The organism is Phocaeicola salanitronis DSM 18170 (assembly GCF_000190575.1).
In the GTDB taxonomy this organism is placed as follows: domain Bacteria; phylum Bacteroidota; class Bacteroidia; order Bacteroidales; family Bacteroidaceae; genus Phocaeicola; species Phocaeicola salanitronis.
Genome location: NC_015164.1, coordinates 2,478,070 through 2,535,740 on the forward strand (window position 1 = coordinate 2,478,070; position 57,671 = coordinate 2,535,740).

Annotated in this window: 48 protein-coding genes and 1 pseudogene (2 of these 49 only partly in view); 22 read left to right on the forward strand and 27 right to left on the reverse strand. The window is 42.9% G+C overall.

Translation table 11 applies throughout. The features are described from left to right. The 5 genes from BACSA_RS10805 to BACSA_RS10830 all read right to left on the reverse strand — a co-directional run. A protein-coding gene (locus BACSA_RS10805) for a reverse transcriptase domain-containing protein (protein WP_013618142.1) crosses the window boundary here: on the reverse strand, window positions 1–992 show its 5' portion. It extends 469 nt beyond the left edge of the window; 992 of the gene's 1,461 nt are visible here — the first part of the coding sequence; its start codon is at window positions 990–992; its stop codon lies off the left edge, out of view. A 313-nt stretch (window positions 993–1,305) separates the two neighbouring features. Then, window positions 1,306–2,094: a hypothetical protein gene (locus tag BACSA_RS10810; protein ID WP_013618143.1), complete on the reverse strand. Its 789-nt coding sequence runs from the start codon at window positions 2,092–2,094 to the stop codon at window positions 1,306–1,308. A gap of 35 nt (window positions 2,095–2,129) precedes the next feature. Next, on the reverse strand, window positions 2,130–3,056 hold the full coding sequence (locus tag BACSA_RS10815; RefSeq protein WP_013618144.1) for a DNA-processing protein DprA: 927 nt from the start codon (window positions 3,054–3,056) through the stop codon (window positions 2,130–2,132). Window positions 3,057–3,069: 13 nt separating this feature from the next. Further along, complete coding sequence (locus BACSA_RS10820) at window positions 3,070–3,732, reverse strand: amidophosphoribosyltransferase (RefSeq protein ID WP_013618145.1); 663 nt, start codon at window positions 3,730–3,732, stop codon at window positions 3,070–3,072. Between the two features lie 293 nt (window positions 3,733–4,025). Then, a complete protein-coding gene (locus BACSA_RS10830) occupies window positions 4,026–5,705 on the reverse strand; it encodes a DUF4365 domain-containing protein (RefSeq protein ID WP_013618146.1) in 1,680 nt (559 codons plus the stop codon). A gap of 324 nt (window positions 5,706–6,029) precedes the next feature. Between BACSA_RS10830 and BACSA_RS10835 the strand changes: the two genes are divergently transcribed. Continuing rightward, window positions 6,030–7,757 carry a hypothetical protein gene (locus BACSA_RS10835; protein WP_013618147.1) on the forward strand — a complete coding sequence of 576 codons (1,728 nt, stop codon included), beginning with the start codon at window positions 6,030–6,032 and terminating at the stop codon, window positions 7,755–7,757. Window positions 7,758–7,807: 50 nt separating this feature from the next. Here BACSA_RS10835 and BACSA_RS10840 read toward each other — a convergent pair whose 3' ends face one another. The 7 genes from BACSA_RS10840 to BACSA_RS10870 form a co-directional block, all read right to left on the reverse strand. Next, on the reverse strand, window positions 7,808–10,873 hold the full coding sequence (locus BACSA_RS10840) for an Eco57I restriction-modification methylase domain-containing protein (RefSeq protein ID WP_013618148.1): 3,066 nt from the start codon (window positions 10,871–10,873) through the stop codon (window positions 7,808–7,810). Between the two features lie 8 nt (window positions 10,874–10,881). Continuing rightward, window positions 10,882–14,175: a helicase-related protein gene (locus BACSA_RS10845; RefSeq protein WP_013618149.1), complete on the reverse strand. Its 3,294-nt coding sequence runs from the start codon at window positions 14,173–14,175 to the stop codon at window positions 10,882–10,884. A gap of 264 nt (window positions 14,176–14,439) precedes the next feature. Next, window positions 14,440–15,642, reverse strand: coding sequence for a site-specific integrase (locus BACSA_RS10850; protein WP_013618150.1), 1,203 nt, complete (start codon window positions 15,640–15,642; stop codon window positions 14,440–14,442). A gap of 4 nt (window positions 15,643–15,646) precedes the next feature. Beyond that, window positions 15,647–16,420 (reverse strand): hypothetical protein, encoded by a 774-nt coding sequence (locus BACSA_RS10855; protein WP_013618151.1) that lies wholly within the window; start codon window positions 16,418–16,420, stop codon window positions 15,647–15,649. 49 nt (window positions 16,421–16,469) lie between these two features. Next, complete coding sequence (locus BACSA_RS10860) at window positions 16,470–17,399, reverse strand: relaxase/mobilization nuclease domain-containing protein (RefSeq protein ID WP_013618152.1); 930 nt, start codon at window positions 17,397–17,399, stop codon at window positions 16,470–16,472. Continuing rightward, complete coding sequence (locus BACSA_RS10865) at window positions 17,396–17,770, reverse strand: plasmid mobilization protein (protein WP_013618153.1); 375 nt, start codon at window positions 17,768–17,770, stop codon at window positions 17,396–17,398. The genes BACSA_RS10860 and BACSA_RS10865 overlap by 4 nt, the downstream gene beginning before the upstream one ends. A 229-nt stretch (window positions 17,771–17,999) precedes the next feature. Beyond that, a complete protein-coding gene (locus BACSA_RS10870; RefSeq protein WP_013618154.1) occupies window positions 18,000–18,464 on the reverse strand; it encodes a DUF3408 domain-containing protein in 465 nt (154 codons plus the stop codon). A gap of 463 nt (window positions 18,465–18,927) precedes the next feature. On the opposite strand from BACSA_RS10870, the gene BACSA_RS10875 reads away from it, so the two are divergent. Continuing rightward, window positions 18,928–19,239 (forward strand): helix-turn-helix domain-containing protein, encoded by a 312-nt coding sequence (locus tag BACSA_RS10875; protein ID WP_013618156.1) that lies wholly within the window; start codon window positions 18,928–18,930, stop codon window positions 19,237–19,239. A gap of 40 nt (window positions 19,240–19,279) precedes the next feature. Continuing rightward, window positions 19,280–19,588 carry a helix-turn-helix domain-containing protein gene (locus BACSA_RS10880; RefSeq protein ID WP_013618157.1) on the forward strand — a complete coding sequence of 103 codons (309 nt, stop codon included), beginning with the start codon at window positions 19,280–19,282 and terminating at the stop codon, window positions 19,586–19,588. 191 nt (window positions 19,589–19,779) lie between these two features. Here the strand turns inward: BACSA_RS10880 and BACSA_RS20220 are convergent, their stop codons facing one another. Continuing rightward, complete coding sequence (locus BACSA_RS20220; RefSeq protein ID WP_169311426.1) at window positions 19,780–19,980, reverse strand: hypothetical protein; 201 nt, start codon at window positions 19,978–19,980, stop codon at window positions 19,780–19,782. Window positions 19,981–20,097: 117 nt separating this feature from the next. Between BACSA_RS20220 and BACSA_RS10885 the strand changes: the two genes are divergently transcribed. The 3 genes and pseudogenes from BACSA_RS10885 (at window position 20,098) to BACSA_RS10895 (ending at window position 23,510) form a co-directional block, all read left to right on the forward strand. Continuing rightward, window positions 20,098–21,078, forward strand: a complete 981-nt coding sequence (locus tag BACSA_RS10885) for a hypothetical protein (protein WP_013618158.1) — start codon at window positions 20,098–20,100, stop codon at window positions 21,076–21,078. A gap of 11 nt (window positions 21,079–21,089) precedes the next feature. Continuing rightward, entirely contained in the window at window positions 21,090–21,878 is a 789-nt protein-coding gene (locus tag BACSA_RS10890; RefSeq protein WP_013618159.1) for a hypothetical protein, read from the forward strand. A gap of 428 nt (window positions 21,879–22,306) precedes the next feature. Beyond that, a pseudogene (locus BACSA_RS10895) lies at window positions 22,307–23,510 on the forward strand (IS256 family transposase). 408 nt (window positions 23,511–23,918) lie between these two features. Here BACSA_RS10895 and BACSA_RS10900 read toward each other — a convergent pair. The 5 genes from BACSA_RS10900 to BACSA_RS10920 form a co-directional block, all read right to left on the reverse strand. Next, complete coding sequence (locus BACSA_RS10900) at window positions 23,919–25,109, reverse strand: site-specific integrase (RefSeq protein ID WP_013618160.1); 1,191 nt, start codon at window positions 25,107–25,109, stop codon at window positions 23,919–23,921. An 18-nt stretch (window positions 25,110–25,127) separates the two neighbouring features. Next, entirely contained in the window at window positions 25,128–26,357 is a 1,230-nt protein-coding gene (locus BACSA_RS10905) for a site-specific integrase (RefSeq protein ID WP_013618161.1), read from the reverse strand. 229 nt (window positions 26,358–26,586) lie between these two features. Further along, window positions 26,587–27,120: an HAD family hydrolase gene (locus BACSA_RS10910; protein WP_013618162.1), complete on the reverse strand. Its 534-nt coding sequence runs from the start codon at window positions 27,118–27,120 to the stop codon at window positions 26,587–26,589. 50 nt (window positions 27,121–27,170) lie between these two features. Then, window positions 27,171–28,205 carry a helix-turn-helix transcriptional regulator gene (locus BACSA_RS10915; protein ID WP_013618163.1) on the reverse strand — a complete coding sequence of 345 codons (1,035 nt, stop codon included), beginning with the start codon at window positions 28,203–28,205 and terminating at the stop codon, window positions 27,171–27,173. 60 nt (window positions 28,206–28,265) lie between these two features. After that, a complete protein-coding gene (locus tag BACSA_RS10920; RefSeq protein WP_013618164.1) occupies window positions 28,266–28,490 on the reverse strand; it encodes a helix-turn-helix transcriptional regulator in 225 nt (74 codons plus the stop codon). A gap of 106 nt (window positions 28,491–28,596) precedes the next feature. Here BACSA_RS10920 and BACSA_RS10925 point away from each other — a divergent pair, with 106 nt between their 5' ends. The 5 genes from BACSA_RS10925 (at window position 28,597) to BACSA_RS10950 (ending at window position 34,599) form a co-directional block, all read left to right on the forward strand. Beyond that, on the forward strand, window positions 28,597–29,550 hold the full coding sequence (locus tag BACSA_RS10925) for a hypothetical protein (protein ID WP_013618165.1): 954 nt from the start codon (window positions 28,597–28,599) through the stop codon (window positions 29,548–29,550). Between the two features lie 723 nt (window positions 29,551–30,273). Further along, complete coding sequence (locus BACSA_RS10935; RefSeq protein ID WP_013618166.1) at window positions 30,274–30,879, forward strand: porin family protein; 606 nt, start codon at window positions 30,274–30,276, stop codon at window positions 30,877–30,879. Next, on the forward strand, window positions 30,879–33,338 hold the full coding sequence (priA, locus tag BACSA_RS10940) for a replication restart helicase PriA (protein ID WP_013618167.1): 2,460 nt from the start codon (window positions 30,879–30,881) through the stop codon (window positions 33,336–33,338). The genes BACSA_RS10935 and priA overlap by 1 nt, the downstream gene beginning before the upstream one ends. A 6-nt stretch (window positions 33,339–33,344) precedes the next feature. Beyond that, entirely contained in the window at window positions 33,345–34,055 is a 711-nt protein-coding gene (locus BACSA_RS10945; protein WP_013618168.1) for a phosphatase, read from the forward strand. A gap of 61 nt (window positions 34,056–34,116) precedes the next feature. Continuing rightward, window positions 34,117–34,599: a low molecular weight protein-tyrosine-phosphatase gene (locus BACSA_RS10950; RefSeq protein ID WP_013618169.1), complete on the forward strand. Its 483-nt coding sequence runs from the start codon at window positions 34,117–34,119 to the stop codon at window positions 34,597–34,599. 92 nt (window positions 34,600–34,691) lie between these two features. On the opposite strand, the gene BACSA_RS10955 is transcribed toward BACSA_RS10950, so the two are convergent. Continuing rightward, complete coding sequence (locus tag BACSA_RS10955) at window positions 34,692–36,773, reverse strand: HD family phosphohydrolase (RefSeq protein ID WP_013618170.1); 2,082 nt, start codon at window positions 36,771–36,773, stop codon at window positions 34,692–34,694. 85 nt (window positions 36,774–36,858) lie between these two features. On the opposite strand from BACSA_RS10955, the gene gltX reads away from it, so the two are divergent. From gltX to BACSA_RS10980, 7 genes are all read left to right on the forward strand, one after another. Further along, a complete protein-coding gene (gene gltX / locus BACSA_RS10960; protein ID WP_013618171.1) occupies window positions 36,859–38,382 on the forward strand; it encodes a glutamate--tRNA ligase in 1,524 nt (507 codons plus the stop codon). After that, the gene (locus BACSA_RS10965) at window positions 38,379–39,254 is read left to right on the forward strand and encodes a lysophospholipid acyltransferase family protein (RefSeq protein WP_013618172.1); all 876 of its coding nucleotides are present in this window, start codon (window positions 38,379–38,381) and stop codon (window positions 39,252–39,254) included. The genes gltX and BACSA_RS10965 overlap by 4 nt, the downstream gene beginning before the upstream one ends. Before the next feature lie 106 nt (window positions 39,255–39,360). Then, entirely contained in the window at window positions 39,361–40,353 is a 993-nt protein-coding gene (locus BACSA_RS10970; protein WP_013618173.1) for a stealth family protein, read from the forward strand. A gap of 182 nt (window positions 40,354–40,535) precedes the next feature. Beyond that, a complete protein-coding gene (locus BACSA_RS10975) occupies window positions 40,536–41,408 on the forward strand; it encodes a glycosyltransferase family 92 protein (RefSeq protein WP_013618174.1) in 873 nt (290 codons plus the stop codon). 126 nt (window positions 41,409–41,534) lie between these two features. After that, the gene (locus BACSA_RS20225) at window positions 41,535–41,702 is read left to right on the forward strand and encodes a hypothetical protein (RefSeq protein ID WP_013618175.1); all 168 of its coding nucleotides are present in this window, start codon (window positions 41,535–41,537) and stop codon (window positions 41,700–41,702) included. A gap of 27 nt (window positions 41,703–41,729) precedes the next feature. Then, the gene (locus BACSA_RS19910) at window positions 41,730–42,017 is read left to right on the forward strand and encodes a hypothetical protein (RefSeq protein WP_144005219.1); all 288 of its coding nucleotides are present in this window, start codon (window positions 41,730–41,732) and stop codon (window positions 42,015–42,017) included. A gap of 28 nt (window positions 42,018–42,045) precedes the next feature. Continuing rightward, complete coding sequence (locus tag BACSA_RS10980; protein ID WP_013618176.1) at window positions 42,046–42,810, forward strand: DUF6261 family protein; 765 nt, start codon at window positions 42,046–42,048, stop codon at window positions 42,808–42,810. 312 nt (window positions 42,811–43,122) lie between these two features. Here the strand turns inward: BACSA_RS10980 and BACSA_RS10985 are convergent, their stop codons facing one another. From BACSA_RS10985 to BACSA_RS11015, 7 genes are all read right to left on the reverse strand, one after another. Further along, window positions 43,123–44,268, reverse strand: coding sequence for a glycosyltransferase family 4 protein (locus BACSA_RS10985; RefSeq protein ID WP_041584370.1), 1,146 nt, complete (start codon window positions 44,266–44,268; stop codon window positions 43,123–43,125). A gap of 59 nt (window positions 44,269–44,327) precedes the next feature. After that, on the reverse strand, window positions 44,328–45,473 hold the full coding sequence (locus BACSA_RS10990) for a glycosyltransferase family 4 protein (protein WP_041584000.1): 1,146 nt from the start codon (window positions 45,471–45,473) through the stop codon (window positions 44,328–44,330). A 46-nt stretch (window positions 45,474–45,519) separates the two neighbouring features. Then, on the reverse strand, window positions 45,520–46,302 hold the full coding sequence (locus BACSA_RS10995) for a glycosyltransferase (RefSeq protein ID WP_013618179.1): 783 nt from the start codon (window positions 46,300–46,302) through the stop codon (window positions 45,520–45,522). 8 nt (window positions 46,303–46,310) lie between these two features. Then, window positions 46,311–47,114, reverse strand: coding sequence for a glycosyltransferase family protein (locus BACSA_RS11000; RefSeq protein WP_013618180.1), 804 nt, complete (start codon window positions 47,112–47,114; stop codon window positions 46,311–46,313). Between the two features lie 273 nt (window positions 47,115–47,387). Next, the gene (locus tag BACSA_RS11005; protein ID WP_013618181.1) at window positions 47,388–50,201 is read right to left on the reverse strand and encodes a hypothetical protein; all 2,814 of its coding nucleotides are present in this window, start codon (window positions 50,199–50,201) and stop codon (window positions 47,388–47,390) included. 454 nt (window positions 50,202–50,655) lie between these two features. After that, window positions 50,656–51,534, reverse strand: a complete 879-nt coding sequence (locus tag BACSA_RS11010) for an FKBP-type peptidyl-prolyl cis-trans isomerase (RefSeq protein ID WP_013618182.1) — start codon at window positions 51,532–51,534, stop codon at window positions 50,656–50,658. 39 nt (window positions 51,535–51,573) lie between these two features. Next, the gene (locus tag BACSA_RS11015; protein WP_013618183.1) at window positions 51,574–52,158 is read right to left on the reverse strand and encodes an FKBP-type peptidyl-prolyl cis-trans isomerase; all 585 of its coding nucleotides are present in this window, start codon (window positions 52,156–52,158) and stop codon (window positions 51,574–51,576) included. Window positions 52,159–52,292: 134 nt separating this feature from the next. Between BACSA_RS11015 and BACSA_RS11020 the strand changes: the two genes are divergently transcribed. Beyond that, window positions 52,293–53,000: an SIR2 family NAD-dependent protein deacylase gene (locus BACSA_RS11020; protein WP_013618184.1), complete on the forward strand. Its 708-nt coding sequence runs from the start codon at window positions 52,293–52,295 to the stop codon at window positions 52,998–53,000. 74 nt (window positions 53,001–53,074) lie between these two features. Further along, window positions 53,075–53,239, forward strand: coding sequence for a rubredoxin (gene rd / locus BACSA_RS11025; RefSeq protein WP_013618185.1), 165 nt, complete (start codon window positions 53,075–53,077; stop codon window positions 53,237–53,239). Window positions 53,240–53,331: 92 nt separating this feature from the next. Here the strand turns inward: rd and pnp are convergent, their stop codons facing one another. Next, window positions 53,332–55,521 carry a polyribonucleotide nucleotidyltransferase gene (gene pnp, locus BACSA_RS11030; RefSeq protein WP_013618186.1) on the reverse strand — a complete coding sequence of 730 codons (2,190 nt, stop codon included), beginning with the start codon at window positions 55,519–55,521 and terminating at the stop codon, window positions 53,332–53,334. 836 nt (window positions 55,522–56,357) lie between these two features. Between pnp and BACSA_RS11040 the strand changes: the two genes are divergently transcribed. Together BACSA_RS11040 and greA are read left to right on the forward strand one after the other, a co-directional pair. After that, complete coding sequence (locus tag BACSA_RS11040) at window positions 56,358–57,503, forward strand: TlpA disulfide reductase family protein (protein ID WP_013618189.1); 1,146 nt, start codon at window positions 56,358–56,360, stop codon at window positions 57,501–57,503. A 164-nt stretch (window positions 57,504–57,667) separates the two neighbouring features. Beyond that, window positions 57,668–57,671, forward strand: partial view of a transcription elongation factor GreA gene (greA, locus tag BACSA_RS11045; RefSeq protein WP_022039826.1) — the start only. Its footprint extends 461 nt past the window's final position; only the first 4 of its 465 coding nucleotides appear in the window; it begins with the start codon at window positions 57,668–57,670; its stop codon lies off the right edge, out of view.

Sequence of the window (57,671 nt, forward strand, 5' to 3'; positions counted from 1 at the left end):
CCTTTCTTTATATGTCCCTTTTCCGCTTTATACTTTGGAAAGAATCTAGACATAGCTGCCGAGTACCCATACTTATCCCATATATAAAGTAAGCTTCTAATTTCGCGGACATACTTCTTCGTAACATTTAGTTTGTCGCTAACAATAATACCAGTTACTTCCTGGCGACTTCCAAGTTTCTGCAATCTCGTTTTGGCTTCATTTATCATAAAGCCCTGAGTATTTATAATGCGAATAAGTTCCTTTATAAACTCACTATTTTTTGAATAGACATAATGCATAGAACTGAATGTGATATCATCTGCATATCGGGTGTAACGTAGTCCAAAACGCTTAGCCAGTCCTGCTAATCTGCGATCTAACGTGTCACAAATCGTATTGGTAATGACAGGTGATGTCGGAGCGCCCTGTGGCAATACATACATGAATTGTTTGTCCAAATCGTATCGTTTGGTTTCTAGGGGTTGCTCCCGTTTAACCCTCATGGAACATAGCCCCGAAATCAATAGTGCTATTTGGGGCGAAAAGTTGAAGGGCTCCAAAGTCAGGCGTTTCATCACCCGTCCTTGTTCTACACTTGGAAAGAAATCTTTTAAGTCAATGTTGAACACATAGTTCTGGTTTCTATGAACTGCAGCGTTAGTCACAACAGAACGCTTTTCTGTAAATCCCATGGCATAATCTGAGGGGGTGTAAATGGCTTTCAGAATCTCATTTACTGACCTCAGAAGCATCATGAAACTCCGATTGCGCGGTGTCGTAATAAGGCGGAAACCACCAGACTTCTTCTTTATTTTGAATTGACGATAACGATGGAATGCATGATTGGGGTTGCAATAGTACAAAAGTTGCTTCATCGTAAATGGATAAAATTTATCTGCATCAAAACCCGATTCACGAATCTCATCCTGCTTAATGCGATTGAGCAGTGCCAACAGGTCTTCCCTTGTTGACATCTGTGATGCAATCTGTACTATTTCCGTTTTATCCATTTGCTTTATCTTTTAAATAAGAGGCGATCTCTGAGGTTTGGGCTGAAATGTCTTTTCTTTATGTAATATAAAATATAATATACAACATATAAAATATCATCATAATAATATAGTAAAAGTACAACGTACTACAGTGCAATACGTTAACGTACTAACATTGTTTATCTCCATGATTCCGAAGAACAAGGAGACATCCGGGCAAATACGCCGGACGAAATTCAAAATTCCGTTTCAGCTTCCAAACTTATCAAAGACCGCCTCATCTTGTTTTCTATTGCAAAGGTACTAAATATTCACGAAGTCTATGTTCGCACTACTTGTTGTTTTCAGTTTTTGGAATAAAATACCCTAAGAATTCTAATCCTTTCTCATTTCGAATCATAAAATCGTGAATAGTAAATAGACAATCTGATAATTGAGAGGTTCTATTATCACGCAGGTCAATGTTGATGTTCTGTATCTTCTGAAGCCATTTATGGCAGAGTTCGTTTATCTTGTCAATGAAATATTCGTCAGTTATATTTGCAAGCTGACATCCTTTTATGAGATCCTTAATTTTTTTAGCTGCAAACAAAGTTACAATAAACTCTCCGGTCCATTTTACGGTTTTTTCTTGAATGAATGAACTTTTAATAAAAATCTCCTTTTTAGATAGAATATTGTCGATTTCCTCAATGTACGATATAGAAGATGATGAACATTGGGTGGGGTCAAATCCTTTTGATATGGAGATTATTTTCTCAAATAGTTTTTTCCAAGCATAATGTTCAACATCTAATGTCATAATGCTACTATTGTTGAGAACGAAGAATTTAGACTTGTCAAAATCGAGCAATCTTTTTCCGTCCCGTTCAACAATGGCCTTCATATAGGTCATACTGCCGTATCCGAAGTTTGTCTTAATCTTGATTGAAAGATTATCCTTTGGAATTTGCACTTCTCTCTCCCAAAAACCTTTATAGCCATGAGGAAGGAATAAAATTTCTTCTTCAGGGACGAAGTAAATAGAGGATACGTACAAACCTTTCGATTCAGAATAGCATAAACAGATCGTGTGTTCAGATTTGATTTCCTCCCAAATTGCAGTATTTGTTCTACCCATAGTAATCCGTACTTAGAATTAAATACCGTTTGACTTTAAAATAAAAAACGTTGGTTCGTTTTGGTAACCAACCGAAGAACAGCCTCACTCATATTAGCAGAATCAATTCGTATCACACTGCTGTCCTCTTCAAGAATTTGACGATTCAAATCATACATTGCAATATCGTGATGCTTACTGTCATTATAGATAACGCCACGTTTGATGCCATAGGACTTTGCCTTTTCCATGGCATGTCTCGAACCACAGTCATTTCCTAAGTTATTAGGAGCATAGCTTGCAGATAAAAGTACGGCATCAGAGAATAAGGCTTGTAACCTATCTCGGACAACAAATCTGCTCACCATGTCATTTCGACTTTTGGGAGCTTCGTAATATTCACTAATAAGCAATCCTCCTGCTTCGACAATTTTTTCAGCAAGTTCTACATTCTCCTTAGGTAAGATACTGTCAAGAGTACTAGGCAGAATGGCGATAGTTCTAGCACCTTTCTCCAAAGCTGTTTGATGAGCAATTGAGTCACAACCAAGAGCGAGACCACTCACTATTGTTGCATTGTGTTTTATGATTTCTGACGTAACCATTCTCTCAGTCAGTTCAATCTTTTCATCAGGATTAAGGACTCCTATAACAGCAATATTCAAATTATCTTTGCTTAGTAAGCTTATATTACCTTTATAGAAAAGCGCAAAAGGCTTGTCTGCAGGTTTCACGCTTCCGCGCAAAGAAGGGAAATTAGCATCACCGATTGCGACAAGACCATCTGCACAATTTCCAAGTTGGTTGATGGCAGATTCTATTCTTTCCCGCTTCTTCATAAACTCATATTCATGAGTCTCTAAAAGGTGATATAAAATAGATAAGTCTTCGTTTCCACGTAAATTTTTATCTATCCACGCAGGCCCCTTTTGAGGAAAGGTACGAACAGTTAAAATATTTAATGCATTTTCCGAGTATTTCATATACAAAGTTTTTTCAAAATCTTGACAATGTTTTGCCGATAGAGTAAAAAATGACACTTCTCGCACCTTTGTCTAAAAGGGCTTGAATGCAATCTTCGTCAATGTTAACGGTCTTAGTGTAAAGATCGTCAATTAGCAATACATCTTGCCCGATTACATCGTCCGAAATATTACACGTATCTTTTGTTATACCAACATAAGGCAATTCACCTGCTCCCCCATGACCACTACGAGCCAAATGCGTTGTGGCGGTATCAGTGTGTCTGATAATATCATGTGTACCATCTATAAAGCCATTCAATTGTTGTGTCACTAATTGGATTGTGGCTCTTAAGTATAGTTGATTACAGCGATACGAATTTTCTCGTTTTGATCTAGGAATGACACAAACACGAAGATTTTGTTTCCCACTAAGACGCAGGATCTCAGGCAAGTCGACTTTCAAAATTTGAGTAAGTTTGTTTATTGCATTATTCAGAATTTGCTGTGGATATGTCGTGATATCATTCTTAAAAGTGCAGATTAGATTTTCAATGGTACCAGGCACGCGCCAGTTACCACCACCTTGGTAATCACCATGATAAAAAGCGATTATATCTTGCTTGAGAGCTTTTTCGACACCACCTTCTCTTTTACGACAAAGGCTGGTTCTTGACTGAATTACAAACTGTTCCATACTGTTCAAAATTCTACTTTGATGATTTTATCTATATTGATACCATTAGTAACTGCCTCTGAGGTAGAAGTCTCTTCGTTTTCATATAAATAGGCATAACAATTTCTATTCCTCTCTGAAAACAAGCAATTTATGAAATTGAGAATCTTGACAGGTAACGATTTAGAAACGAGCAAAGTTCCCTTATCTGTCTTATTCTGCATTATTGAACAAGAACGCTTTATCTTAAATACAAAGATAATATTTTTTCTAATTATATACTATCTTGAGTGGAACTTTTGTCTTTCTTGTAATTACATACAGCCATATCGGCTAAAATAATCGTTAAAATGAGTTTCTAATAACTCATAAAAATAGGTTAAACAATTATATTTTCCGAATAATATTGTCATATCATTGAGCCCTCCTCCTCTGAAACAAGAAAATTTTTGACCATTGAATATTACAGGTTCTTTCCTAAACAGATCCCGTGCAGAAGATAAATTATTTTCTTTCAACATTTTCGAATCACTTATATCTTCAATTATAACAACCTTTTCATTAGATGGTATTATGCTTCTAAAATAATGAATGTGAAATATAAATTTATGTCCTGGATCAGAATAGTCTACCAAGACAGAAATAAGATTTCCACCATAAAAAGCATCAAGGTCATTTGCTAATGAAGGGAACTCTGACTGTATAAAATTCTGATATGCCCGTATTGTATTTATAATTACTATTCGAGATTTCTCCAACACTGTTGTTGGAGAATAAAAATCATATACCATTCCAGTATTTCCATAAGAACCTTTAGCAGGATATGGATATGGTATGGTCGTGTACTCCATCTTGGATAAAAGCTTAATTGCATCATATACAGTATTTACATATAAAGATTTCCCTCCAGACACTATGTGTACTGGCATTTTGTCAATGTATGGGTATTTTGATTGAAAGTGTTGAATCAACGAGCACACATTTAATTCAGAATACTTTTTTAAATGTAGATGTCTCCAATTTGCTTCAATAAACTCATGAATATATTCTACTAAAAAACTCTCATATAGTGGAATAATTTTCCGCTTTTTGATAAAGTCCTCTACATGCTTCTTAATGATAGAAATAGAATATAAATTAGGATTTTCTTTAAGTTTATTTTCGGTACAGGAGAATGAGGCATAGTCATGCTCGTGTTTAATCTCAAAAATTGAACACTTAGGCATTTGAACTATTGGCGCGACAAGTTCTCCTACATTTACATTGTATAGAGAATATTCTAATGAACTATCTGAATATGTATATACTGCAATTCCACGTTTCCATACATTAGGGAAAAGAACGCTTTTAATGTATTTGAAATCAGATTCCAATAATTTGTTATATGTATCTATAAAGTTTTGGATCTCCTGAATATCATGGGGTCTTAAATCTGTTGCCATTTTAGGCATATCTAGGAGATATGATTTTAGTTCGCCATTCTCCTCTAAAATGGCTTCACCATGAGTTAAACAATATACACGGCTACTGCATACACTTAACCAATCTTTTAATACAGTCTCAATATTATCTTTACGCAGTTCCTCGTTTGGGCTGAAATGCAACGTAATAGTCTCTTGTTGTTCTTTGTCACGATTTTCTTTCAAAAGTTTTGGCGAAATATGTTTATATAAGACTTTATCCTGAGAATGGTCTACTGCTAAAAGGAATACATTATCAGTTGTTGTTTCAGCATATGCAAATAAAGAAGTAGGACAAGGGTACTTATTAAGTCCTTCATCTCTTTTAGATACAGTTTTTACTTGAACGGTCATTTTACCACTGATTCTATTTGATGAATCAAGCAACTCAATATATCCGTCAATATTAGATTGAGTGGTCCCTATATCAATATTATTTTTAGTTCGGCCAAGTAGAAGAGTCAGTATAAATAGTACGGAACGTTCTTCTTTCACACCATTTGCATCTATAGAAACTTTAGCCTTGAATGACATAATCTACTTATAAATTAAATATTGGAGGACTAATATTATGGTTACAAAGTTAATTATAAATTCTCTGACCTTTCATTATCTGTAGGTAAATCTCTATCTTTGAGTACTCAAATAATAAACACTGATTAAATACAGAGAGCTTAAAAGCAATTTTCTACCGTAAGTTAGTAGCCTACAAGAAGCGGAATAGATTGCATAGTTTAGATTCTTTGGGCCATAAAGCAGTATCGGCAATAATCAGTGATAGGAATATTTTATACTTAACATTTTATTACAGATAAGATAATTATGGTGATTTTGCTTTAATATTTTTAATACAATTATATGGAAACTAAAATATATATAGATTATGAAATGATTTTTGCCGATAAGCCACTCGCAATATTTGATTATTTGAAAAATATTGATCGGCATAATCTTATTTGTGTTGCAATTCGACTGATATATTCAGATGATCTGTTCAGCGATTTTAAAGACTATTGTGCTGAGTTTTTTTGTGCAGAAAACTTCAACTTTGCAAATGAATGTTATCATCTTCTAAATGAACGTATACAAGAAGACAATAAGGATACTACAAGTATAATTCCTAGAAAATATATAATTACATCGCAAACTGCAGCATTAGAATTACTAAGACAGACCTTTGCAATTAATATAGGTGATTTTGTGTCAAATACCCCGCAGGTATTACAAGAGCAATATTTGTTCAAAGCAATTTTATTGATTAACAAATTAATTGGTCATTGGGAAGCTCCGTTAGAGTATGACTCAAAAGGAGCGATAACAAACTTATGTTTAGCTAAATCCATTTTATGCACTACATTAAATGACTTTGATAGTTCCAACTTAAAAGCCGAATATATAGCAATGCTACAGATTATTAAAGGTTATCACTTCTTTAGATACTGTGAACATTCAAAACTTAGAGAACACCTTTCTATATTTTTAGAAAATAATGGAGCAAAAAGTTGGCAACACTATCTATATGATGCCATACAACTCATATTATTCCCTTTACAAAACAAGCATGGGAATTTTCCTCGTATCATATTAAATAATCAACGAGATGGCGAAAAATTTTTGCGAGTACATTCTTTTAAAGAAGACACTATTGTTTCTTTAGAGAATAATATGGATTATACTTATTTCAAATCGCATCCTCTTATTGAATTGAATGATGGAACTTATTTGCCAATAAGCCCTTTATTTTGCATAAATCATATATACAAAAGTATTTATTTTGAGTTTAAGGCTATTAACGAATCTTTTGTTGGAACTTCTACTTATTTAAAAGGGCAAGGCCTACTTAGTATTTTTACAACAGAATTTTCAGAGCAAACACTGTTTGAATATTATACCAGAAATGCTCTTTACAGACATAATGGTTTGAAATTATCCGATAAAGATTGTAAACTAATAATAGATGTAGGTCATGAACCAGATTTCTATTGTCGTGATGGTAATAATATCATGTTATTCGAAAATAAAGATATTAAAATACCCGATAAAGTTATTAGTAGTAAACAATATGATTTACTAGAAAGCGAATTACATAAAAAGCTGATAACCAACAAAGGGGTTAGTCAGCTGATATACAACATCAAACAAATTGAAAGAAATACATTTAAATGGGATTCTAGTATACCAAATAATCCTAGAATATATCCAATACTAGTGATCGATGATAGTTCATTATGCGCTCCAGGATTGAATTATATATTAAATGAGGAATTTCAACAACAATTAAAAAACAACAATATCAAAATCAAAGTATATCCTTTAATACTAATAGAGTTAGATACTTTAATAGCATTCGCAAATTATTTTCAGTTGCGGGATGTCAGATTAAAAAAAATACTTGAACAATATTACAAATATATTTCACGAAATAAAAGGCCTCAAAAAATAGAACAAATAATGAAAGAAGTTTTACATAAATATTTTCCATTTTATATCTTTATGTCTAAGGAAATAGTGAAAACTCCTTTTGACAATACTATGTTTAAGAAGGTATGCGATGAGCTACGAAAAGCTATAGAAACTCAACAATAATTTTATATGAGAGAATTTATTGTAGCCTGCAAATCCGCAGGCTACTAAAGTTAGATACTTTGTTCAATGATTTTTATCTCTGTAGACGACAAGTTATAGTTTGAATATATTATTTTGTTTAATTGTTTATTCAAATCTATAGAATACCCTAAATCCAATATTTTATCAACAATTGAAACTACCTCATCTTTAAAGTCTGGATTTGAAGATAATGGAAAATTGTTTATCATATCTTTAGAAAAGGTTATACCACCACAATAGCTACTTGAAGCATATTTTGATTTTATGTAGAAAATTGCCAAGTTAGAATTTAAGACTCCACACAAAAATTTTAAATTATCTGTATTGTCTGAACAAATTACTAAAGTAGATTTACCGGGGATATATTCACCTTCTAAATCAATAAAACCATCAAGAAGATTAAGTCCTTTGAAAATCAACTTCTTTGATAGAGCCTTTCGTACATATGAATTCCCAAAATTACGGCAAAACTCATTTTTATTAACTACTGGATTCATATATTTTGCCCCCAAATAGGTAATATCCTTTATACCCCATCTATTAGAAAATTTATCAATAGTACCAGTATTAACAAGTTTCGATTGTGCTGCAGAGTTATATTTTGATGTGAGATTATAGATATACGGAGATAATTCATACGCATCGTGTGTTGCACAAGCATTCTCACATTCTGCTATGGTGCTAAGCATAATACTTTTATCCTCCATTTTTCTGATTAAATAATTATTCTCACTAAATAAAGAATCAATATAATATGGTTTTGGAATTGAATTAGATGGAACGGAATTCATAAGTGTTATATTTTTATTCCCATCAAATTTATATGCACTTATTTTGTCTGAATTACGAACAAAAAGAGTTATTATGGCATCCACCATTGCACTTTCAAATGTTTTATTCCCTGTATGTAGAATTGTTTTCATACGGGGGATCATACATTGTTCTCTGAACTTACTTCCAAATGGTTTAGATAGCCATTTATCAGGAGTGATATAGCACAAGCATCCATTAGATAGAGTTAATCCCCATTCAAGAAAAGCCATGTATATATCCCAATTCCCTTTTATGAATTTATAATGTTTGGCAATATATTCACGTAGGTCTGTTTGACCTAATAAAGTCATGGTCTCAGAATCGATATACGGAGGATTGCCAATTACAATATCAAAACCATTTTTATCATCATCACGATTGAAAACATCGCTAAACCAAGTGTGCCAAAGAAAGAATTTGTTATTCTCGGCAAGATTGATATCTTTGAGTCTGGCAAGAATAGTTGGGTCGTATGCCTGTGCCTCCAACTGTTTGTTGATAGTATCGGAAATTTCTTGTTGTAACTTCACCTTTCTATCGTGGTCGCTACAAGAGTAGTACGAAGATAGTAGATGCGATACCGTCTTTTGCAAGCGATTTTTTTCATCATCGAAGAGAGAAATCTCTCCATTGTCTTTCTTGTATTCTTTTTCGTAAGTGAGTTTACTTAAATCCACACCCATAAAACTCTCAATTAGTGAGTTGCCTTGCATAATCTTATAGTCGAGATTGGGCAATGGTGATGGAGTCTCCTCATCTACCACGATGGAGAGCCAAAAACGTAAGCGGGCAATATCAACTGCACCTTTCTCTATATCTACACCATAGATATTATTTTGAATAATGTTTTTCTTAATTTCGGCACGGTCGTAATGCTCTCCGCTCAATACTTCACGGCAATGCAGCAGTTCATTGAGCAAACCCATTGGAAATGCTCCTGAACCAATGGCGGGGTCACAAATCTTCACCTCTTCGAGTGCTGCGAGAAGTTTCGGCTTTTTATTCTCTGAAATATCCGCAACACCTTCTTCGGGTGAAAGAACAAATTGGCGTATCTTATCTTTTGCTACACTTGTATTTGTTTCGAGGTAGGCTATAAGCGATTCTTGGCACATATAGCGTACAATCTCTTTGGGAGTGTAGAATGCACCTTTATCCTTGTTATCTTCGAGTAGGTTCTCAAATATTTTACCCAACATTTCTGGATCTACTCCCACTTCGGCATCGTTGGGGTCATTCTCGTCAATGGTAAAGTTGTATTCACTGAAGAATTGGAACAAGCGTTTGAAGTAATCGGCTGGGAAACGGCTTTCGGGCTCATCTTCTTCATCACGTTCAAACAATCCGCCATTGAGATATGGAATATCTTTCCATTCTGTAAGTAAAGATTTATCCCAATCGTAATTAGCAAACAATAACTCACGCTCAGACGGTTTGGTATTCAAAATACCAAAAAACAGTGGTTCGAGAACTGAATCGAGATAATCGTCCTTATATGCAGAATTCTCAAATAGATTCTGCATATAGTTGAGGTCGCCACACATCCAACCTTTGCGCTGCAAGAAATGAAGGAAGGTGATTCGTCCCATCATTTTTTTTACATAATCACGGATTTTCTTTTCGTTGTAGTCAAATGCTTCCATCAATGCAGCATTGGGTTCACTAAGTCTTTTCTCTTCCCACTTATTACCCACCTTAACAAAACGCTTGCCTGTAATATATTGGATAAAGTCGGCGTATTGCTCACGATATCTGTCGAAGAACTCATCAGAAAGAGCTTCAACAGAGAATGCAGTTTTCAAATTTTCAAATGAAATACCTTTTTTCTTTAAGAAGTTGAAACGCTCAATAGGCGTTCTGTATAGTAAATCATCACTACCAAAAACGTATGTATACCGTTTAGGCGATGTCGTTTCTCCCTTGATATCACAAATAAATGACAAACGCCAATGGTCGCCACTATCAAATACCACCAATGCGGCATCAAACTCACCCCAAGTCGGATTGATGAATGACTTTACAAGATTGCGTAGCCCTACACGCCTGTTTGCGACAGAGCCTTTTGTAATATTGTAATGAAATAAACCGATACGATAACTGTCTGTAGTATCTATATTTCCCAAATAGTAACCATTATCAGAGGTGCTTCCTATGATCCTTTCTGGTTCTTCTTTCAATTCGGTTGCATTGAAAAAATATTGTAGGAAAGTGTACCACTGAGTCAGATTGAAAGATGATTGGAATAGTTTTCTCAAAATATCCGGTGTATATGTAGCTGTCATAAAAATATTTACTTAAATGATTCTGATATAATGATTTGAGGATTAGAAATATCTTGGGCATCATGGTGTTGTTCTTTGTCCATTGTCTGATATTCTCCAAGTAATTCCGATATTTTGTTTTGCAAGCTATATTCGTCCTGCTTCATTTTAGAGCGGTCGTTTTTGTACTCTCGTGATAAAGCCTTCAGATAGCGGGGAAGTTGGGCATATATACCCTCATTAATGTATCCCATCAGTACATCGCATTTCGATTTCAGCTCACAGTCGGTTGTTATTTGCTTAATGGTCCGCAGGAATTTATTAGCTTCAAGTGAAGTCTTGTCAAGGTCTGTGCGATTGATAGATGATGTATCTGCAGCCTCTACATAATCGGTTGTATATTGAGCCAATGCGCTATTGACATGTTTGTAGTGTTGTTTCTCATTAGTAAATTGTGATGATTGTTCTTCGGGCCTTGCTTTGAGATACTTTACAGCTTCTAGGAAGTCAATAATTTCAATACCAGTTTGAGTAGCCAGATAAAACTCGGTCTTGACATTGGAAGAAACAAAGATGACTGACTTTCCACAATGCTTTCCCGTATCACGCATTACTCTGCTCTTCATTGGCAAAGACTTGATCTTGTGATATAGTTTACGGTCTCTGTTGTAGAGCTCACGCACTTCACGCAATAGGGAAATTTTCTTATCGATACTATCCTTTACATTGTTGTCAAACATTTGGAACTCCTTTACAATCTCTTCCTTTGAGTAGATTTGAGCATCTTCGCCAAATGCAGAGTGAAAACCCTGTAATTTAACAAGAGCGTTTTTATAGAGTTGAATTTCCCTGTCGCCCTGTTGCGATGGGTAGAACATATAGTTATAAATATTCGCAGCAACAGAACCGATACGGTTTACACGACCTATACGCTGCATTAAACGTGTGGCATTCCAAGGCGAATCGTAATTGACAATTACATTGGAACGATGCAAGTTCACACCTTCTGCCAATACATCAGAAGTAATAATGATGTTGTACTTCATTGACTTACTGTCAAAATTGGCATCAAAATTCTCTTTGATAGTCTGTCCCAAGCGGTTGCGGTTGCTTGCTGTTACCATCAAAACATCTGTGCGACCTATCTCTTTTGTCAATCTATCGTATAAGTAATTCAATGTATCGACACTTTCAGAGAACAACACCAATTTGCCAGATGGATTGATGGTCGTATCAAAAAAGACATTAGTAAGGTTTTCTCGGAACTTGTCAAACTTCGGATCATCATTCTCTTTCGCCCAATCTGCATTGAGTTGCTCCAATATCTCACGATCATGATGGAGCATTTCAAGAAAATCAGAACTAAAAGCATTGGCTGGGAAGAGAATATCTTCAGTTGCATATCCTTTTGCAATGGCATACTCGATAATTTCATCAAGTTCCATATTCTTTGCTTGCAGGTCTTTCACCTTCAAATCGGGGGCGATGATCACCTTGTCCTCATCGAACATCTTAATCATATCAGTTGTAATACGAAGAAGTGTTCGAAGCGACTTTTTGAAAGCATAGAAACTACTCTCCAATCTCTTTACCATATGAACACGGTAAATGGCAGCCAATGTCTGACCAATATGTACAGCATTCTTATACTTGCTACGATATTCAGGTTTCAAAAACTCAACAGCACGATAGCGGGCATAGGTCAGTCCCTTGCCTTCTGGATTTTCATCCGTTTTTCCATCAGTCAATTGCTTAAGCGTCTCATAGAAGCGGTTGCTTGTATCTGAGCCCATTACATACTCCAATTCATTCGGTGGCAGAATATTGGGGAATATGATACCCTGTGATTTAATATCTGCCTTATAATCGGGATCGTTGAGAATATTATTGCGTGTACGGCGTACTGTTACCTTATCAATAACCTTACTACGTATCTGCTCATAGATTTTATCAACCTCAGCAGTAACATCACGCTGGTCACGCTCTCGCATCAATCTCTTATATTCATAGATAAGCGGAGCAAAGAAACCTTTGAGGTTGGGAACTCCGTCAATGGTACAGTTTTGGCTATTTTGGAACAATAGTAACTGATTCTGTAAATCATCAGGGCGGTTGTTGAGCGGTGTAGCAGAAAGAAGCATTACCTTCTTTTGAGTGCTTTTCAGCAAGCCCATATTCAGGCAGGGGGATTTGCATATCTTTTGCAACTCATCATATTTGCCAGAACTGTCGCTGCGGAAACCATGGGCTTCATCGACAATGATTAAATCAAATTCCTCTTTGTCCTTGTAATTGTCTTTACTTTCAAGAACCTTTGACAGACTGCCATTAGTAATGAATTGAGTTTTCTTGTATATTCCGAAAAGTTTGAATGTATTTCGCCAGTTATCTTCCAATGCCGGGGGATATACAACGAGGATATTGGTATTTTTACCGTTAGCCTCTACAAAACGTTTGGCTATCATCGTTGCAATCATAGTCTTTCCTAACCCCACGACATCAGCAAGGAACAAACCATTATGCTGCATCAGCATCTGATACCCCTGAATAACGGCATCTTTCTGATATTTCAAATCCTTGACACCATCGGGCAACTGAATGGAGAAGTCATCTTCCACTTGGTCGCCAAATGTATCAATAAGTACTTTGATGTATAGTTCGTATGGAGTAGGCTGATAGCCCAAGTATGTATTCTTTTTGTACTCTTCAATATCTTTTGCTGTTAATGAAACAGCTTCGTTCCATAAAGTCCAAAATTCATCTGAGCAATACTTTACATCATCAAAGTCCTTCATTGCCACATTGAGTTCATACTGTGGCGGCTGTTTGATTCCCAAACCCGAATCAGAGATATTGGAAGAGCCCATTATTACCCAACCGTCGCTATTCTCGCTATGGTTTTGTGGCAGGCATAAGTAGAATTTAGCGTGCAGATTTTTGGTTGCATGAATACGCATTTGCAAACGTCCGGAAACAAGGTCTTCACACATCTGCAATATGCCTTCCTCTACTTCGGGTGAGTATTGAGCGTTTACAATATCCTCCTTGAAACCGTTGTGATAGATTTCTTTTGCTTTATCTTCATCAGCAAGCATCAAAAGAGCCTTGTTATGCTTTCGGAAAATATCATCAATATTGATACCTACCAATATCTTGATTTCTGATATATCACCTAATTCTTTACGCAACTTGAAATATCCAGATGAACGAAAGAAGCCCACAACAGCTAAAAAGCGTTCAAATGTTACCATCTCCGCCGCAATACCTTTCAACTTATCAAAAAGAGTATTACCCGGTATATTATTGAAAAACTTTGTACTCATAATTTTATATTTAATACAAAGCCCCTCCAAACAAAATACAATACATGAATTTATTCTCTCTTAGACAGAGGGAGATTTTAGGCTATAAGGCTGACTTGCTGATGAATTATATATAGAATTGCTAAACAATAGTTGAAATTCAATGACTTCCAAAAGAAAAACCAACGGCCGGAATTGCAGGATTTTCAATAAAATGTATAACTTTGCACAAGAGTGAGTCCCTCTGTCTAAGAAATGAATGCTTTTGCTAAACGTTCTCCAATCCTACAGACTTTTCAGAATTTGTGCGTTGGCTTTGTCCACTACGGAATTGTCCAATGAAGCCAGATAAATTTGCGTGGTCGCCTCGGAATCATGTCCCATTCCTTCACTGATAACCGAAATCGGAATGTTCTTGCCTTTGGCTGCGCTTGCCCATGAATGACGGGCACAGTACATGCTAAGAGGAACGGATATATCGGCCAGTCTGGCTATTTCTTTCAGATTCCTGTTTATTCCGGACATGACATTCCTGTAATGCTTGTGCGTATCCTTAAAAGGGTATTTCAATACCGGCAAAAGATAAGGACTGAGGCTGTCTTCCGGGTATTTGCCGACAATCTCCTGCATACATTTTTCCCACCTGATAACCAGCCGTTGCCCGGTCTTTCGTCTGCGATACGATAAGAAGCCGTTCTGAAGATCTTTCTTTTTCAGGTGAGCCATATCTATGAACGACATGCCACGGGTATAGAAGCTGAACAGGAACATGTCCCTTGCAAATTCCAGATTAGGCTGTAAGGACAGATCCAGATTCTTCATACGCTTGATGGCGGATAATGGAACGGCACGCTTGACGGTCTTGTCCACTCCCGTATAGACATGCCTAAAAGGATTACGCTGTTCCACCAGTTCCTTTTCCAGAGCGCGATTATATACAGCCCGAAGGATACGCATATAGAATGAACTGGTATTCCGCACGGCTCCTTTTCCATGAAGGTAGGCTTCATAAAGCTGCATCAAGTCCGAATCAATTTCGGACAGCAGAATGTCCCGATCCTGTCTGAACTGCATGAAACTTTTCAGGGTACAGGAATAGTTTTCAGCCGTACGTATCTTGCCCATCTGTTTGAGACGGGCTATGATACCCTGCATAAAGTTGAAAAGCGACTGTCCCTCTGTATTGCTTTGAAAAGAAGCGACAATATCATCTGCCGTATATCCGGCTTTCCGGTTATCCAGCTGGCGGATAATCATGTCCATCCGTTTCAGGTCCCACTCCATGCGTTCCTGCAAGGAAAGGAGCAGATTGCTTCGCTCCGAACTACCGACAATGATACAGCTTCCAGCTTCGTTCCATTCGTTAGTAAATATCCGGTAATCCGTCTTTAACTGACGGATTACACGGTTCTGGATAATCTGGTAATAGACGGTACCTTCCTTTCCCTCTATGGTGGAAGGTCTGAATTTCACTTTGACACTGGCCATAGGCTTACTTTTTAGGTTCGTCCGTAATAGACTTGTCCTTGATGGACTTCGCCTTGCTGTCCAGTTCTCTCGCGGCCTGTTCTTTCAGCCGTGCCTGCTCGGTCAATGCCGCTTGTCTTTGTACCGCTTTCTCGTAGGCTTCCACATCCTCACGCATCTGCTCGATCAGTCCGTTATCCCGGTTCGGTCCAAAGAGATTTTCAAGTTCTACAAGTTGCTCAGGGGTAGCCTCTCCTTTCATCTTGACATAACGGTACTTCAGATCATTATCGGCCTGCACGTTATCTGTCCTCACCGAAAAATAGAGAGTCACGGACAGAATCACGATTGTCACGAACATCACGAAAAAACTCCCAAGAGTGTACGGGGATTCTACACTCAGGCTGAAATGATGGTTGATGTTGCTTGTCTTAACTGAATTCTTTCTAACTGTGTCATTAGTCTCACAAAACAAGGCTTCCACTTTCTCCTGGTGCTGACGCTGTTCATTACGCATTTCAGACAAGACCTGTCCAAGTCTTTCCTGTGACGAGTTTTTCCTGCCCATGGAAACCATATCGTTCTTAATGGCGGCAAGTCCCTCGTATAAGCGAACCAACAAGTTGCGAAATGTCTCATGACCTTTCCGGACTTCATTCAGCACGGACTCATCCTTTTCCTTTTCATTGTTAACTGTCGGGCTGTTACCTTCCGGCAAGGGAACGGACAGCCCGTTGATTTTGTTTTCGATTCTTTCCAGGCATCCGAAGATGCTCTCGATATATTCTTCCAATTTCATATTCCTGCAATTTTAATGTTCATGAATAATTTGAATGGGAAAGGACGGACTACAATCCGAATCCTTTCCTCTTTTGTTTCTTCTTCCTGCGTCTGCGCAAGAGTTCTTCCTGTGATAACGGCTCTTCGGGAACGGTACCGTTTGTCGGACAGAACAGTCCCGGTCCAGTACTTTCGAGAAGATGGCCTACGTCCGGTATCCTTTGTTGCACCTTATGTTCGGATTCCTGTTGGGATTCCGAAGTCTTCCAGCTCAACCGGGCATTCAGCCTGGCAAAACTGAACTCCCGGCTGATTTGTGAAGCCTTGAAGGTCTGCCCGTCTTTGGTGAACCGGATTCCCTGTATGTCCTCCGGCTTTTTTACCTCCCTGGTACGCTTTACAAATTCCAGCCTGATGCCCCGGCGAAGCATGTAATCGTTGAACTCTTTCCATGTTTTGGAATGCTTCAAAGCTGCCTTGACGGCATTGAAGATTTCGTATTTCACACGCTCCGAAGCATGGAGTTTCTCCACATTAGTCTTGCCCTTGCCCTCGGCGTATGTCAGCCCGTACCTGTTCTTAAGCAGTTTCGTGACGATTTCATTACGCTTGTAATCGCTTTGGGAAGAGATTACCTTGCCGTCATATCCGATGCGGTTATAGACCAGGTGGCAGTGCGGATTGTCCGTGTTATGGTGTCTTACCAGAATAAACTGAGTGTTTTTTATCCCCATCAGCTCCATGTATTCCCAGGCTATTTTAGCCATAAACTCATCCGTCAACAATGCCTTATCCTCAGGTTTGAAGCTCAATGCAATGTGTCCGACAGGCTGTTTGATCTTCGGATTAAGCTCACGCTGGTAGTTGAAACTGTCCGTTATTTCCCGGATATTTCCCAGCAATACACCATCTGAGTCGATGATTTCCGCATTGTCCTTGCCCATCACGTAGCGGATACAGCCACCGAAGGATTTCCCTTTCTTGATCTTGCCAATCATGATTGCCTCCTTTCTCCTTGCCTGTACCAGACGATAATCTCCTTGAGTTTCTGCAGGAGTTCCGTCACCGTCCTTTGGGTACGGTGGAATCCGACCTGATGGGACAGACGGGTCAGCTGGTTCAGGTTGTTTGCCATACCTGTAAGACTGCGTATGACGGCAGTTTCCTCGGCAGAGTGTCTGGCTGTTATCGTCGTCTCAAATGCTGATACGCGAAGAAATTCCGCCAGCGTGAGGTTGGCCTGTCTGCTGCGCCGGCATAGTCGCTCATAGTCTATCTTGGAGAATTTCACTGTAACGGCTTTGCTGAGTTTGCACACTCCGCTTACTCTGGGGCGTCCCCTCGGTCTGTTTTTCTTTCTGTCATTCATATTTTCTCTGTTTGATTTTTGATTATTCTTTTTCCCACAATCTGCGACCACCGGGAGCGGATTGCCTCCACTCTTCGGGAGTGGAGCGAGGTTTTTCGGGATGCCCGAAAGATAACCTCGCTAACTCCCAAAACTGAAGTTTTGTCCGTTACCCCCTCAGGTCGACTACTGACTGTCTGAATACTGTAATGACTGGAGTCAGTAAACAAGTCTGTCATTCCGGAAAATATCACAGCTTTCGCCACTGCTCGAAGTCTTCCGAGTAGATTTCAAGATGCTGCCGGGCGATGTTCTCAAGCAGTCCGGAAACGCTCATTTTGCGTCCTCCCAGCCTGCGGACAAACTCGTCCAGCCTGTCACGTACCTCGCCGCTAACAAACACAGGCTTGCGGTATTCTATTCTCGGAACCTGAAGAAAGGCCTTCCGGTATTCGTCCAGAGAAAGTTTCCTCTGCCTGCTGCTTATACGACGCTGAGAAGGAGGAATGCCTTCCTCTCTTCCTGTGGGCGATTGCTGGGACTCGAATGGAACTTCGACTTGTTCTACAGACTTTGCCTGTTCTCTATTTCCGGTATCATTCAAGGATGATTCCAGGGCAGTTTCAATGCCGCCATCTGACGGGAGTATGAATGACATGTCCGTACCTGTCATAGCCTCCCATTCTTCTTTGGTCAATTTCTTTTTTGTTACCATACATTTTTGATTTTAATCGGTTTACTCACTGGTCTCGGTGCGCACCTTGACTCGTTGTCGTGAGCAAAGGAAGTTTGTATAGTGAACAGAATCAAGCAAATGGAGATACTGTGGCAATTATGTTACCCTATGCACTATACCGATTGGACAGTCGGTGCTTCCTGCCGTGATTTGCCGGAGTGATTCCTACAAACAAGATTGTTCAAGTGGATTCTGTTTATAAAAAAGGCTCATTGTATGCAGTTGAGATGTAACATGATGTCATTCCGGGTAACGCATCGTCACCGGTCTGAAAATCCATTGCAGTGTAATTTCTACTGCTTTTATTTGCAGTGGGAACAGAAAAAACGGTCATATTTCCTGCTGAAAAATAAGACGACGAGACATGATGGAATGTCGGCTGTAAAAGACCTGTTCTGTTCCGAAAATCAGAATATATGTTTAACTGAAAATAAAGAAGACAATGGAAATCATCAGCTTTGAAAAAAGGACTTTCGAGGAGATTGCCGCCAAGTTGGATCGTTTCGTGCAGCGGGTGGAAAGCCTGTGCCGTGAACACGGCGGAAAGGAAACAAGTGAATGGATGGACAACCACGAGGTTTGCCGCAGGTTGCGTATCAGTCCGAGAACCTTGCAGACCTTAAGGGATAACGGGACGCTTGCCTTTACCAAAATCGGGAACCGGACTTACTACCGTCCTGATGATGTGGAGCGAGTAGTCGGAAACGTGGAGGACAAACGCAAGGAAGCCCGTTGGAAAGGAAAGACCATTTGAGTGAGTTTCAAGAATAATGTATAACCAATATCAAACACGTATGAGTAATGAAATCAGAGAAAAGGACCACGAGTGGGTAAAGACATTCCACTCGAATTTCGACAGGCTGTTGACCCTGCTCGAAAAGTTGTTGGAAAAACGGCAACCGTCTGCCTATGGCGATGAGTTGCTGACAGACAAGGAAGTGGCATACCTGTTGAAAGTGAGCCGGAGAACCTTGCAGGACTACCGCAACAACGGCATTCTGCCTTACACACAAGTAGGCGGCAAGATTCTCTACCGGGCTTCTGATATAGAAAGAACCCTGATGAAAGGGTACAAGGAGGCGTACAGATACAAAAGGAGCTAATAGCCCAAGCGTCCCCGCAAAGAACACGCAAGGATTTTGATTTTTCTGGAGGGAGCGCAGTTGACCGCCTGCCCATTTTATTTGTGTTTCTAAAAAATAGCCTTTCTGAATGATAAAATAACAGCATATAGAATTGGACCCTATTTGAACCAATCCATATGCTGTTTTATCTTTTTCTTCTGACTTTTCCGTCAGTCGCTTGTTTCCGCTGCCGTCGGCGTCCATTGTACAGGCGTGAAAGGGAAAAGGTTTTCGGGCTGAATACGCTCTGAAAGAGGAAGATTCTGCCCGAAACGGCATGGCCGCCAGACCTTTTCGCTTTCAATAGAGTCTGTACTAACTTCTATGGACGGAGAGGAAATGGGCGACTGATAGACGAATACTTTTCTCAAATATCTTTATTTGTAAATACCATTACGGTAAAACAATATGATTAATTTAATGCAAATGTTGATTAATATCATCAATATCACTATTTTTGTATAAAAAATAATAAAATCAGAAAGGCTATGGCACAAACTAAAAGTCAATTGGAAATCTACAAGATTATTTTGGGACGCAAAACAGTTCGTCAAATACTTGAAGAAAAAGCAGAGGAAGAAGGTGTCATTCTTAATAATAACAATGACTTTGCTAATTATTTATATAGAAAATTTCTTTGTAAGCTCACACAAGAAATAGCATGGAAATCAGATAATACAAAATTAGGATTATCGTTGTTTGCTAATAGAGAAGAAGATATCAATACTATTTTAACGAATCATTCAGAACATAACTGTATAGAGGGTTTTATCGATGGTGGCCCGTATGACAAAATAAAAACAATAGCTCAAACTACTAATGTTTCTCAGAGAGAATTATTAGGAAGAGATAAAATGGTAACGGAAAGGTTCTACATGTACCTTTATTTACCATTAGGAGCAAAAGTCGGATTACTTTTAATTGAGAAAAAAGGAAGTTTCAAAATAAGTTCAGCCATTCAATGTTTAATTGTAGAATTGTTAAAAACCGATCATTCTGCTGTAAAGTTTGAAAGATTTGTACCACATAGTTTGATTGATGAATATAAAAATGGTAGTGTAGTTGATACGCTAACTTTTACGGATTATATGACAACAAGTGTAATTGATGGGAATGACGAAAATGCTGTTATGAAACGATATGGTGTTACTATAAAAATTACACCTCCAACTGAAGATAGGACAGACCTCAACTTGGTTAATAATATGCTAAATGCATTGAGAGAAGCATCTATGAAATTAGGAATAGCAACAAAATCATTATCAGAATTTTCCACAAAACGTGGAACTTTGAAAAAAGAAAATAAAAGGTATTCTTTCACATTGGGAAATGACTTAAAAATAAAACCAATAATTGAAATTGAAGATGAACTTCAAGATGAGGAACTAGGTATTTTGAAGAGAGCGGATATTAAGTCTATGTGTGATGAACTTTTAGCACAAATACGTGACGAAATATATGCTATATAGGAGAACTTGATATGAACATCTCAAACTTACTATATTACATTCTCAACCTAATTGTGGAAGGGCAAAAGTGGCAATATCAAAATGCTACATGTACTAATAAAAGACCTAAACTATATTTTACTACATTGCAATGGATAGCTATATTATTAGCTGTTATTTTTGTATTAACAAATCATACTGGATTAAATACAAATATTATAGACTTTTTGCTAAGTTCATTAAGTATTATGACTGGCTTATTTCTTGCACTTATTGTTGTTGTATATGACAAATTCAAGGAATTAGATTTTAACGTAGAAGAGGATGAAGATAAAATTAATAAAGTGAAGTCTTGGAATTATCTTCGACAGTTTAACGCTTTAACTTCGTACTCAATTTTTATAGCACTAATTGTTATATCAATACTTATAGGTTCATTATTATATGGTTATCAAACAAACATTTCCGATATTCAATTTGCAAGGTCATTTAATAGTATAGACATAAATCTTACTATAAAGACAGTATTTATCATTATAGTTCGTTTTTGTATGGTCTATTTTCTATTAGACTTTTTTATTTTGACAATTTATGCGGTTAGCAGTCTATTTCAGTTTATCAATATTGAAATGCTTTCAAAAAAGCCGCCATACAGTGTCAATGAAAGAATGGTTTTATCGGATACAAAAACACTCAAAGTAAAATATCCAAAACTTTCAATTATAGCAAAACTAATCATCTTTTTTATAGTAATGGGAATTATTGCATATGAATTTGAACCAATAAAAATAGCTATACAAAAGCTACTTAATATTAACTAACGCTGCTCCTCATGCATCGTTACTACCAACACTAAAACATATCAATACCCTAAATTTTGAAAATTCTGCTCTGATAATAAGAGAAGTGTTACCGTGATAGAATGTATGGTATTGTTTATAGAATCACTTACCCTGTTTATGATAATGGAAATAGCAGGTGTAGAAAGTTATATTTCGTAAGTTTTACGCATTTTTCCTCCATATCAGTAGCACTCATATCTTTGAGATATAGTAGAATAATAATCCTTTTGATAGGAAATATACAGTTTTTATGCTTGGGGATGACTATCGGATTAATTGACTGTAATGATCAAAGGGAAATAAAATGACAGACTCTCCATGTTCGGTTTGGAATTTTTGAGATTGTAAATTAAAGTGTGTCAAGTAAATGAGAAAGAAATTATTAACTTTACAGACACACTTTAATTATGAGTAATTCATTTGATTTTGAACAGTTCAAGGCGAATGCTATTGAACAATTGAAGGCCGGTGTTCCTCTTTCCGGCAAGGATGGAGTACTGGCACCTTTATTGGAGAATCTGCTTAACAGTGCCCTAGAGGGAGAAATGGACAGCCATCTGGAAGGAAACGAACGCGAATTGGGTAACCGCCGCAACGGTCACATGAGTAAGCAGGTACAGACCTCGATGGGCGAAGTGACCATAAACACACCGCGCGACCGGGACGGCACTTTCGATCCCCAGGTTGTACGCAAACGGGAGAAGATACTTGCTGACTCACTTGCGGACAGAATCATAGGCCTGTACGCCATCGGCAACAGCACAAGAGAGATAAGCGACATCCTGGAGGAGCAGTTCGGTAACCGCATATCAGCAGAGACCATCAGCAACATAACGGACCGAGTCCTTCCTGAGATACAGAGCTGGAAAAACCGGCCTCTGGACCGCGTGTATCCAATTGTATGGCTTGATGCGGTACATTATAAGGTAATGGACGAGAAGAATCGGCCTGTGACCAGAGCCATCTATAATGTGTTGGCCCTCGATTCCGAAGGAAGAAAAGAGCTTTTGGGCATGTACATCTCCAAGAGCGAGGGAGCCAACTTCTGGCTCGGTGTGCTTACGGATCTCCAGAACAGAGGAGTCCAGGATATCCTCATCTCTTGTGTTGACGGGCTCAAGAGTTTTCCTGATGCGATTGCAAGAGTTTTCCCTCAGACTACGGTCCAGCTCTGCATCGTACACCAGATACGCAACTCAGTCAAGTATGTGGCCAGCAAGAACCAGAAGGAGTTTATGCGGGATCTGAAGCCGTCATAAGGATGCCGCCGAGAAGGCTCTTGACGACCTTGAAATCAAGTGAGGCGAGGACTATCCGATTGTCATCAAAAGCTGGCGTGACAACTGGGACCGTTTGACCGCCTATTTCCAGTACTCACTGCATATCAGAAGGATAATATACACTACAAATACCGTTGAAGGCTATCACCGCCAGCTCCGCAAGGTAACCAAGAACAAGGGCGTATTTACATCTGATACCGCCCTTGAAAAGTTTGTCTATCTCGCATTTACGAGAATCCGGAAGAAGTGGACGCAACCGGTCCAGAACTGGGGCCAGACCGCTCAGCAACTGGCTATCCTGTTTCCGGATAGGTTCAGGATTATAGCCTGACAACATCTTTTGTTTGGAGTTCTTTGACGATATTGATAACTTAGCGGAGCCGTTTTGGAATATTGAAGGTTCCAAAACAGCTCCGAAATATAACTTGACACAGTTTAGTTTACACTACCGAATTTCTTGAGAAAATTGCCATACCGGAAATTCCCTGTATTATTTCCTGTTACATAATTCTTTTCATGTCAACTCATTCATTACGCTTTCATTTATCTTATCCATCATGCGGAGCTTAATTCTTTTCTTCATAATCTTTTCCATTTAGAAACTATTAAAATAAAAAATGCGGAAGTCATTTTTAGAATGCCGTATTTCTAATACATACAAAATGTTTCAGAGTGTTTTTTGTATAATTTAGATTTACCCGTTTCCTCTCCACATAAAATTAAGTATAGATTGATTCCATTATATCAAACTTCTTTTTTCAATTAGTTTATTCATATCCTCTGAAATCTTGTCATCTGTAACTTTTGCGTATCCTTGTGTCGTTCTGATATTTGTATGTCCCATCATTTTGGATATGCTTTCCATGGGAACCCCGGCAGAAACCATCAAGGTACCGAAGGTATGACGGCTTTGATGGTATGACAAGTTATGCTTGAACTGAAGGGAAAATCCCAATTCATGTATCTCAAACCAAATCATACTCCGTATGGGTAACGGGAAAATGGGCTGACTATCATCTGTCGTATTATACAAGGAAATTATCTGCTCAGCTACCGGATGCAATGGTATAAATGACTCAACGCTTGTTTTCTTGCGGTATGTTCTGATGTATTTCCTACCTTCCGCAGTTGTACCTATATGATGCGGATAGAGATTGCGTACATCAACGTAAGCCAAACCGCAAAAACATGAAAATATAAAGGTTCTCCTTGCAAGTTCCTGTAGTGGGTCTGGTTTTGGATGGCTCATTATCTCCTGAAGCTGATTCCTGCTTATATACATGAGCTTTGCAGGTGCCTTCTTTTCATATTTTATATCATCCAAAGGATTATATCTCAAAATTCCGTTATCCACGGCAAGATAAACCAGACGTTTCAGCCAGCAAAGACAATGGTTACGGTATGATGGCTTATGAGGGTAATTTGTTTTCAGATACAAAATGAAATTGGTGCCAAACTCTTCGGTAATATCTGTAAAAAGCATGTCCTCCTTGCCCAGAGAACGGATGTACTCCCCCAGATAGTAATGATACATTTTTGATTGCCTGTAACTAGAGGTTGAATCTATTTGAATGGAACGGATTTTCAGATTTTCCCGTTCCACCTCTCCTGCCTGTAATATATACTTCGGGATACCGACAGCCCCAGTCATGGCTGTCTTCAGCAGTTCAGCACTGATAACACCGTTTACTTTCAACAGTTCAGCATAAGTTTCATCTACGCGTTTCTTATATTCACCAAGTATTCCGTTTAGTCTGTTGTTCTTGACTTCCCCTTTTTTGCTGTTCCACTCTTCCGGTTGGCAATATAACCCAGTCGATAATACAACAGCTTTTCCGTCTATTGTAATACGACACATGATTGATGTAGTTCCGTCAGATTTGACTTTACTGCGGTTTATATAATACAGTTGCTTATATGTACTTCTCATAACTCTTCCTTTTTTGATTTATAATACCAGTTTCATATCACTCGTTGCCTCGATGAATTTGTCCATATCCTCGAAAAGTTTTTTAGGAGTTACCCTTGCATAAAGCTGGGTAGTTGTCAGATTGGTATGCCCCAACATTTTGCTGATTGTTTCAATAGGGACGCCAGCCTCAAGGGTTATCAGACTTCCGAAGGTATGCCTTCCCATGTGATAGACCAAATCACAGCTTATGCCAGCCAGATCCCGCAAACCTTTCATGTGTCGTCTCATATTGGGGTGGTGTATCATCGGGAAAAGTTCTTTCCTGTCATTCGAACGATATTTTTCTATAAGAGCGATAGCCTCCGGCAACAATTTGACGCGGGCCAGGTATTCATTCTTCTTTCTCAGATACTTTAACCATAAGTCGCCTTTATCGTCCTTGTATATATTATCTCTAGTGATTGAAACTGCATCCGCATACGGAACTCCTGTATAACAGGCAAAGAGAAACAAATCCCTGGCTATATTATGAGTGATTCTTTCCGGTGGTATTACGACATCACGGATCTTCTCAAAATCCTCACGACTCAAAGCCCGTGGTGGTTTCCGGTTCTCTTGGGGTAGTTTGAAATTCACAAAATAACGCTTCTCAGCATGTCCTTCCTTGAATGCCATCCGGCAGATTTTCTTCAGGATTGCCAGATAATGTCTTGCCGTATCTACCGCAAGTCCTTTGTCCTTCAGTATATAATCCTGAAACTCCCATGGGATGTGTTCATTCAACTGTCCAAAAGCAACATCACTTGTCTTGAATCGTTTTTGAATAAATTCGCCAAGATACCTGCGGGTGTAAATGTATGTTGACATGGAACTTTTAGCTACATCAATACCGATTCTTGAGCGCATATCCTCGATATGCATATCAAGCCGTTTCAACAGAGTAATCTGGGTTTCTACACTTCCCTGCAAAAGCTCTTTGACAGCAGTTGCGTCAAAATCAATCTTACGTTCAACAAGTGAATCAAATGCAGAATTGACCGAAAGCAAGAGCCGGTCAATTTTTGCATTAACATCAACGGCTTCTTTACTCTTTCCATTCAGTCGGCTCTCTCTTGGATTCCATAACTCCGGAGTACATGACAGCTTACAACTGAATTGCGCCATCGTGTTGTTTACAGTTATTCGCCCCATTATCGGAGCCTTTCCGAATTTGTCAAGACCGCTTTTTTTCAGGTAGAGCAACACCTTAAATTTTTCTACTTTCATACGCTTATTTTTTAATGGCAAAATTACCTATTTTATAAGCGTCCTTTGATATGCAAAATGCTGACATATAGTGAATAACAGCCTCTGTGACAGCTTCTTCATTGTTCAGTCTGTTACCTATTCGGCTCGGGTAACTGGGCAGCTAACATTCTGGTAACTGAATACCTGCAATATCCTGTCCATTTTTGCTTTACCTTATCTCAGCAAAAAACGGAACTTTTGCTCATATTCAACCGATTACGTTTTCCTTTCTCATCCCTTCATCTACTTGCTTCCTATATTCTGTTCCATCTTGCACGACGTTTTGTAAGTCGTATCCTAGAGATTTAAGAAGAGTGTATTTGTTGCCAAGGCAATCTTCGTAAAAAAAACGCCGAACAAAATACTTCGTAAGATTGTAGAAGTTACATAGACTAATTGCCCTTTTAGAATGACAATTAGTCAATAGAATTGTATGATGCCCTTCTCGATGGAGGCGTTTTAGGAGACTGAATAAGTTATTGTTCAACTCTGTCTCACTGAGGTATGATTCAAAGCACTTTTCTTTACGATCAATTATTTCATCAATTTGGGTTTGTGTCAATTGGGAAAATAACTCCTTTAGTTCGTCCCTTGTAAATCTCTTGCCATTTTCAATATTACAGTTTACACCCAGTACTGAACTTATTGCCTCGGAATAGGCAAGGCTGTTAGCTTTATCCGTTTTGATTAATGTATTGTCCATATCGAAAACAAAAACATTGTTGGGATTCTGAGTGTTCATAATGCTTGTCTTTTAATTTCTGTAGCAAAGGTAAATGCATATTGCGAACTCTATATTCGTACTACAGAATAACTATCAAGCATTGATTTAATACGGTTAAAAATATCGTCTTGGATGGATGAAGGCGACAACACGATAAGTTCTTTACCAAAAGAACAAAGTTCACGGATTAACTCATAGTTCGGAATGCAATCTATAGAGAAAAATGCACCCTCATCAAGAGACGGGTATTGTCTACGAAATTCTTCATCTTTCTCATTTTTATATTGGCATTGTGATCCGTGAATAGGCTTAGTTCCAACATAATCCTTAGAATGATTGCTCACCCAAAAAAGGATATGTTCAACATCTCGGTCTTCATATAGAGTTACTCCAATAATATCTTCGAAACGCTCAGCCAAATCTTCGTTGCATGGTTTGTATTTTACTTCAGGAAGAGCAGTCACTGCATCAATTCTGTCGAGAGCAAAATTGAGGATTTTGCCATCATTATCAGCCGCGCCAATCAAGTACCACCTATTATTATATTGTTTAAGCAAATAAGGATGGAAAATGATTTCTCTAGCTTCTTTATCCGTAAAAGTGTGGTATTCCAATTTAATAACAACTTGATTTGATATATTGTCGAATAATACACCTAACAAATTGGAATTCTGTAGGTATGGGTTATTACTAAAGCTAATGATTCGAGGACGTTTCTTCAGACCAAGTCCAATTTTGAAACAGTCAAGCCATTCAAAATGAGCCAAACCATCAAATTGCCCTATTGTGTTAAGCACCTCCAATATCAGATTACTTTCTTCCTCACTCAGTTCCTTCCTGAAAATAGTAAAAGAAGGATTCTTATATCTTATACACCGATGACCATTAACCCTATAGCGTTCTATTTCAGCATAAAATGGATCATACTCCAAATAGTTTATGTCCTTCTCAATGCAACGCTGAGATACTTCAGGGAATCCTGCATCAATAAGTTTCTCATTGCATTTTTCTGTGAGATCGTGAATATCATAGAAATGATGCCTGTCAGACAACATTTCATCAAGGTACTTGTATCTTGTTAAAGCATTCTTATTTGTCGGCATATCTTAATATTTTTTGCAAAGGTGAATACCGTTCACGAACACAATGTTCGCACAGTTTGGTCATGTTTGCGATAATAAATAAGCTTTGTACTCGCGAACTATCAGTTCCTTAATGTCAACTTCCAATAAGTCTGCTATCTCTAGCAAACGAGCAATATCTGGCTGTGATGTATTAGTGCACCATTTTGACACAGTAGATGGGTTGACTCCCATTTGTTCTGAAAGCCATTTACTAGTACGTTTTTTCTCAACTAAAACAAGTTTTATTCGATTTACATCTTCCATTATTACATCTTTTAATTGCAAAAATAGTGATTATTTTTCATTTTTATTATTGCTTGGCAATAAATTTACTAACTTTACACTTAAAAATTTGAATCAGATAAGTATTATGAATGTTATTTTTACTGCCAAAACAGTTATTGAGGGAAATTTTGTACTGAAAGAACCCATACAGATATTATATTGTTTACATAAAATTGATTTGTATTTCGAAAGCAGAATGTATATGTTGTCTGTTTCCAAAGAGATAAACATGGAGCATTCTGATTTAGTCGAATTATCTAGGAATGAAGGAAAAGCATCATTTGCTACGAACATTAACAAATATCTTGACAGTGAGATGCTTGATATATTTCGTAACATAGAAGTTTATGGTGGATTTCAACATGGCATAATGAAAGTCTATTATAATGAATACTTAGATCTATCATGGATAGATAAAGCCAAAAACAAGGTATTGTTTTCTATGAGAAAATCATTAAACAAACAGAAAAAGGTATTAATTACTAGTGACAATTTCTCAAAACTAATGTCTGATAAAACATTTATACCAGAAGCCAAAGTTCCATATAATTTCTTCCGAGAAGCTAATAGCTATCTAGACAAACTAGATTATATTTCAGCTTATATTCATTTTTACATGATTTTAGAATATTGCTTTGCAAAGGGGAAATTTTCTGCAGAGCAAAAAAAGAATTTCAAGAAATCTGATATGCTTAAATATGCTGTATTATCGACAATAAACATGATGAAAGAGCGGAACTATGATTTATATTTAGAGATTAAGCAGGAATGCACCGATAAACACAAAGAACTAAATTTCGATTCTCTTATTGATATAATGTATCATTATCGTGGAGATTTGTCACATGCAATGAAAAGAGCTGTTTATGAAGAGAATCAAAAGTCTGTAAAACCAATAACCATCTTCATCTCATCTGTTTGTTTCTTTGTTTGTGGTAATATGAACGTTTATTGTAGAAAGTTTGTTTCGGATGAGACGAAAAAACACAGAGTAAACGAACATATAAAAAGATTAGAACTACAGCTTGGTCTTAAATAGAGTCAAAGCATATAGGTTTGGTATAAACGTGAATTGGTTGGGAGTGTTTTGAACTGCGACTCATTTTGTCGCAAAAACATAAATTATTTGCGACAATACTATGGCTTATGCCACACAAGGGTAGGTACTTAGCATTTCCAAATGGACTTGGAACAATCTTCACTCCCTCGTTTCTGCGTAAACAATGCGTAAACAAACTATTTCAGTTAAGGGGGTTTAGTGAGTTTCACCGAGAGAGGTAAGCTGCATAACTATTTGATATTCAATGAAAACAAAAATCGTTGGCTATCGCAGAGTATCATCTTATCGTTCTCATAATCTGGAGGTCCCAGGTTCAAGCCCTGGCTGGTCCACAAAGGAAAAGGCTCATCTCTAATGGGATAGAGCCTTTTTTGTTTGCACTCCCCTCAGCTATGCCCTTGTTACTCCCGTTTATGCCGGTCTCAATTTATGCGTTTTTGCCCATCGCCTAATGTTTCAGAATGGTTTCACACGCTAAAACTAAAGTTTTAACCTGATGAAACTGAAGTTTCGGTCTGTTGAAACTTCTAGAGAAACCGCATGCATTTGTCCGGGCACAAGGGAAAGGCGCCTTTCGTGCCTTGTTTCAAGGGACAAACGGACAGGACACACTGGCTGGGAGTGCATAATTTTATGTGTAAAAGTTTGGAATCCCAAAGCAAATGCGTACATTTGTCTGGCTAAACTAAAACTTGTTGTTATATGAAAAAGATTTTATCCATTCTGATGGTCATCACTTGTTTGGGGATGGCTATGCCGGCTCAGGCACAGATTAAGTTCGGGCTGAAAGGCGGTCTGAACATCACTACGCTTACTTTCTCGGATGATGTCTTTAAAGGAGACAACCGCACCGGATTCTTTATCGGACCGATGGCGGAGTTTACGATACCTGTCATCGGGTTGGGCGTTGACGTGGCTGCCCTTTACAATCAGGCTAAAGGGAAAGCGGATTATTATGAAGAGCGAGCATCTCAAAACGAGACATTGAAAACATTTGAAATACCTGTGAACTTGAAATGGTCATTCGGCATGGGCAGCACTTTAGGGGCATATATCGCTGCCGGGCCTCAATTCGGATTCAATGTAGGAAGAGGATTGTATCGAATCGGTTCGGAGACATTCGACATGAAGAAATCTTATACCACCTTCAATGTAGGTGCAGGCGTAAAGCTCATCCGGCATTTGCAAATCGGGCTAAACTATAATTTCAGCCTCAATAAACTGGCGAAAGCCCGTATCGAAAATTATGAAGGCTCGGTGGATATGAAGAAAAATACGTGGCAAGTCTCGCTTGCCTATCTGTTTTAATGAAGTTTGCGGATGTCATAGTGCCTTTGCCCATCGTAGGGCAATATACGTATGCCGTTCCGGAGGAACTGGAGGGGAAAGTATGTCCGGGCATTCGGGCAATCGTCCCTTTCGGCAAGAAAAAGTATTATACGGCTATCGTGACCCGTGTGCACGAAGATGCGCCGGCGGAATACGAGACCAAGGAGCTTGTGGAAATACTCGACGGGAAGCCGGTCTTGCTGAAACGCCAGTACGATTTTTGGCAATGGATAGCCGATTATTACCTCTGCACCTTGGGCGATGTCTACAAAGCGGCATTGCCTTCGGGCATGAAACTGGAGAGCGAAACCCTTGTGGTAAGCAATCCCGACTATGAGGCGGAAGCTCCTCTGACAGAAAAAGAACAGCTCGTGTTAGACACCCTTGGCAGGGATACGGAACTGTGCATTACCCAACTGGAGAAAGCGACCGGCATCCGAAACCTGTTGCCGGTCATCAACAGGCTGCTGGAACGGGGTGCCCTATCTATAAAGGAGGAACTGAAACGGAGCTACAAGCCCCGCACGGAAGCCTTCATCCGTCTGGCGGAAACGGTAAAAAGCGAAGACGACCTGCACCGGCTGTTCGATGCATTAAGCCGTGCGCCCAAACAACTTGCCGCTCTGATGAAGTACATAGAGCTTTCGGGCTGGGTGCGCCCCGGATGTTTCCTGAAAGAAGTGCCGCGCAAGACCTTGCTTCAAGAAGCGAATGTGGCTTCCACGATTGTGTCGGGGCTGGTGGAGAAGCATATTTTCGAGCTTTACCATCAGGAGGTGGGGCGGCTGGCAAGAGGGACGGCAGACACCGTTCCCCTCAATCCGTTGAGCGAGGCACAACAGAAGGCATACGATGCCATAATGCAGGCATTCGCTTCGAAGCAGACCTGCCTTTTGCATGGAGTGACCTCCAGCGGAAAGACCGAAATCTATATCCACTTAATTGAACAGGCAATCCGGGCAGGAAAGCAAGTGCTGTATTTATTGCCCGAAATCGCTTTGACCACCCAAATCACCGAACGTCTCCGGCGGGTATTCGGCAACCGGCTGGGCATTTACCACTCGAAGTTCCCCGATGCCGAGCGGGTGGAAATCTGGCAAAAGCAATTGTCCGAACACGATTACGATGTCATCTTGGGCGTGCGCTCCTCGGTTTTCCTCCCTTTCCGAAGGTTAGGGCTGGTGATTGTAGACGAAGAGCACGAGAATACATACAAGCAACAAGAACCGGCGCCCCGCTATCATGCGCGCAATGCGGCAATGGTTCTGGCGTCTATGTTCGGTGCGAAAACGCTTTTAGGCACGGCAACGCCCAGCATCGAAACCTATTACAATGCCGTGCAGGGGAAATATGGCTTCGTGCAGTTAACCGAACGCCACCGCCGGATTCAGTTGCCGGAGATTGAGGTGGTGGATATCAAGGAACTGACCCGCAAGAAGCGGATGACGGCACAATTCTCTCCTTTGCTCCTGCAAAAGATAAGGGAAGCATTGGAACAGAAAGAGCAGGTCATTCTTTTTCAGAACCGGAGAGGCTTTGCGCCGATGATTGAATGCCGCACCTGCGGCTGGGTGCCGAAATGCAGGAACTGCGATGTAAGCCTGACGTATCATAAAGGGCTGAACCAGCTGGCATGCCACTACTGCGGCTATACGGAACAGGTGCCGAAGTCATGTCCGGCATGCGGAGGCACGGAACTGATGAGCCGCGGCTTCGGGACCGAGAAGGTGGAAGACAGCATCAAAGAGCTTTTCCCCGAAGCCCGGATTGCCCGCATGGATTTGGATACGACCCGTACCCGCACGGCATACGAGAAAATCATATCCGATTTCGAAGAAGGGAAAACGGATATCCTTATCGGGACGCAGATGGTATCGAAAGGACTGGACTTCGACCGGGTCAGCGTAGTGGGTATCCTGAATGCCGACTCGATGCTGAACTATCCCGACTTCCGCTCTTACGAGCGTGCCTTCCAGCTGATGGCACAAGTGGCGGGACGTGCCGGACGCAAAAGCAAACGCGGACTGGTCGTGCTGCAGACCAAACAACCCGATTTGCCTCTGATACACGAAGTGGTGACAAACGATTACCAACGGATGTTCGGAGAACAGATAGAAGAACGGAACATGTTCCGCTATCCGCCTTTCTTCCGGCTGATTTATGTATATCTCAAGCACCGGAAGCAAGAGGTGCTCGACCAGGCTGCCGACCGGATGGCAAGCGTCTTGCGTCAAGGCTTGGGCGAACGGGTATTGGGACCGGATTTGCCTCCGGTTTCCCGCATCCAGACCTTGTTCATCAAGAAGATAATCGTGAAAGTGGAACAACAGGCTTCGCTATCGAAAGTGCGGACGTACTTGCGCCAAGTGCAGCGCATGATGATAGAAGACGAGCGTTTCCGTTCCTTATTAGTATATTATGATGTAGATCCAATGTAGATGAATATGAATATAGAATTAGACGTACATACCCATACGGTAGCCAGCGGGCACGCATTCAGCACGTTGCAGGAAATGGCGAAAGCGGCTTCCGAAAAGGGATTGAAACTATTGGGCATTACCGAGCATGCGCCCGGCATTCCGGGAACATGCAGCCCCATTTATTTCCGCAACCTGTACGTCGTCCCGCGCCGGATGTATGGCGTGGAACTGTTGCTGGGAGCGGAAATCAATATCCTCGATTGCGAAGGGAACATCGATATGGACGAATACTACCTGAATTTGCTCGACTTGCGCATTGCCGGCATTCATTCGTTGTGCTACAAAGGGGGAACGCCCGAAGAGAATACGCACGGTATGATTCAGGTTGTCTCGAACCCGTATATCCATATCATCAGCCATCCGGGAGACGGTACGGCAAAGCTGCATTTCGAACCGATCGTACTGGCTGCAAAGGCGCATCACACCTTGTTGGAGATAAACAACTCTTCGCTCCGCCCGTGCCGGCACAAAGTAGAGGCACGGGACAATAACCTGGAGATTCTCCGCCTCTGCAAACAATACGAAGTACCGGTCATCTTGGGCAGCGACGCGCATATCTCGTTCGACATTGCCACGTACGACTATGCCCTTCAGCTCGTAGCCGAGACCGAATTCCCCGAAGCATTGATTATGAACACCAGTGTAGAGAAATTTAAAACGTATTTAAGCCTATAAGACACAAAGCCCGTCTGTGTCCCCTATGGGCTATAAATCTTAACTTGATAAAATATATACAATGAAACGAATCCTTTTTGTCTGCCTCGGAAATATCTGCAGGTCGGCGGCTGCAGAAGAAATCATGCGTAGCCGCCTGAAACGTGCCGGACTGGAAAAAGAAATAGAAGTCGACTCGGCAGGCATCAGCAGCTATCATCAGGGTGACCTTGCCGACCCCCGGATGCGGATGCATGCGTCCCGAAGAGGGTATCACCTCACGCACCGTTCGCGTCCCGTATGCACCGAAGACTTTTATACGTTCGACCTGATTTTGGGTATGGACGATGCCAATATCGATGCCTTGCGCGAGAAAGCGCCCGATGTAGAGTCGGAAAAGAAAATCGGAAGGATGACAGATTATTGCCGCACGAAAACAGCCGATTACGTACCCGACCCTTATTATGGAGGTGCCCAAGGCTTTGAAAATGTCCTCGACATTCTGGAAGATGCCTGCAACGGGTTATTGGCATCTATCACTTCACGTTTTGATGAACATAAGTGAGTGGGCCGTTTCACATAAGTAACTCGGGCGTTTCACATAAGTAAGTCGGTCATGCCACTTATGTTCGTTTGCGAGGATTCTTCACATGGCCGCTATTTCTTGTCCTCGGATGCCGGAGCGTTCTTCAGTTCAGGATAGCTGATGCGCGTATGGTACATGGTTTTCAGCTTTTCTTTGAAGACCGACTTTACGGCAGCAATATCCTTGAACGTGATGGGGCACTCTTTGAAATAGCCTTCCTGAACCTGTGCGTCAATGATTTTATCCACCAAATTCGATATGCTCTCTTCGGTATACTCGTGCAAGCTGCGCGAAGCGGCTTCTACCGAATCTGCCATCATCAGGATGGCTTGCTCCTTGGTGAAAGGATTCGGTCCCGGGTATCGGAAGGCCTCTTTGTCAACTTCTTCATCGGGATGCTCATTCTGATAAGAGATATAAAAATACTTGGTCAGCCCCTTGCCATGATGCGTGCGGATAAAATCTTTAATAACTTGCGGCAGATTATTCTTGTCTGCCAGTTTCAGCCCGTCTGTCACATGACTGATTACAATCTGGGCACTTTGCTTATAACTCAATTGGTCGTGCGGATTGACTCCAGACTGGTTCTCGGTAAAGAAAGCCGGATTCAGCATCTTGCCTATATCGTGATACATAGCGCCTGTACGTACCAACTGGCTGTTGGCATCAATACGGTTAGCTGCCGCAGCGGCAAGATTCGCCAATTGCAAGGAGTGGTTGAACGTGCCAGGAGCCACTTCCGACATTTCCCGCATCAGCTTGTTGTTGATGTTTGACAATTCCACCAATGTCACATTAGAGGTAAACCCGAATGTCTTTTCGAGGATGAACAGCAGCGGATAAGTAAAAAGCAACAGAATGCCGTTAATCACGAAATTGATATACATAGAGGTGCTGAGTTGGGAAAGATCGTTGACATGAATCAGGTCGAGGGCAAAATAGAGCAAAGCGTATGATGCCACGACAATCAGCGCACTGCGCAAAAGCTGGGAACGTTGTGACAATTCGCGCAGGCTATATATACTTACCATGCCGGCTACACTTTGCAAGAGGATAAACTCGTGAGGGGAACGCAGGCAAATGGAGCAAAGCAGAATCGTAATGATATGTGCCATAAAAGCCGTACGCGAGTCCAAGAAAATGCGGACAATCATGGGCAACATACTGAACGGCACGATGTAGATACTCATGAAGGGATGGGAAACCATGACGGCAGAAACCACCGGGAAAAAGATGATAAGAAAGAAAAGCACGCTGAGGCATCCTTTCTTCTGGTAATAATCGTAACGGAAAAGGGCAAGATACCCCATAAAGCAGCCTATCAGGATAGACACGAATAAAATCTGCCCCAACAGGGTCAGCCGTTTCTCTGTGACGGTCTCGCTCCGCTTGTCCCATTCCTTTTCCAAAGATTTCAGAATGTTGTAGGTCTGCCGGTTGATAATCTCGCCCCGGTCGATAATCTTTTGCCCGTTCATTACAAAACCGTTTGCCCACGAAACACTGGAGAGCAGGTCTTTCTTAGCCGATTCCGACTTGTTGGCATCATAAATCAAGTTCGTAGTCAGATAGTTGTTTAAATTGCACCGTTGAAGCAAGTTCTTGCTGTAATGAACGGTATCCGAGTTTATCAACGCTTCGTATGCCTGCTTCGTGCTGTAGATTTCACTGATACTTTGCAGAATGGATGTATTCTTATACACAATCTGAATGCTGAGAATGCTGTCTTTACGCAGTTGTGCCAATTGCTCTACCGGCATCACTCCTTTTTCGTAGATGGTACGCAGCATGCGCTCGATGTGGTGTGAATAAGTAGGGTCAGGAATAACCTGGCGCAATTGCCGGTTATAGTCCGATTCGAATTGGCTGATTACCTGATCTGCCACAGTTTCGGATAATTGGAAATAAGGGTGATAATTCTTCATGATGCTGTCTTGTTCCCGCTTCACCTCGTCTTCGCCTTTATAGATGGGGAAATCAAAAGAAGCTTGAAGCAATCCGTATTTCCATGGTTTGTTGATGTCAAATTGGTAGTTGAACTGGCCTTCACGAGGCAGGAAATAGACGATAAGGACTACCGCTGCCAGGAAAATTCCACACTGATAAAGGAATTTCTTATACGAAAACTGTCTTTCTGTTCGGAAACTTTTCATGAGATTCGGATATTTTGCCTGCAAAGTAAGAAAAAAATGGGAAAAATAGCTTAATTTTGCGGCATATTTTTTAGATAAAACCACTATGGCAGAAAAGAAAGTAAGAGTCCGTTTTGCTCCGAGCCCTACCGGAGCATTGCATATAGGCGGTGTGCGCACTGCTTTGTATAATTATCTGTTTGCCCGCCAACACGGGGGAGATTTGGTTTTCCGCATCGAAGATACCGATTCAAACCGTTTCGTGCCGGGAGCGGAAGAGTATATACTTGAATCTTTTAACTGGTTGGGAATCAAGTTCGACGAAGGAGTAAGCTTCGGAGGAAACTATGGTCCGTACCGCCAGTCGGAACGTCGGGATATCTATAAGAAATATGTAAAAGTGCTGCTTGACAGCGGCAAAGCTTACCTCGCGTTTGACACTCCCGAAGAATTGGAGGCGAAACGTAAGGAGGTTCCCAATTTCCAATATGATGCTTCTACCCGCATGGCCATGCGCAATTCGCTGACCCTGCCGGAAGAGGAAGTCAGCAAGCTGATTGCCGACGGCAAGCAATATGTGGTCCGTTTCAAGATAGAACCTAATGAAGATGTTCATGTAAACGACATTATCCGTGGCGACGTAGTTATCAATTCATCGATATTGGACGATAAAGTATTGTATAAATCGGCGGACGAGTTGCCTACCTATCATTTGGCAAATATCGTAGACGACCATTTAATGGAGATTTCCCATGTCATCCGCGGCGAGGAGTGGCTGCCTTCGGCACCGTTGCATGTGTTGTTGTACCGGGCATTTGGCTGGGAAGATACCATGCCTCAGTTCGCCCATTTGCCTTTGCTGCTGAAACCGGAAGGGAACGGAAAGCTGAGCAAGCGTGACGGTGACCGCTTGGGATTCCCCGTATTTCCGTTGGAATGGCACGACCCGAAGACAGGCGAAGTGTCATCGGGTTATCGCGAATCGGGTTATCTGCCCGAGGCGGTCATCAATTTCCTGGCTTTGTTAGGCTGGAATCCGGGCAATGACCAGGAAATCATGTCGCTGGACGAGCTTGTCAAACTCTTCAACCTAAGCCATTGCAGCAAGGCAGGCGCTAAATTCGATTATAAAAAAGGCATTTGGTTCAACCATGAATATATTCTGCGCAAATCCGATGAAGAAATCGCCGGATTGTTCAAGCCTGTATTGGAAGCTCACGGCATAGCCGTACAGGATTATTCGGATGCCTATCTGACCAAAGTTGTCTCGTTGGTAAAGAGCCGTGTCAACTTTGTGAAGGAGCTTTGGGAGCAAGCCCGTTTCTTCTTCGTGGCTCCCGACACGTATGCCGAAAAAGATGTGAAAAAGCGCTGGAGCGCCGATACCCCGCGCATTATGGGCGAACTGATGGACGTATTGCGTGGCATCGAAGACTTTACGTCAAAGCCTTCTGAAGATATCGTAATCGGTTGGATTACCGAAAAAGGCTACCACATGGGCAATGTGATGAATGCTTTCCGTCTGGCTGTAGTAGGCGAATGCAAAGGCCCGCACATGTTCGACATCACCGAACTGCTGGGCAAAGAAGAAACATTGGCTCGAATCGAAAAAGCAATCCAGACATTATGATGTATCCGTTGCTTCGTTTTTTTCTAAAGCTGTTTTCATGCATCCCTTGGTGTATCTTGTATGCGCTGTCGGACGGCCTGTTCTGCCTGTTGTACTACGTAGCCGGCTACCGCCGGAAGATTGTACGGCAGAACCTGACCGAATCTTTCCCCGAAAAAAGCTTGCCTGAAATCAGGCAGATAGAAAAAGACTTCTACCATTTCTTTGCGGACACGATACTGGAAAGCTACAAGCTGGCTTCCATTTCGCCGGAAGAATTGCGGAAGCGGATGAAGTTCAAGAACGTTGAGGCTGTAAACGCAAAGTCCAGGGAAGGGAAATCCGTTTCTGTCTATTTAGGGCACTACGGGAATTGGGAATGGGTTTCCTCCATGCCTCTATGGTTAGAGAAAAGCGTAGAAGGCGTCCAGATTTACCATAAGCTGCGCAACCAGACCATGGAGCGGCTGATGCTGTACATTCGCGAACGCATGGGAGGCATCAGCGTGGAAATGCATAAAACGGCACGCTATATTACTGAGCTGGTGAACAGCCGTAAAGTCTGCGTTATCGGATTCATCGCAGACCAGTCGCCAAAGAAAAGGGAATCCCGCTACTTCTTGCCTTTTCTGCACCATAAGACTCCCGTATTGACCGGGACGGAAAAGATTACGAAGCATTACGGATTCGAAGCCTTTTTTCTGGATGTGAAAAGGGTGAAGCGAGGATATTATGAAGCTGAGTTTGTACAGCTGCACGATGCGCCCCAGTCGTTGCCCGACTTTGAGCTGACCGTCCTCTATTTCCAACACTTGGAACAGGCGATTCAACGCCAGCCGGAATTATATTTGTGGACGCATAACCGGTTTAAACACGCAGAAAAAACGAAATAACAGCTATTTACGATTTGACTATTTACGATTTAGCTATTTATGAAGTAGATTTAATCGCAAAATAGTAAATAGCCAAATCGTAAATAGAAAAATAGTAAATAAGCAAATGGATATAGATTTTGTGATTACATGGGTTGACATGGACGATCCGAAGTGGCAAGCGGATTTCATGAAGTATTCCGGAAACAAGAACAATACGAAAAACGGAGTTTCCAAAGCCCGTTTCCGCGATTACGGTTTCCTGAAATACTGGTTTCGCGGAGTGGAGAAATTTGCTCCATGGGTACGCAAGATACATTTCGTCACCAGCGGGCAGAAGCCGGAATGGCTCGACGAGAACAATCCGAAGATTCATTTGGTAAACCATAAGGACTTCATTCCGGAACAGTTCCTGCCTACGTACAATTCGGTGGTAATCGAACGCTACATGTACCGGATTCCCGGCTTGGCAGAGCACTTTGTCTATTTCAACGACGACTTCTATATCATCAACCACGTAAGCACGGAGCGCTTCTTCCGGAACGGGCTGCCTTGCGACATTGCCACCTTCCTCTACAATCCCTCGTGGTCGCAGTGGTACAAGCGAATCAAGAACAACCTGCGCATCATCAACCGCCATTTCGACAAGAAAGAAGTGATGGAACGCTTCCACGACAAATGGTTCCACGAAAGCTATGGCTCCAAAGCCCGCTGGAATTACCTGCTGAAACCGTACGGCAAATTCATAACGTTGCGCACACCACACAATGCGCAGGCCTATCTGAAATCCACTTTCGAGGAAGTATGGGCTGCAGCCGGAAAAGAACTTACCGAAACATCCGTCAACCGTTTCCGTGCCTTGAACGACTATACGCCCGAACTCTTCCGCACCTGGCAAATCTGCCGGGGGAACTTCGAGCCTTACAATACCTATCGCGACACCAAGATGTTCCCGCTCATGATCCGCCCCAAGCAGGCGGTGCGGGCGATTTACAACCAATCGTATTCGCTGATTTGCCTGAACGACAATGTGCACATCCGCCGTTACGAACAGGTAATGGAGAACATCAAGAACGCCTTCGAGCATATCTTGCCCGAAAAATCGGGTTTCGAACGGTAATCTTTCATTATTTATAGTTAGTAAGATATGGAATGGAACACAGAGACACAGAGGCACAGAGTTTTATTTTTTGAGAGAACAGAGTTCACAGAGAAAAGATTTGCCTCTGCGCCTTTTGTTTTCTCTATATTTTTTCTCCGTGTCTCTGTGCCTCTGTGTTAATATAAAAATCATTATTCATTATGAAGAAAGCCTTGGCAGAAATCATAGCGGGAGTAATCCCGAATAAAATGGCACGCAACCGCTGGCGCGGCCTGCTGCGCTACGGAGCGTTACGCGCATGGAGGCTGAAACGGCGGATGAAGCGCGACACCACCCCGCCCGAATATTACCTGGCAGTGTGCGCCATCGCCAAAAACGAAGGGCCTTATTTCGAAGAATGGATTGAATGGCACCGCAAGCAGGGAGTCGAGAAATTCTACATCTACGACAACGGAAGCACCGACGAAACCCGCCGCGTGCTTGCTCCCTACATTGCGTCGGGCCTGGTAGACTATACCTACTTCCCGGGGCAGAAGATGCAGCTCCCCGCATACGACGACTGCTTCGAGCGCCACCGGCTGGAAGCGCGCTGGATTGCCGTAATCGACCTTGATGAGTTCATCGTGCCCGTGAAAGACCCCGACATCCCTACCTTCCTGCGCCGGATGGAAAACTTCTCGGCAATAGAGATTAACTGGCTGGTATACGGCAGCGGAGGCGCGAAAAACAAGGAGCCGGGAGGAGTCATGGAACGATTCCGGCGGCATTCCCTCCCCGGACACAGGCTGAACACGCACGTCAAGAGCATTGCAGACCCGCGCCGTGTCTGCACCATGACCGGATGCCACGAAGCGGCACGCCTGTCCGGACATGCAGCCGACTCGCACGGCATGCCGCTGACGAAGGGATTCCGCGACCGCAAGCCGCAGCAGGACGTCATCCGCATCAACCATTATGCCGTAAAGTCGTACGAAGAATTCCTCGCCAAGCGCGCCCGCGGCAGAGCCCGCATCAACACGCTGCGCGACATGAGCTATTTCGACGCTTACGACCTGAACGACATTGAAGAATAAGAATTGAACACAGAGGCACGGAGGCACAGAGAAATAAATAAAGAGACGGAAAAGTTCACAGAGTAAAAAATAAAACTCCGTGTCTCTGTGCCTCTGTGTTCAATATAAAAAATAAAGAACCGAATCATGGCAACATATTACGGAAGAAAATACAAGCTGCTGGAACTGAAACACCGCTTCAAGGGAATCATCTCCCTCTACGCCTACTGCAAATGTCGCCTGCCCTTCCGAGAGCATCACCATCTGATTTACCCCGCCCAAGCCAGCCTCCCCCTCCCAGTGTCACCCTTGTGAGATTTTCTGCCGCCGACTGCATCGATTGTGGAAAATAAACCATATATTTGCTTTCGCAACATTCCTAAGGCTGGAAAATCCGCTGCCGCTGGCAGCACGGAATCCCAAGGCTGGAAAACACGCTGCCGCTGGCAGCACGGAATCCCAAGGCTGGAAAACATGCTGCCGCTGGCAGCACGGAATCCCAAGGCTGGAAAACACGCTGCCGTTGGCAGCATGAAATCCCAAGACTGGAAAGCACGCTGCCGCTGGCAGTACGAAATCCCAAAGCTGGAAAGCACGCCACTGCTGGCGGCACTGAATCCCAACCAATAAATAGAACAAACTTTAAAATATAGCGAATATGAAAGCCATTATTTACGGATTTTCTAAACATAATGCACGCAACGCACAACACATGCAATTCATCGCCGATGTGCTGGCAGCCGTGCCCGAAACGTTCGCCGCTGAACAAGGATTTGCCGCGCAACGCACGGCGTTTGCCGAGGCTGCAGCCGCCGAAGAAGAATGTTTCCGGCCCGACAAGGGATATCTGAACACCGCCGAAATAAAAAAGGCTGACAAGAAACGCGACGAGACCTTCCTTTTCTATAAACAAATAGCGCAGGCGTACGCCGACTATTGTCCCGATGAGGAAAAACGACAGGCAGGCAAGACGGTAGCCTTCGCCTTCCGCGAAGCAGGGAAAGCAACCAAACTCGACTACGCCAGCGAGACCGCTGTTCTCGGCGACCTCGCCGCGAAGCTGACTGACGTGACTTACGTCCGAGCACTTGACGAAATCGGGATGGGCGATGCCGCCACGGTGATTAAGGATGCGAACGATGCCTTCAACGCCGTCTACCTGGAGCGCAGCGCACAGGAGCGCGACCGTGCGTTGGGAACCACGATGAAGGAGCTGCGCCCCGTGAGCGACGCCGCGTTCGAGGAGCTGGCGAAAACGATAAATGCCCTCTACGCCGCCAACGAACTGGTGACGAAGGACGAAGAGAAACGAGCCGCACTGGAAAAGGTAATCGATGACGTGAACGCCGTAGTGGTGCGCTTCCGCAAGACCATCAGCCGAGCACCGGCATCGGACGATGAGGCGGAACCTGCCGCCGAGTAAAGAATCGAACGCAGGGCAATTATTCCTTGTAGGGGCGTATCGCATACGCCCTGAAAACATCCACGTGGATTAGTTGACGCATTCGGGCGTATGCGATACGCCCCTACATGGGATGTTTGCGGATATTCAATAAATAAAAACCTTACGTCACGGCGGATTACAAATCCGCCGTAATTTTTTATTTGCGGATTTGCAATCCGCAACACCCACGTGAATGATTCGGATAACAAATCCGGCGTGACAAACAATGCGCAGTAGAGACGATGTGCACATCGTCTCTACATAAACCAGAATCGGCCGAATGTCACAACTTTATCCCATTCCGTTTTCTTCCATTATCTCTCGGAATCTGCGGCTCCATGCCGGCCAGCTGAGCTTTTCTTTGTAAAGGCGGCGTCCGCCTTCGTGTAAGGTCTGCAGCGATGCGGTGTTGAGGTTGCGCTTGATGCAGGCGGCAAAGTCGGCGGCGGTGGCGGCAGGCGGCAGCTTGTAGCCGTTCACGCCATCGATGACGTAATCGCCCGTACCGCCGGTATCGTAAGTGAAGATGGGCACACCGTAGGCGGAAGCTTCGCAATAGACAATGGCGGAACATTCGGCCTGCGTGGGCAACAGGAAGAGATGGACTTCCTGCCATAGCTGCACATAGCGGCGGTACTGGCCGGGGTCGTTTTTGTTGAGGAAACCCACGTAGTCGATGTACGGCAGCCCTTCGTATTGCCGGGGCAGTTCCCTGATGCCGGCGATAACCAGCCGTGCCCGGATGCCTTGTTCATTGAGCAAACGGACAGTCTCTACGGCAATATCGCCGCCCTTGCGTTTCCATTCCACGCCCGAGAAGAGAATCGTGACAGGTTCTCCGGCAGTGTACTTCCGTGTGTTCGGCACGAGGTCTGCATCGTCGATGTTCGCCCCGAACTCGATGACGTAGGTCTTCTTCGGGTCGTATCCGTAATCGTTCACTACAGAATCCGCCGCCCAGCGCGACGAACGCAGGTTGAGCGTAGCGCGGAGGATGCCCGCCCGCTCGCATTCCTCGCCATGCCCGATGGCTTGAGGAGACAGGCTTTTTTTCCAATAATAGCCAACCATAAGACGGTGGGTGGTGTCGGTATAAAAGATGGTAGGGATATCCTTGGGCAGGTAAGGAAGAATGCCTGAAATGCAGGGCACAAAAAGATAATCGCAGCCTTTGTAGTCGTCTTCGTTGATGCAACGTGCGCAGAGCCGGCTGTAAGCCTGGCTGTAATTTACCTTGAGGTGCTTGTAACGCAGTTTGGCTGCACAACGATACAGGAATTTCCTCACACTGCCGGGATAGGAGCATATCCACTTTACTTCGTAGCCCGCGTTTTCAATTCCTTCTCTGATTTTGAATATGGTGCCGCTCCACGCCTTACGGTCTGTAAACGGGTTTTTCTCGGATACGTATCCGATGACTTTTTTTCTGTTTTCCATACGCTTTTCCATTCACTATTCGGTTTATCACATCATCTGTCCATTCACTGTTCTCTGTCTTATCCCATGCCGTTCTCTTCCATAATTTCCCTGAACCTACGGCTCCATGCCGGCCAGCTGAGCTTTTCTTTATACAGACGCAACCCGCCATCGTGCAGAGCCTGTAGCGACGCGGCATTGAGGTTGCGCTTGATGCAGGCGGCGAAATCGGCGGCGGCGGCTCCGGCAGGCAACTTATATCCGTTCACGCCGTCGATGACGTAATCGCCCGTGCCGCCGGTATCGTACGTAAAGATAGGCACGCCGTAAGCCGATGCCTCACAATAAACGATGCCGGCGCATTCGGCTTGTGTGGGCAGCAGGAAGAGGTGGGCTTCTTGCCACAACCGCACATAGCGGCGGTATTGTTCCGAATCGTTCTTATTGAGGAAACCCACGTAGTCGATGTACGGCAGCCTTTCGTATTGACGGGGCAGTTCCCTGATGCCGACAATGAACAACCGGGCACGGATGCCTTGTTCGTTGAGCAGGCGGACGGTCTCGACAGCAATGTCGCCGCCCTTGCGCTCCCATTCTACGCCCGAGAAAAGGATGTTGACGCATTCTCCCTCTACGTAGTTCAATTGGTTCGGCACAAGGTCGTGGTCATCGATATTCGCTCCGAACTCTATTACGTAAGTCTTCTTCGGGTCGTAACCGTAATCGTTTATGACGGAATTTGCCGCCCAGTGCGATGAGCGGAGGTTAAGCGTAGCGCGGAGGATGCCTGCCCGCTCACACGCTTCGCTATGCCTGATGGTCTTAAGCGGCAGGTTCTTCTTCCAATAATATCCCATCAGAAGGTGGCAGGTCGCGTCCGTATATAGGATGATAGGGATATTTTCGGGCAGGTAAGGCAGCAGGCAGGAGTTGCAGGCGACAAAAAGGTAGTCGCACCCTTCGTAATCCTCCTTGTTGACGCTGCATGCGCTAAGCCGGCAGTAATGGCGGTTATAAGTTATCTTGATGTGCCTGTACAACATTTTGACAATAGACCGGCACAAGAATTTCTTCAAGCTACTCGGCTGTGAGCATATCCACTTCACCTCGTAGCCCGCGTTTTCTATGCCTTCCCTGATTTTAAATATGCTTCCGCTCCACGCCTTGCGGTCGGTAAACGGATTTTTCTCGGACACGTATCCGATGACTTTCTTTTTGTTCTCCATGATTCTTCTCAAAATGAAATGCAAAAATCCTTTGCCCTCTTATACTTTATTTCTCGTCTTCTATCCGTTGCCTTATGTGCGGATAGTGTTCCAGTATCTTGTCGAGCGCGTCACGGTTGCGGTCGTCGCCCGGCTTCAGGTTGATGGTCTTCAGGGAATATTCCTTCGGCTTTCCCACTTCCTTTGCCCGGCTGTGTCCGTTGGGAACCGGAACGACGTAGGTGCCTTTCGATACCGCCGCCGCCCAAAACCAGACATCGTCTGTAGTCGGCGCCAATGCCATAAACCGCTCAGGGTCGAGCATGGTTTCGTCCAGCGAATGCGGCGGATACAACACGCCGCCCACTCCCGTCTGCATGGCAAGGCGGCTGTAGTGAATCCGCTTGAAGACAAAATCGTACCACTTGTACTTCCGCCATTCACTGTACGGCATATCCGGCCTTATCCGCCTTACGCGGTGGGCGATGATGGCATCGGGCAGCCGCTTGTGCAGGCGGACCAGCCGGTACAGCATGTCCGGACGGTAGCAGATATCGTCATCGATGGTGACAATGACATCTTCGGGGAAATCCCGCAACGCCGGAAGCAGTTTCTTGTACGAACGTATCTCTGCCGGGTCGAACCTCACATCAAGAAGGGGGCTTTCGGCTTTCAGGGCTTCCAGCCCGGCAGGAAGCTTTCCGTCCGGAAACTTCTGCGTGTCCAGATACAATACAATCTTATCGGGCAGCATCGTGCCGCTCAAGACGGAACGTATCGCCTGCACGGCATAGGGAATCGCCGCAGGAAATGAAGTCAGCGAGACGATAATCTGTTGTCTGTCTTTCATACGCCTTTCTATTTATGATTCGTAATCTCATAACCGATTCGTTCGCCGACAATCGGATATTTCTCCACTATCGCTTTCAGGGCGGCGGCGTTGCGGTCGGTCCCTGATTTGAAATTCAGCGTCTTCAACGAGAGCTCGCGGGGCTTTCCCACTCCTTTCGGCTTGTTATGCCCGAAGGGGACGGGAACAATCGGCGTGCCGTTTGCTACCGCAGCCGCCCAAAACCAGATATCGTCCGTAGTCGGAGCGATGCGGGTAAACAAGTCCACATCAAGCATCTCCGCCTTCAGGGCATGAGGCGGATACAGGATGCCTCCCACGCCGGTCCCGATATTCGTGAAGCCCGAATGAATCCGCCGGAACACGAAGTCATACCAGCGGTATTTGCTCCACCGGCGGTAAGGCTTGCCCGGCTTCATGCGCTTGGCACGGTGAGCCAATACCGCACCGGGAATCTGCTTGTGGAGGCGCAACAGGTCGCGCAACATGTTCTCGTGGTATGCCACATCATCGTCTATCGTTACGATAACCGCGTCCGGAAAGTCTTTCAGCGCCGGAATCAGTTTCCGGTACGAGCGGATATCCCGGTCGTAGTTCCGTATCTCAAAGAGCGGATTGTCTGCCGCCAGCTTCTGCAACTCCTGCGGAATCCCGCTTTCGCCGAATTGCGAAACCGTAAGGTAAAGCACCACCTTGTCCGGAAGTACAGAACCTTGCAAAACAGACCGGATAGCCTTGGCGGCATAGGATATCGCTGCCGGAAACGAGGTCAGCGATACAATGACTTCTGGTTTGGATATATTCGGATTCATGCGATGTTTTTTGAATACAGATACAAAGAAACGATTTTATTTTGAGAATATCAACCTGCGGCTGTAGAAATGCCTTCCGAAAAAAACGAAGATATACTTCATCCGCCGATGAAGATATCTTCTCCGGCAGTTTCAGTGCACTGAAACTGCGGATGCAGTATATATTACTTTTCGATGGCTGCAGATTGGCGGAATCGAGACCTTTATATATGGGCAATAAAAAAAGCGGCTCTTTCGAGTCGCTTTTTTTATTTATAGAGTAATCGGTTAGGATTATTCTGCCATCTTGATTAACAATGGAACTTCTACAGTCTTTTCGTAACCCCAAATATCAGTTACAGTTACCTTAATGGTAGTTTCTGTATTTTGAGATACGTTAGAAGTATCCAATGTTACGTAACCTGCATCAACAGATTTCGTAGTACCGTTCCATGTAGCCGGAGTACCTTCAGAAGAATCCACAGGCATCATGTTTTCTGTAATCTTGAATACTTGTTCGTCACCTGATTCGAATTTAACAAAATCAATAGCCTTGTCTGCATAGTCGTCTGCTGTAGGATGACTTGCAGATACTTCGTATGCTTTCTTGCCATCATCATCAGCATCTACATCCATATACAAGTTGTAAGATTGCTTATTGTAATTGTAACCAATCAAGTCGGCAATATTTAACTTAGCATTGCGAGAAGCGAAGACTTCTACGGCTGTACCGTCCTTAACTTCAACGTTACCTTCTACAATCGGGCTCAATACTTTCATCTTGAATGTCTGAGCAGCCAATTCTTCAGCACTGTACTTGTATGCACTCAAGTAAGTAACATCATCAACCTTAACTGTGAATTCCTTACCATAGTTCTTATTATCTTTTGCAGTTGGTGCTGTGTACTTAACAGTTTGAGTAGATGCGCTCTCGTCAAATTCAACAAACTCTTTATTGTCTACCTTATTGTCTGCTAATTTGAATGTAATATCCATATCATCAGCAACCTTATCAGAGCCAAGTTTCTTGAAGCCATCTTTGATAGCATAGTCCAAAGTCAAACCACTTGCAGTGAATTTTTCATTGATAGAGTTATCAACACCCATCAAGACAGTCTGATCATCATTCCAGAATGACGGATGTTTCTGCATGTAGTCGCTCAATGCCGGCAATACCGGAGTATAAGTCATCTTGACAGTGTTCAAGATTTCAGTATCACCCTCTGTATTTTCATGTTTGAAGTTAATGGTCAATTCATATTCTTTACCAACTTCCAACAACGGAGTAGTTGTACTAATCTGTGAGCGGTACTTAGCATACACACGCATGGTCTTAGCTTTGTAATACTCATCGTCATTGGATATTACTTTACCATCAGCATCAAGCAATTCAATATCATAATAGTCACTAGGAGCGGCAGTTTCTTCCTTGCCTGTTTCTTCAGATCCACCAATTACAACCTTCGTAATATCAAATGGTTCATTAGCACCCAATGTAGCAGAAGTCCACTTCGCCTTATCTGCATCACTCATTGCGTTGAACATTGCATCAAGGCTGATGTCGAATCTCATGTGGTTAGCTTTGTCTATGGTCTTACCATCAGACTGAACTGACTGCTTAATAACTTGTTCGCCGGCAGCCAAAGTTGCGGAAGCTACGATCTTGTTAGACGGTTTGATAGTAATTTTATCACGATAAATCTTACCATCAATATGCAAAGCATATACATATAACTCAAAAGTAGTTCTCGTAATTTGGTCACTCAATTTCGTTACGGTAAATGTACCTGCTTTCTTGTCAATCTGAACGCCGAACAAATCAGCAACAGCTTTATCTACAGGCTCTACATAGTAGTCGTATACATATTCAGGTTTAGTGTCAAAAGTCAGCTTATTAGCTTTATTGAGGTCAACTTCAAATGTAGGATTAGCATTCACACCTGCAGTTCCGCTAATTGGAGCATCACCGTCTACTTCTGAAACATATTGTTGAGTAACTGTTGCTTTTGTTGCCTTAACTGCCAAGCCATAGTTAGAGCGCGCACCTGATTCTTCTACCAAAGAATAAAGAGTGTTACCATCGTTTGCACCATACAAATCTGTATATGCTTTTTCATTTGCATACGTATTTGTAGTAATATCCAGCGGAATCAAGTTGATAGAACTGTTAGCTGCACGTGTTAATGTTCCGTCGAAGTTTTCAGAAGGATTCAAAGTGATAGGCAGGGCATTGCCTTCAGAATCCTGCAAAGTAAACTTCATAGAAGACAAGTCGAGGTCAGCCGGAGCTACACGAGTGACCAACTGAACGCCTAACCCACGCAGAGAAGTCAATACTTGACCTTTTACAACATCTTTCTGAGCAGACCAAGTGGTTTCTTTGTCGCCATCATAATCTTTAGTAATAGCGGTAATATAGCAATATTCAATCGGTAGAGATTCTTTATTATCAGTAGTTCCACCAAATGTAGTATTGATAGCGCTTGTGCTTAATTTGCCATCATCACCAATAGCAGTGCCATCAATCCATCCAGCCAAAACTAAGTCGCTCATTACAGAAGCAGCACTCGGAACAACTACGGTTGATTGAGCACCGTTCGCATCGGTAATGGTCAATACCCATTGCTTGTTTTCGTTCTGTACAGCAGTTACGCCAGATACAGGAATATTAGTAGATTCATATTCGCCTTTGTCGTTCAAGAAAACCCAAACGCCATTTTCTGCCTTTACCGGAGCCTTAACTTCTTCCGGATCAGTTGCAGGCTTGATGCCTGTAGGCTCACCGTTCTTCAGCAGTTCGCCGGTAGTCGGGTCAATAGACAAGACATCACCTTCCTGACCGTTCTCGATATCCAAGGTAACTGTCTGGTCACCGCTCTTACTGAAAGTAAATACGATACCTTTTCCGTCATCGCTCTTCTTGACAGCAGTAACATAGTCACCGTTGTTTACCAAGTCCTGCAATGCTTTGATGGCATCAGCATTTGCGTCAATCTGACCCTGCAAATTCTTGATGTCATCATCATAGTCTTTACAAGAGGTAAAAGTTCCTGCCGAAGCGAACAGAAGCGCTCCGAACAGCAGTGCACTTAAATACTTTTTTCTCATAACAAAATAAATTTAATTTATAAATTAAAAAACTCAAATCGTTCTAACTCAAGCCATTACACGTACCGCCGAATCCGTCCGAAACCCCTGATTTTCAGCCCCGTCAGTAAACGCGCCGATAACTGACATAGGAACATGAAAGGCTTGATAATGAATGACATACATTCCACGAATTAAAGTTTTATAACAAAACGGCGCAAATCTGTGCCGGTTTCGTAATCTGAAATTGAGTAAAGAAGTGTGAAATAAAGGGCTGATATTGTAGAATTTACGCGAAGGGAATCGGTTAAAAATCTATAAAACATACGTTCCGCAACAGATAACAGAACCGGATTATTTTCTGTTTTTACATTGACAAAGGGAATGATAACCGCCGGACAAGATATAAAAAAAGAGGATTATCCTCTCCGACGGATGGGATAATCCTCTTTGTATAGTCTTCAATTAAAATGGCTTATTTCTTCTTGGCAGGAGTTTCTTCGATATCCACCAGTTCCACTTCGAAAATCAAGGTAGAGAACGGTTTGATCTTGCCTGTATTGCGTGAGCCATAACCCAGTTCTTGCGGAATGTAAAGCATCCACTTCGAACCTACCGGCATCATGGTCAATGCTTCGGTCCAGCCTTTGATTACCTGATTGGCACGGAAGCTGCTCGGTTCTTTCCGCTTGTATGAAGAATCGAATTCAGTTCCGTCAATCAATGTACCTTTATAATGTACCTTCACTCTTGAATCAGCGGTAGGCACTGCACCCTTTCCTTCTTTCAGCACTTTGTATTGCAAGCCGCTCGGAGTCACTTTGATGCCTTCCTTGTTCTTGTTATTTGCCAGGAACTCTTCGTTCTCTTTCTTATAATCCGCATATTTTTCTTCCAAAGCTTTTTCCTTGATGGCTTCCACTTGCGTGCGTACATAGAGGCTTGCAGAATCGGTTGCTACGATTGCTTCGTTTTTCACCCCTGCAAGAAAGCCGGCGAGGAAATTGTCTTTTGTCAGGCTATTCACCGAATCACCTTCGAACACCTGGTTATTGATAGCGTCGAACATCTGGCCGCTTACCTGCTGTCCGATTTGCATACCCATCAGGTATGCCTTTTCTTTTGCATCGGTTTCTTTCATGCCTTGCTCGATGCCCCGTACGAAATCAGCATAATGAGCTGAATCGATTCCCATACGGCCGAGGGCATACTCTTGCAAGCCTTGTGTGTTGCTGACACCCATCATATAAGAAAGGGTATCCACTTCGTTTTTCATGTTGGCTTTCGGACCTTGCGCGCATGAAACCATGCCTGTAGCAATAGACAAAGCCATTAAAAATGCACCTTTTTTCATTTGCTTCATTGTTTTATTTTGATTATTGATAATGCTTGTTTACAACACCTCTATCAGCTCCACTTCGAAGATAAGCGTGCTATGAGGCGGAATCATCTCACCTGCGCCTTGTGCTCCATACGCCAGGTCAGACGGGATATAAAGTTTCCATTTGGCACCTTCCGACATCAGTTGAAGGGCTTCCACCCAACCTTTGATTACCTGATTTACACCAAATACGGCAGGTTCGCCACGCTTGACAGAACTATCGAACAACGTACCGTCGATTAAAGTACCTTCGTAATGGCAACGCACGCGGTCGGTAGCTTTCGGCTTCTTTCCGTTTCCTTCCTTGATTACCTCGTATTGCAATCCGCTGGGAAGGGTCACGATGTTCGGATTCTTCTTATTCTCTTCCAAGAAAGCCTTGCCTTTCGCGATGTTTTCTTCGTTCATCTTTTTCTCCAGCTCAGCGAAATAATTGTTCACGATTTCACGGGCTTCGGTATGCGTAATCGCTGTCTTGTTCCCTTCCAACACGTCCTTGATTGCTTGCGCAAAGTCGTTTACGTCAATATTACGAGCACCCATGCTCCACAAGTTTTGGCCTATACCCAGACCGATGGCGTAACTGAATTTATCCATAAAGTGTTTGAGTTAAAAGATATTACTTTTCGTTAGTCGGCGCAAAGGTATCTTTTTTATTTGAATAAGAGCTTCTGTAAGCGATTAAAATTTCTTATTTTTGTGTGGTTAATAGATTAAGGAGGAACTTACGTATGAAAAAACTGGTCATATTGACAGGCGCAGGCATGAGTGCCGAGAGCGGAATCAGCACATTCCGGGATTCTGGAGGGTTATGGGAACAATATCCCGTAGAACAAGTGGCAACGCCCGAAGGATATGCCGCCAACCCCAAACTGGTGATTGACTTCTACAACGCACGGCGTAAGGAACTGCAACACGTAAAGCCTAACCGGGGACATGAACTGATAGCCGGACTGGAAAAACATTTCGACGTGACGGTTATCACACAAAACGTCGATAACTTACACGAACGCGCCGGAAGCCATCACGTGATTCATCTGCACGGAGAGCTGGACAAGGTCACTTCGAGCCGGGAACCGAACAACCCGAAGTACATCAAGACACTGAAGCCGGAAGAATGGGAGGTGAAAATGGGTGATCTGGCAGGCGACGGCTCCCAGCTCCGCCCGTTCATCGTATGGTTTGGAGAAGCGGTACCGATGATTGAAACCGCGATTGAATATGCCGAGCGGGCGGATATCTTCGTGATTATCGGTACCTCGCTGAATGTTTATCCGGCGGCAGGCCTGCTTTACTATGTGCCTTCCGATGTGCCGGTCTACCTCATCGACCCGAAAGAAGTGGCCATCGCTTCGGGAAGAAAAGTGCACGTAATCAGGAAAGGAGCTTCGGAAGGCATGGAAGAATTGAAAAATATGTTATTAAATGAACCGGATTGAACAATTCTTTCTTATCTTTGTTTCTATAAGTATTAAATAAAACGAGTGACTAACTTTAAAAACAGATTTGCATTATGAAAAAGTACATTTGCACCGTATGTGATTGGGAATATGATCCAGCTACAGGAGATCCGGATAACGGAATCGCTCCGGGTACAGCATTCGAAGACCTTCCGGAAGACTGGGTATGCCCGGTTTGCGGAGTAGGGAAAGACGATTTCCAGCCGGTAGAAGAATAAGACTTCATTGGGACATACAACTCAAAGCCCCGATGCGAACGATGAGATTCGCACCGGGGCTTTTCTATAGTGACACTTTTATCTGTCAAAGCTTATTTTTCCTTATGGCCCTGCGGCTTATGGTCATGTCTCGGACGATGGTTCGGCTTTTCATCCGCCACACCTTCGGGTTTCGGAACCAACACCTTATGAGACAATTTGAACTTGCCGGTCTTCGGATCGATATCCATCAGTTTCACCTGAATCTCATCACCTTCTTTCAAGCCCGACTCTTCGATAGTCTCCAGGCGTTTCCAGTCGATTTCAGAGATGTGAAGCAAGCCGTCCTTGCCCGGAAGGAACTCAACGAAAGCACCGTAAGGCATGATAGAACGCACCTTTCCGGTATAGACCTCACCGATTTCGGGGATAGCCACAATGCTCTTGATCATGCGTACGGCATCATCGATGCACTTCTTGTTGGTACCCGCAATTTCGATACGCCCTACCCCGTCTATCTCTTCGATGCTGATGATAGCGCCTGTCTCTTCCTGCATACCCTGGATAATCTTTCCGCCCGGGCCGATAACGGCACCGATGAATTCTTTCGGAATCGTCATGGTTTCGATGCGCGGAGCGTTCGGCTTCAGTTCCGGACGCGGTTCGGCGATACATTCGGTCAGTTTGCCCAAGATGTATTCACGGCCTTCTTTTGCCTGCAGCAAGGCTTTCTCCAAGATGTCGTAGGTCAAGCCGTCGCACTTGATATCCATCTGAGTTGCAGTGATTCCGTTCTTCGTACCGGTCACCTTGAAGTCCATGTCGCCCAAGTGGTCTTCATCTCCCAAGATGTCCGACAATACCGCATATTTATCTTCTCCTGCGTTCTTAATCAATCCCATTGCAATACCAGAAACCGGATTCTTGATAGGCACACCTGCATCCATCAGGGCAAGTGTTCCGGCACATACCGTAGCCATAGAAGAAGAACCGTTCGACTCAAGGATATCCGACATGACACGCACACAATACGGATAACCGGCAGGGATTTGCCCCTTCAATGCCCGCCATGCCAAGTGTCCGTGACCGATTTCGCGGCGTCCTACACCGCGTTGCGCCTTCGCTTCTCCCGTAGAGAAAGGAGGGAAATTATAATGAAGCAAGAAGCGTTCCTTATGCTGGTCGAGCACATCGTCCACGACTTTCTCGTCGGCTTTCGTACCCAACGTAACGGTACTCAACGACTGAGTCTCGCCACGGGTGAAGATAGCCGAGCCGTGCGGATAAGGCAACGGGCTTACTTCGCACCAGATGGGACGGATTTCATTGGTCTTACGTCCGTCCAGACGCTTGCCTTCATCGAGGATGCAACGGCGCATCGCTTCTTTTTCCACATCGTGATAATAGCGGTCAATCATCGGACCCTTTTCTTCCAGTTCCTCTTCGCTGAACTGAGCCTTGAACTCATCGCAGATAGCGGTGAAGGCATCTTCGCGTTCGTGCTTATTCTTATTGCCTGACTGAGCAATGGCGTATGCCTTGTCGTAACAAGCTTCGTGAACCGCCTTGCGCAGGTCTTCGTCGTTTTCTTCGTGACAATATTCGCGCTTTACGGTAGAACCGACTTCTTCCATCAGTTCCATCTGCGCCTTGCAATGAACCTTGATGGCTTCGTGGGCAGCTTTCAGGGCTTCCAGCAAATCCTGCTCGCTTACCTCGTCCATTTCGCCTTCTACCATCATGATGTTCTCATACGTAGCGGCTACCATCAAGTCCATATCTGCCTGCTCCAGCTGTTCGAAGGTCGGGTCGATAACGAACTTGCCATCAATGCGTGCCACACGGACTTCTGAAATCGGTCCGCCAAACGGAATGTCTGATACGGCAAGCGCAGCCGATGCGGCAAGCCCAGCCAATGCATCGGGCATATCGACGCCATCGGCAGAGAACAGAATGATGTTCACGTAAACTTCGGCATGGAAGTTGTCGGGGAACAACGGACGCAAAGCGCGGTCTACAAGGCGGCAGGTAAGGATTTCATAGTCTGATGCCTTGCCTTCACGTTTCGTGAAGCCGCCCGGGAAACGTCCGAACGCAGAATATTTTTCTTTGTACTCTACCTGAAGCGGCATAAAATCTGTACCGGGAACTGCATCTTTTGCGGCACAAACAGTAGCCAACAACACGGTGTTACCCATGCGCAGCGTAACAGCACCATCTGCCTGTTTTGCCAGCTTTCCCGTTTCGAGCGTGATGGTTCTGCCATCAGGAAGCTCGATCGTCTTAACAATAGGATTGATCATAAATAAAGTTTTAATATAAATTCCGATTATAAATCGCGCGCAAAGATACGAATAATCTTGCAGTAATCGGGTGAAGATGAGACAAAACTTTTAAGAGCCTGTTTAAATTTTCCAATAAAGTAATGTTCTATCAGGTTCTTTTGCGTTTGTTTCCGGTCTGTTTTCCCGATTTTATTCGTCAGATAGCCCGCTATCCTCCTCATAAAATCAGAAAAACATCCTCGAAAACAATTCGCAAAATTAACCTGAGCAAAATTTAAACAGGCTCTTACACTTCGCCCGTTTTTATGCTATTTTATGCCTTTCTCTCCAGAATAAAGACATCCTGCAGGAAAGTGCCTGCCGTTCCAATGCAGGTGTTTATGTCTTCAGGAAAAAACCACAAAGCGTTACAATTGTTACAAATGACAATTACTAAAATCGAAAAAAAGGAGAAAAGAAATCTCTTAGTCATAAATTATATTATATATAAATATATATATTTATATATAATATAATTTATATGTGTAACTTTCTCCTCGAAGCCTCCTTGTTAAAATCCGATTTTAGTAATTGTCATTTGTAACAATTGTAACGCTTTGTGCCTTTGAGATGCTCCAGCGGCATCCTCACCTATATGCGTTGCCCTTCGGATATACATGCGCAGCCCGATGCAGACAGCTGCGTGTGCCGCCGCAAACGGCCGCTCCCCTCCCCGCACCGTAAAGCATAAGGAGGCAGACTTTTAAGCCTTCCGTACGTTAAAGTTCTTTTTTTCGTACAAGAACTTTTCGAAAAGCTTTGTGAAACCGTGAAAAGCCGTATCTTTGCACTCCGAAGTAAAACCGATTTTTAGAATGAAAAGAAATGCTTATATCGCCGCAGCTCTGTTGTTGGCAGGCCTTAGTGCCTGCAACAACGAGCCTGCATTTACCGTGAAAGGAGAAATCACAGATGCCGCGGACAAGATGCTGTATCTGGAACGTACAAGCCTGAGCGGAATCGTTCCGCTTGACTCAACCGAACTGGACGAGGACGGAAGCTTCAGCTTCTCGGCTGCCCGCCCCGATGCGCCCGATTTTTACCGCCTGCGCGTAGAGAATCAGGTCATCAACTTCTCTGTCGACTCTACCGAAACGGTTCAGGTAAACGCCGGGTTAAAGAACCTTGCCACCGGATATCAGATAGAAGGCTCGGAAAACAATACAAAGATTAAAGAGCTGGTGCTCCTTCAGGCAGAACTGCAAGAGAAGATAAACCGGCTCGCCCAATCGGGATTGCCCATCGGCATTGCCCAAGACAGCCTGCAACGCATGGTAGACGCCTATAAAGATACGGTAAAGCGCAATTACATCTTTGTGAGCCCGAACAAGCCCTACGCTTATTTCGCCCTGTTCCAGGAAGTGAACGGCTACCTGATATTCGACCCGCTGACCAACCGGGAAGACGTAAAATGCTTCGCGGCGGTAGCCACCAGCATGAACAACATGTATCCGCACGCCGACCGCTCGCGCAACTTATATAATATGGTGATAAAGGGGATGAAAAACACCCGCGCTCCGCAAGTGAAGCCTTTGGAAGTGCCTGCGGAGAAAATCGAAGAGACTTCCATCATCGACATACCTTTACGGGACGAAAACGGGACGCTGCATCACCTGACAGACCTGAAAGGCAAAGTGGTACTGATAGACTTCACGGTATACGGCGCCGCCGAATCGGGCGCACGGAACCTGCTCTTGCGCGAACTGTACAACAAATATAAAGGGCAAGGGCTGGAAGTGTACCAAATCTCGCTGGATTCCGACGAGCATTTCTGGCGGACATCTGCCGACAACCTGCCATGGATATGCGTACGCGACCCGCAAGGACCTTATTCCACCTTCCTCCGCCTGTATGGCGTATCCCAGTTGCCTACAAGCTTCCTGGTGAACCGGGAGAACGAATTGAGCTTGCGCGTAGATGCCAACACCGATTTGGACGCTGCAATTAAGAATTTATTATAACATGTCGAAAAGCATGTAAAAGAATTACCAGCAAACACTTGACTGGTATTAGAAAAAGACGTACCTTTGTCAAAAATCAGTATAAGAAGGGTTCCGATACGTAACCATGGTATCGGAATTCTTTTTATTTTTATGTTAAGTAAATAATTAAGGAGGAAAAAATTATGG

Bases quoted from the DNA above. Each gene is read 5' to 3' on its own strand.
- BACSA_RS10810 (WP_013618143.1), bottom strand. From the start codon at position 2,094: ATGGGTAGAACAAATACTGCAATTTGGGAGGAAATCAAATCTGAACAC.
- BACSA_RS10815 (WP_013618144.1), bottom strand. From the start codon at position 3,056: ATGAAATACTCGGAAAATGCATTAAATATTTTAACTGTTCGTACCTTT.
- BACSA_RS10820 (WP_013618145.1), bottom strand. From the start codon at position 3,732: ATGGAACAGTTTGTAATTCAGTCAAGAACCAGCCTTTGTCGTAAAAGA.
- BACSA_RS10830 (WP_013618146.1), bottom strand. From the start codon at position 5,705: ATGTCATTCAAGGCTAAAGTTTCTATAGATGCAAATGGTGTGAAAGAA.
- BACSA_RS10835 (WP_013618147.1), top strand. From the start codon at position 6,030: ATGGAAACTAAAATATATATAGATTATGAAATGATTTTTGCCGATAAG.
- BACSA_RS10840 (WP_013618148.1), bottom strand. From the start codon at position 10,873: ATGACAGCTACATATACACCGGATATTTTGAGAAAACTATTCCAATCA.
- BACSA_RS10845 (WP_013618149.1), bottom strand. From the start codon at position 14,175: ATGAGTACAAAGTTTTTCAATAATATACCGGGTAATACTCTTTTTGAT.
- BACSA_RS10850 (WP_013618150.1), bottom strand. From the start codon at position 15,642: ATGGCCAGTGTCAAAGTGAAATTCAGACCTTCCACCATAGAGGGAAAG.
- BACSA_RS10855 (WP_013618151.1), bottom strand. From the start codon at position 16,420: ATGAAATTGGAAGAATATATCGAGAGCATCTTCGGATGCCTGGAAAGA.
- BACSA_RS10860 (WP_013618152.1), bottom strand. From the start codon at position 17,399: ATGATTGGCAAGATCAAGAAAGGGAAATCCTTCGGTGGCTGTATCCGC.
- BACSA_RS10865 (WP_013618153.1), bottom strand. From the start codon at position 17,770: ATGAATGACAGAAAGAAAAACAGACCGAGGGGACGCCCCAGAGTAAGC.
- BACSA_RS10870 (WP_013618154.1), bottom strand. From the start codon at position 18,464: ATGGTAACAAAAAAGAAATTGACCAAAGAAGAATGGGAGGCTATGACA.
- BACSA_RS10875 (WP_013618156.1), top strand. From the start codon at position 18,928: ATGGAAATCATCAGCTTTGAAAAAAGGACTTTCGAGGAGATTGCCGCC.
- BACSA_RS10880 (WP_013618157.1), top strand. From the start codon at position 19,280: ATGAGTAATGAAATCAGAGAAAAGGACCACGAGTGGGTAAAGACATTC.
- BACSA_RS10885 (WP_013618158.1), top strand. From the start codon at position 20,098: ATGGCACAAACTAAAAGTCAATTGGAAATCTACAAGATTATTTTGGGA.
- BACSA_RS10890 (WP_013618159.1), top strand. From the start codon at position 21,090: ATGAACATCTCAAACTTACTATATTACATTCTCAACCTAATTGTGGAA.
- BACSA_RS10900 (WP_013618160.1), bottom strand. From the start codon at position 25,109: ATGAGAAGTACATATAAGCAACTGTATTATATAAACCGCAGTAAAGTC.
- BACSA_RS10905 (WP_013618161.1), bottom strand. From the start codon at position 26,357: ATGAAAGTAGAAAAATTTAAGGTGTTGCTCTACCTGAAAAAAAGCGGT.
- BACSA_RS10910 (WP_013618162.1), bottom strand. From the start codon at position 27,120: ATGAACACTCAGAATCCCAACAATGTTTTTGTTTTCGATATGGACAAT.
- BACSA_RS10915 (WP_013618163.1), bottom strand. From the start codon at position 28,205: ATGCCGACAAATAAGAATGCTTTAACAAGATACAAGTACCTTGATGAA.
- BACSA_RS10920 (WP_013618164.1), bottom strand. From the start codon at position 28,490: ATGGAAGATGTAAATCGAATAAAACTTGTTTTAGTTGAGAAAAAACGT.
- BACSA_RS10925 (WP_013618165.1), top strand. From the start codon at position 28,597: ATGAATGTTATTTTTACTGCCAAAACAGTTATTGAGGGAAATTTTGTA.
- BACSA_RS10935 (WP_013618166.1), top strand. From the start codon at position 30,274: ATGAAAAAGATTTTATCCATTCTGATGGTCATCACTTGTTTGGGGATG.
- priA (WP_013618167.1), top strand. From the start codon at position 30,879: ATGAAGTTTGCGGATGTCATAGTGCCTTTGCCCATCGTAGGGCAATAT.
- BACSA_RS10945 (WP_013618168.1), top strand. From the start codon at position 33,345: ATGAATATAGAATTAGACGTACATACCCATACGGTAGCCAGCGGGCAC.
- BACSA_RS10950 (WP_013618169.1), top strand. From the start codon at position 34,117: ATGAAACGAATCCTTTTTGTCTGCCTCGGAAATATCTGCAGGTCGGCG.
- BACSA_RS10955 (WP_013618170.1), bottom strand. From the start codon at position 36,773: ATGAAAAGTTTCCGAACAGAAAGACAGTTTTCGTATAAGAAATTCCTT.
- gltX (WP_013618171.1), top strand. From the start codon at position 36,859: ATGGCAGAAAAGAAAGTAAGAGTCCGTTTTGCTCCGAGCCCTACCGGA.
- BACSA_RS10965 (WP_013618172.1), top strand. From the start codon at position 38,379: ATGATGTATCCGTTGCTTCGTTTTTTTCTAAAGCTGTTTTCATGCATC.
- BACSA_RS10970 (WP_013618173.1), top strand. From the start codon at position 39,361: ATGGATATAGATTTTGTGATTACATGGGTTGACATGGACGATCCGAAG.
- BACSA_RS10975 (WP_013618174.1), top strand. From the start codon at position 40,536: ATGAAGAAAGCCTTGGCAGAAATCATAGCGGGAGTAATCCCGAATAAA.
- BACSA_RS20225 (WP_013618175.1), top strand. From the start codon at position 41,535: ATGGCAACATATTACGGAAGAAAATACAAGCTGCTGGAACTGAAACAC.
- BACSA_RS10980 (WP_013618176.1), top strand. From the start codon at position 42,046: ATGAAAGCCATTATTTACGGATTTTCTAAACATAATGCACGCAACGCA.
- BACSA_RS10985 (WP_041584370.1), bottom strand. From the start codon at position 44,268: ATGGAAAACAGAAAAAAAGTCATCGGATACGTATCCGAGAAAAACCCG.
- BACSA_RS10990 (WP_041584000.1), bottom strand. From the start codon at position 45,473: ATGGAGAACAAAAAGAAAGTCATCGGATACGTGTCCGAGAAAAATCCG.
- BACSA_RS10995 (WP_013618179.1), bottom strand. From the start codon at position 46,302: ATGAAAGACAGACAACAGATTATCGTCTCGCTGACTTCATTTCCTGCG.
- BACSA_RS11000 (WP_013618180.1), bottom strand. From the start codon at position 47,114: ATGAATCCGAATATATCCAAACCAGAAGTCATTGTATCGCTGACCTCG.
- BACSA_RS11005 (WP_013618181.1), bottom strand. From the start codon at position 50,201: ATGAGAAAAAAGTATTTAAGTGCACTGCTGTTCGGAGCGCTTCTGTTC.
- BACSA_RS11010 (WP_013618182.1), bottom strand. From the start codon at position 51,534: ATGAAAAAAGGTGCATTTTTAATGGCTTTGTCTATTGCTACAGGCATG.
- BACSA_RS11015 (WP_013618183.1), bottom strand. From the start codon at position 52,158: ATGGATAAATTCAGTTACGCCATCGGTCTGGGTATAGGCCAAAACTTG.
- BACSA_RS11020 (WP_013618184.1), top strand. From the start codon at position 52,293: ATGAAAAAACTGGTCATATTGACAGGCGCAGGCATGAGTGCCGAGAGC.
- rd (WP_013618185.1), top strand. From the start codon at position 53,075: ATGAAAAAGTACATTTGCACCGTATGTGATTGGGAATATGATCCAGCT.
- pnp (WP_013618186.1), bottom strand. From the start codon at position 55,521: ATGATCAATCCTATTGTTAAGACGATCGAGCTTCCTGATGGCAGAACC.
- BACSA_RS11040 (WP_013618189.1), top strand. From the start codon at position 56,358: ATGAAAAGAAATGCTTATATCGCCGCAGCTCTGTTGTTGGCAGGCCTT.